Consider the following 57,671-nt stretch of genomic DNA (forward strand, 5'->3'; position numbering starts at 1 on the left):
GCAGCCTCAACTCGTGCCGGCAAATCATTGTTGGAGACAGCATCCAGCCGCGCCTTGGCCTTGCTCGCTTTAGATTTCAGTTCGAAAAGAAAGGGGTCGGCCCCATTGTGATGGCGTCCAGCCAACATGTCCTCGTAATTCTTGTTTGTCATATAATCCATATCTCCACAGAGGATACGATGTGCGTCAGCCATTACTTTATTTGTTTTAGACTTTTCTAGCGACTGTTCAATGAAGCGCGGTTTCTAACCCTTAATCCAAGAACGGCGGGAATGGTTTGGGATGCAAAGGGCGCAAATTGATCGAAAACATGGTTATAGACTTTCAAACTCGATTCATTTCCGTATCTCGCTTTAATCCTTGTTCAGGAACATCTCCATCTTCCCAATACAGGGAGGCGAATGGAGTTGTCCCGCGGGTAACGGCATATCTTAAGGCTATTGAACCGGATCCAGCATCGAGCCGTGAGAATGGAGTCAAACAACTCGTCACTTACCCCTTAACTGCTCCGCCTGTTAGGCCTTCGACGATGTATTTTTGCGCAAAGGCGAAGAATAAAATTGCCGGTATCAGGGTAAGGGTGACGAATGCCAATATCAGGCTCCATTCTGTGTTGTATTCGCCTTGGAATTGCATAATCCCTAGGGGCCACGTGTAGAGCGCCTCATCGTTCAGGACGACAAGCGGGAGAAGGAAATTGTTCCAGCTTTGAACGAGAACAAATACCCCCACAGTTGCCATAATTGGTGTTGAAAGCGGCAACGTAATTTTCCAGAAGAATCCTGCATAGCTGCAGCCGTCTAATTGTGCAGCTTCCCATAGTTCGGGCGGAAGGTGTTTGAAAAAGCTGTGCATCAGGATGATCGAAAATCCAAGGCCAAATGCCACCTGTGGCAATATCAACCCAGTGTATGAGTTTAGAATTCCAAAGTCCCTGAGACGGACAAAAAGCGGCAAAATCGCGGTCGCGAAGGGGAACATCATCCCGAGCAGGACATAGTTCATCAGCATTTTGGAACCAAAGAACCGAATCTGAGCAAAGGCATAAGCGGCCATCGAGGCAACGATCAGCGTCAGGATAACCGTCAACCCCGCGACCAGTAACGAATTGCCAACATAGATCCAAATATCGGGCTCAGATAAAATTTTGCCAAAGTTTGAGAAATTCGGTTGGCTCGGAAGTCCCAAAGGATTGGCGCGTAGCTCACCTTGATCTTTGAAGCCGCCGAGGAATGTTACAAGAAGTGGCGTGGCCACAAAAACGCCAACCGCGATCAAGACAATGTCGTGATAAAACTTATGGGGTCGTTCTTTGCGCATGTTTGATCACGCCTCCTTCATGAAAATTCGTCGATAGCTGAAGGCAAAGCCAACACAGGCGACAAAGATAACTACGCCAACTGCGCTTCCGAACCCAATGCGCATCCGCATAATCCCAAAGTCATATAGGAACGTAACCACCGTATGCGACGCATTCACCGGACCCCCACGCGTTAGCGACCAAACCAGATCGAAAACCTGCAAGCCACCTAGAACCGAAAAGAAAATAGAGAGTTTAATGACTGGTAAAATCATCGGGATTTTGATGTGACGCGCGATCTGCCACCAACTTGCACCATCGAGTCTTGCACTTTCGACAACATCGCGAGGTATATTTTGCAGACCCGCAATATAAAGCATCATGTGAAAGCCAAAAAACTTCCAGACTAAGACGACGATTACCGCATAAATTGCAAGTTGTTGATCCGCCAGCACATAGACAGGGTCCATCCCGAGTGCTTTTGTAAACGCAGCAGCCAACCCAAATCGCCCGTCGTAAACGAACTTCCAAATCAGTCCCGTAGCGACTTCGGCAAGCACAAAGGGCATGAAGAAAAGCGAGCGCCACAGGACAACGCCACGAAATTTCTGTGAAAGGATAAGCGCGAGATAAAGCCCCAATGGGAGCTGTACCGCGAGGGAAATCAGAATGATTAGGCCTGTATTCCTAACGGCAACGTGGAAGGCGTCCATCTGCAACAGCATTTGGAAATTCTTCAATCCAACGCTATTTGTCGGGGCGCCGAAACCATTCCAACGGAAGAGGCTGTACCAAGCAGCCTCCCCGATTGGCATCATAACAAACAGCGTGAACAGTGTTATTGCGGGAACAAGAAACACGACGGCCGTCACAAACCGGTCTGACTTTCTGTTGCGTCTCGTTTCGCGCGATAATCGCTTGCTTGAATGCTCCGTCGAAGTCACGTCAGCATTATACATCCGATAGTCTCCTGCTTGCCCGCTTGTCGCCTGCTTTGGTCAAGACTATGCCCCACCGGCGACGTTCACACCATCACGCAAGAATGGGATAGACTGCCCCCACAATTCATCACTGTTTACCTTTTTGATGGGCTCGGCGGAGTATTGCGCCAAATACACGCGGCGCATGTTGTTGGTTAGGTTCGGACCGCTGCGATGAAAGGTCATGGAACTAAACAAGGCAATTGATCCAGCGGGGGCAATCACCATCGTACCTGGCTCATCGCCATGATATCCAACCCAATCGTTCATTTCTGGGTCTTTCTGATGCTCGACGAGGTCACGCGTACCGGCCTTGTCATATGGCAACATATAGACAGTCCCGTTTTCTTCGGTGACATCATCAAGGGTACACCAGCAGGTCAGGTAAGGCTTGTGTTTTGGGTCTCCGCCATTTGCGGCCACGTAGCCGGAGTCCTGATGCCACGCAAATCGGCTGTTGGGGTCGGCCCCTTTGACCACATACTGGTCGTAAAACAACCATGCATCTGGCCCCAAGATATCGCGACAAATTCCGGCCATTAGTGGGCTAAAAAGGAACTCAGCCATTTTGGTGCTTTGCTGGAGCGTTCTTTCAACGAAATAACGACGGCCTCGGTGACTAATGCCCACAGAGTCAGTTCCTGCCGCGTCCATTTCAGCGTGTTTGCGATCGATGAAACCTTGGCATTCATCGCGCAGAAGGCTTAGCAAATCATCGGGAATAATGTTGGGTAGAACACAAAACCCTGTTTCTTCGTATTCGGCTCTGGCGCTCTCGATAATAGAGCCCGTCGGAACTTTTGTTGCAGGCATCTCTTTTGCGGCAGCTGCACGGCCGAGTGCTTGATCACTACTCATAGTATTTTTCCTAGATAGAATGGTGGCGGGCCATCAACGCCCGCCAATGAAAATCACATGTTTTCGAAGGACCACGCTTCCTGAATCTGCTGCGCGGCTTGTTCTGGAGTGATTGCACCCGCCGCAAGTTGAGCAGACACATCATTCACAACACGCCCAACAGAGGGGCCGAGATCCTGATCCCAGAAAATCTGGTGATAGGTGGACGCCGCTAGGTTTCTAGCAAAGACCTTCGAATACGGGTCTTCGATTGCATCCGACACACCTTTCGTCGGCGGCACATGTAGACCAAGAGCTGCGGCCTCGCGTTGGTTTTCGGTTGAAGTGATATAGCGCAGGAAATCTACTGCTTCCTGTGGCGCTCCCGCCCCAACAAGCCAGCCGTTAATCCCACCAAGCGTATCGGTCGCTTTGCCTTCACCACCTTCAACCATCGGGAATGGCATCCATGCCAGATTTTCTTCCGTTACTCCTTCGCCGTTTGCGCTATTGCTGACTTGCGAGAAACGGTTCCAGCTTCCCTGAAGCTGCATCGCGGCTTGCTCGTCGCCAAAAATACCGGCTGCATCGCTGTAACCTGCGGCGAGGAAACCTTCTTGGAATGGCTCCATGTTGACCAACTCAACAAAACGTTCGCCCGCTTGAACGAATGGTTGCGCAGCAAATCCGTCACCCTCACCCGCGAGTGCTGCATCAAAAGCAGCCTTACCGCCGATCCGACCCGCAAGATGTGTCCAGTAGAAATGCAACGGCCATTTGTCTGCACCGCCCACAGCCATGGGAGTGATGCCAGCATCTTTAAAGGCCTGAACAGCCGTCAAAAGATCATCCCAAGTTTTAATATCTTCCGCATTTACATTCGCCTGTTCAAACAGACGTTTATTATACCAGAACCCAACCTGATTGATTTCCTGTGGCGCACCGTAAAATTTGCCATCGTAGTTATAGGCGCTCAGCGCTCCGTCGCTAAAAGTACTTCCCCATTCGCCCTCAAGATCTGCAGTAATGTCTTTGAGGAAGCCAGCATCAGCTTGCGCCCGCATAACGCCACCCGCCCAAGTATAGAACAGATGCGGCCGATCATCCGATTGAAGCATTGTTGTCAGTCGCGCTTTAAAGGCTTCCGGCCCTAAAAACTGCATTTTCACATCGACACCGGGGTTTTCCGCTTCGAAACCGGCTTCAAGCCCTTCCATGAACTCAACCACAGGCCCGTCAGCCTCAAGATGCAACCACCTCACTTCAGTGTCAGCGAAACTCGCTCCCGCCGACAAAGCACCTACGGCCGAAATAATAGCCACCGTTTTGCTCATAGTATCCTCCCAGATTACAAAGCATTTTCTCCCAGCGTCATTCGATCCCTCAAATAACATCATAATGCTACGATTCGTCGCATTGTGATGTCAATAATTACTTATTTTATCTTTTAAAAATATCATTTTTAAGGGATTTTTACCCTACCTATAGAATATAACCCTCAAAATGATGCCTAAATCGGGAGGTTTTCTCGGCAATAGAATCGAGTCTCGATTAGCTTATCAGTCCACCCAATACCGGAATGATCAGCAATTACACCGGACAAAAGACACTCAACCTGAAGCGCGATGTTTTGATCCAGAACAACGGCCATCTTCCCTTCAAGCAGCATCTGCTTTGTTACTTCGGTCAGGTCGTGTCCAATCAAGATAACAGGCCGTCCCGACCGCTCTATTGCTTCGGCAACTTCGCGATTTCTGATCGACATGTTGTAAAGAATTGAAAGCTCTGGATTGGTCGCCAAAAGGTTCTCAACTGAAGCGGCGACACCCACAGAGCCCGTCTTATCCGCATCAAAGGCCGCTGTTATCCAAAGACTACCGGAATCCTGAATTGCTGAGCGAAACCCCAGCTCGCGTTGCTCTTGGCTTTGGAATGCACTTTGGCCGTGGAGAAAGGCTATTTCCCCCGACTCGCGCCCGAGAAGCAACTGAGCAAACCAAGCGGCAAGCCGCCCTTCTGCACGATTATCAACGCCAACATGACCCAAACAAGGGATGTCGGACACTCTCGATAAGAAGGTAATTAGTTTCCCGCCATTTTTTACAAAACGAGAACAAGCGCGGCGGACCAGCGGGTGATCAATAGCGACGATTGCTAAGTAAGAAGAGTCCACTTTGTCGATCGCATTGGCGAAATCTTCGGCTGAAACGCCGGGAACCTTCGCGATCATTAAATCAATTTTAGAAAGATGAGGGCTAGCGTTCAATTCGTCTGTGATCGAGTTGAAAAATCCCGACTCGATCCCTGGCACCAAGACTGTGAAAGAGATCTTGCTTTGGTCAATACAGATAGAAGTGGGTTTATCAACTGAAACCAAAGAAGGGCTCTCGATCCGCCGCACCGCCTCCATGACAATCGCGCGCGTTTGAGGCTGCACTGCCCCTCTATCATTCAACACGCGATCAACCGTCGCCTTCGAAACTCCGGCCTCCTTCGCAATTTCTGCAATTGTCGACTTACGTTTGCGTATCATTAGCACCCACTCAAATGGTTTTTTGATGCCGCACATCATTTTGACATCAAAATGATGTCATTTGCTTAAAAAAGCAAGCCCTGACCTCATACGTCTTGAGGTAATACTCTATGTCTGATCACAAATTTCATTACGAAACGTGGAAGATCTTCTGCACGAACGCGGCATCGACGTACGCACTGAACCCGCACCAATTTAGTGAAACCAATTTAGTCCATTGTTTACAACCTAAAACCGGAGCAAAGGGCCAATTGAGTGCAGCATTACGCGAACTGGCAATGCGACCTCGACGCAGTTTTCGTTAAAATTAACGGTGGACCGCATTTCCTATGGCGAGCCTTTGATCACAAAAGTGAAGTGCTATAAAGCCACTCTTTAAAACGCCGCAACCGTGCTAAAGCTCTTAAATTTATGAGAAACGCTATGAAACACTAAACGTCGCCTGAGGCTGAAGTAACCGATAAATTGCGCTCATTGGGTTCTACGACGGCAGTTATCGGCGATGCGAGAAAGTAGGAAATGGGTCACTGAGAAAACAATTGCGCTGAGAATTTTCATCTCCTATTTCGACGACGTGAACGAACGACGCATCGCTTCCGCAGGTTGCGAATCTTGTATCCGTTCACGCATCCGTTTCCAACCACTTCAACTAGGATCACAGTCTTTCGAAACGAGACCATTTCAAGCAGAATTGCACTGTCGCTCTGGCAGAGTGGCTCGATTTCAATCCAGCAAAAGGCTCGGTTTCACTCGACTAGTTGAGACGAGTTCGAATTCTTCTGACAACAACCTCCAGACTGTTCGCCAGAAAATTTGCATTCATTCTTGCCTTCAAATTTACCCATAGCCTATTTAAGCTCAGGGCTTGATCCGCTTGAAGGTCAAACTATTAGTTGCCACTTATCTTAACCGGAAAAGCTCCACAAGATTGCTACACATTTTGCTGCACATTTTGCACCACACCCGGCTCACATCTAAAGTTTTATTTTTTAAAAACAGTCCATTAACTAAATTATCAAATCAGAGTGAATGACTGTCTCTCCGCCATAATTCTGATAAGATAGTGTATTCAAACTTAAATGCACCTTCACCATCAATCGCCCCCCCAAGTTTACACCTCTTTCAATATTTTCAATATTGCCTTTCGATTGATTAAGCGGAAACGATGCTTGAATCACAAACGGCACCAACTTGTCAGTTGCGAGTTAGTTTTCTGATTGTACATAAATCATCGCTTTCGACCTATTTCTGTCTTTTATCCAGCATTGGAATACAGCGGCACCTCTCTCAAATCGGATATTCGCCGCGTCTGTAAAAGCAGCCGGTTTTGAGAAACATTTAACAACCGTCATTTTGCACGGAAGTTAATGGCGGGTACGAAGAAAGAAGCATTAATCGCGTGAACTACCTCTCAGGGAGACGCTGACGCAGGAGGGAAAGCAGGCGATCAGAATCGCAGCCGTAAGTGTATATTTGGCATCCGTTTTTCCATTGCACTATGGCGCCAGGAACAAGGCGCGCCGTGTTGGTTCTTGTGACCATTACAATGCTGCCGATGCTACCAGGCGGGTTATCGTGTCGATCAGCCCATCCCGGAACCTCGATCTGCTTGATCTCTGAGAATAACAATTCGGTGCCGACAGGAAGAAAACGAACTCTCTGGTCATCAACTCTGATCTCGCTAACGTTCCAGACCGTGCGTATTAAATACACGCCAATCATAACGGCAATCAGCGACTTCAAGACCTCCCAATGCGGCAAGTTCTGAAACCATAAACCAAAGACAAGCAGGCTGATCGCGCCTGAACATGCCATGAACCAACCCAAGGCTGACACCAGCCGTCTCCGAACCGGAAATATGTGTTCCGTCTCGTCTGCCACTGCTCTATTTCCCTCATTTCTTCTGTAAGAGGAAAACCGCCCCACGGGTCTGTTCCAAAACCTCTCGTGTATGGCGCCCACTCATACCGTATAGTTAAATGCTGCCACAAGTGCGGCTATGAATTCGCACAACTGTTGCAGGTTATTGGCTATTTGATGATGAAAGAAATACGTCCGTGATTCAGCGTTTGTCTGTGAGATCAAGTTGATACCCGAGCTGGCCGAGAAGCATCGTTCCTTAGTGCTCTTCAATTTCTCAATCGAAATATAAATGATTGGGCCTATTTCCCAGACGGCCCTTAGCGAACATTGACCTAAGATCCAAACGCGGCATTGCAGCCCGTCAGACCTCTCAGTGCTTAGTGCTATTGTCCTTCCTCACCTGTAAGTATCATCCAGATGGACCAGAGGTCCACGATGCACTAACAATCAAGCAGACCAATCAATCGGGGCACGCCACTTAAACTGTCCCAACTAGGCGGAAAGAAATGAGACCAAGAAATTTCCTCTTTTGTATGCTTTCCTTAGGCCTGCTTGCTGCGCCAGCCCTTAGTTCTGATGCCATAGAGTGGCCGCGCTCTGATGCTATTGTTTGGCCACTTTCAATGATTTCTGGATCAGAAAAGCTAGCATTCTATTCGCTCGTTAAAGAGCGCCCCAAGGGCTCTGAGCAATACCTTGCAAATTTCATGAAACTTGACGGGTTAGCACACCGAAAGGGAGAACCGCCAAAAAAGTTAATGACGGAATACACAATCGGTCCTCTTGTTGGTTATGATAACAATCTGAACAACGGAATACCCAAATCTAAGTTCTCTGTTGGTGACCTACTCTTCGTGGTTGATCAAGATAGCGTTGCCAAGAAGGGAATAACTTTGGGAATGGCTGCGTCTGCTTACAGTAGATTTAGTATCGCACCCAAGCAGATTGCTACATTTAAAGTCGCTGCGAGTTATGAATATGCACCGGAGCACAATCTGGATAAAATCACCATCAACGCCAACACTTGTTGGCAGGCTCATGTCGCGAGATGGACTTGGATTAATAGTTGCGGTGGTTATCGCCACCTAAGGAAAAAATATGAAACCGGAGAAAAATTCCTTTCAACCCGTGGAAGCCAGATGTTTTCATCTGCCATAGGGCATCACGAAGCAAGTATCGCTATCGAGAGAGGTTTTCGTGAAGATTATTCCAAGTCGAAAGTCGCTTTCAGCCTGTTGAGCGCCGTTCGCGGAGTTGGCATTATTCGAACCGGTATTCGCTGGGGGGAACACATACAGCAGCGTCACACAACTCTAAACGCAGCTACCTTCGCTTTTACGCGGCCAATATATGGCAAGACGACTTCAGTTTTACTGAACTACAGCCGAGCAGGCGGTAGTTCGCATTTCGGGCAACCTAGGACAGATGATACATATACGATAATGTTAAGACGACCAGTAAATGAACGCATTATTGCAAGTTTTGGCTACCAAGTTACCAACTCAAACATCGATCTCTACCAAGACAACCAAATCTTGTTTGCGATTAATCTAAAATCTTGGCGCTTTTGAAGCGAGCCAACTGATGTGTGAGGCTGGCCTTCTCGTCAGCTGCCGGACTTTATTTATTGCGGTGTCGGAACTACTAACAATATGAAAGGCCAACTTTCTGTTTCGCCTCAATAGCAGGGTTCACACCCTGCTATTTTTATACTTATTGGCGAGCCACAAATTCTCCATCAACACCAAAATTTCCGTTAACACCAACGCCTTCAAATGAACCATTCAAATGGCTGGCAGTCGCTCCATTGACTGAATCGTAAATCTGACCAGATGCACTACCATGAAAGGCTCTCAGATCAGGTGTGTCGGTAGAACCAGCAGCATTGCGTTCAATATTGCCCGCCATCTGTGATGTGAAACTACCGTCGTCGGCGATTTGACCATTTGACAAATCAATCTGACCGCGAAGAGTGTGGTTGATCGGGTCGAGATCCTTCCATGAAGTCAGACTGCCCTCAATTTCTTGAGTATCAAAGTCAGCAACGAGCTTTGCATCAGCAGTTCCACTAAACCCCCCGAAATCAGCCACGGCAACGCCAGTATATGTTGCTTTTCCCTGAAGGTTGCTGATGTCGCTTGGCGCCGTCAGGTCAGTTTCCGCTGCAATATCTCTGAATTCCGAGGACCGGTCGAAGCTTTCTTCACCAGGCGAACTGCAACCCGATATAAAAGCAACGGCCCCGAACGCCGCAATCACCGTGTAACGACGGCCCTTAGTGTGTATCCGAGACATTGCTAAGTGCATATCCAACCCTGCCTATTTCCCAATTAATATCTTCGCAGAGAATGAACTTATCTTTACTCATATGCTAGGACGGTTGGTGGGAATTCATTAGGTACTGTTGCATAATAGTCAAATTGATAAACTCGAGGTCAACTTGTGCAACTTGCTAGGAGAGTGTTTTTCTCATCCCAGCCACCAACGGTTAGGCTATGTGAAAGACGATAAAAAGCCCACGTGAGACTGGAGCAACCACTGAAAGAGATCCACCAATTGGGGGTGTGTTGTCCTGCAATTTTGAGGATCCAGCAATGGCTGGGAGACGAGAAAAGCCCGATGAGATCGTATAGAAGGTGAAACCGTTCCTCTTCTTGGCTTACATGCGCTGGGCAACCCCGCTGTTTTCCCACAGTTTAGCCTAGCGGGCCAAAACCGATTGGGCGGATATGTGGGCAGGGCAAGATTTGCGGATAACGGAACTTCGGTTGTCATCACCGCGTCGCGCGATGGTGTCTTACAGACTCACGACCTGACGCAAGGCACAAAAATTTGACACCGCAGCGAAATCTGCGGCTTCGCACCAAGTGGCGAAGGCTTTGTTACCACAGACGGGCTTGGCGGTATTTTTTCGGTGGTTGATGGCAAGCCCCGAAAACTTGCCTTGGCCGATCGCGCATTGGACAATCATCTGGTTGCAATCTAGATCTCGCAGAAGCATGGCCGCAAAAACGAAAACCTCACCGCACAAGTGGTCTAACAATGCGCCGTAGGGTTTGAGAAAGACTGGGCATGTCGGTTCAGACCTGCAAAAGTGGCTCGGCATACGGATCGAGCGCGCGTTGCGCCAAAATCCGAAGACTCGGGAGAGTGCGTAAAAATGACCAACAGTTTGCAGAGGCTGGTTTCGCATTGGGAGCTAAGCGAGGTTCTTGCGTTTGCAGATACCCATTCCAGCCAAGTGTTTACCGCAGAGTATCAGGGCATTCCCGTGGTTCTGAAAATCATGAAACCTGCGAGCGATGAACAGCAATCCGCAAGTATCTTGCACTACTTTGACGGTCTCGGCGCAGTGCGCGTAATCCGAGACTTACCAGAGGCGATGTTGCTCGAAAAGCTTGACCCCGAACCGCATCTGAAAGCAATGGTACAGCAGGAGCAAGATTTCAAAGCCGCCGCTATTATTTCAAACACAATCAGCGCACTACATACCAAACGGGAAACGAAAAGACCCGACGGTATAAGAACGCTGGAAGTTCAATTTACGGAGTTATTTGACAAGGCCAGAACACCATGCGCCCCTTCTTTTCACAAAGCTGCGGGGATTGCGCGGCGTCTCTTGTCGGGCGAACAAGAACTTTGCGTGCTGCACGGTGATATTCACCACGAGAACATTTTGCACTCCAAGCGCGGCTGGCTTGCAATTGACCCCAAGGGTATATTCGGTGAACGCACTTACGAAGTTGCCAACACGCTCTGTAACCCTGTTGATACTCCAACAATCGTCCACTCTTCCGAACGCGCAACACAGCTCGCAAAGCACTTCGCAGAAACGCTCAACCTTGATGCCAATCGCATACTCGAGTTCGCTTTTGTCCATGCCTGTTGCTCGGTGTGTTGGGCCGAGGAAAACAAGCAAGACACCAGCTATGCCGAAGAAACCATCAGGACACTTGAACAACTCGTTTCTTTGTAAACAAGCCTTAGCTTACCGGTCTATTCAGACGGCTTATCCTTTTTGGAAGCGCTTTTCGCGGCGATACGTTTCCCTTCGCGGGAGGGTTTCTGAATAATAAGCGCCTTTGCGAACTGTGAAAACAAGGCCACAAAGACCCCGACCCCTACGAAAATATAGAAGACCGTGAACATTTTCCCATATGTCGTCGACGGAGCAAGATCGCCAAACCCGACCGTAGACATAGTCGTTACCGAGAAATAGAGGCTATCCGTCCAAGACCACCCCTCAACCATCCGGTAAAACGTTGTGCCGGAGATCAAGATCAAGATCGCGACGACGAGGCCGGCTCTGAAATTTTCACTCTCCCAAGACCGATAGATTGCCTTTAGAAAACGCCAGACAGTCAGAGCAAATGGCAACATGAAATACGCTCGCTTTATGTAGACGGCCAATCATATCGTTTTGCCGCCCAGGATGTGTTGGAAAAATAGTATAGAACGCCAATACATTGCCGACAACAGAAGCCGCAAGAGGACAGGTTTTTCATACCATCCAAAAGCGGCACTCAGCTTGGTGCAGCTTCGGTTTGCTCAGATTTGGTATCACTCAAAGAACTGTTCCGCTCTATCGGCCATCTACTGATAAGCGACCTATTGAAGTCTTACCAAGCCTCAACCCGTTTTTCGGGCGCAAGCCACATTGGGTCACCCTCTTGAATATCAAACGCTTCATAAAAGGCCTCCATATGCTGCAGCGGTGCATAGGCGCGGTATTCACCTGGCGGGTGACCGTCGGAGGCAACAAGGCTACGGATGAATTGGTCGGTCGCTTTCCAAGTCCACATCTGGCCCCACGAAATGAAACACCGTTGCGATGGCGTTAACCCATCAATCTCGACGTTCTCCTCCGGATGCTCTTCGAGATAGTGCATCAAGGCCTCGTGGGCGAAAGCGATACCGCCCGTATCCGCCATGTTTTCTTTCACATTGAGCTCACCATTCACATATAGGCCTGGCAGAATTTCAACGGCGTTGGCCTGATCAATCAGCTTTTGCGCTTCTTTTTCGAATGCTTCGGCATCTTCTGCTGTCCACCAATCGCGCAGGTTCCCCTCGGCATCAAACTGGCGGCCGCCCGTGTCAAACCCGTGTGTCATCTCATGTCCGATAATTCCGCCCAAGCGACAGAAATAGACCGGCGCGTCCATATCGGCTTGGAAAATCGGGGGTTGTTGAATTGCCGCAGGCACCTGAAATCCATTTTCAAGCGGGCTATAGGCAGCGTTGATCACGATTGGTAAGGTCGACTCCTCGTTGAATTGATCAGAAACCACCGGCCCTTTTGACCGTTCAATCAGACGCGTGTTCTCGAAATCTGAAAGGTTTCTGTAATTGGCCACCATATCTGATCCGATATCAACGCCGGTGTAATCGATCCATTCGTCGGGGTAGCCGATTTTGTAGTCAAAACTGTCAAGCTTAAGGAGCGCGGCCTTTTTTGTTTCTTCTGACAACCAATCTCGGCTTGGTATACGCGAGCGGAACACGTCCTGAATGCGCTCGACCATATCGAGGGCCTTTTGGCGCGTCTCTTCGGGGTAGTATTTCTCGACGTAGATTTGACTCAACGGATGACCAAGCGCTTCCTTTAGTAACGAAAGTGCACGCTCTTCACGAGGAAGAAGAACGCCAACACCGGTAAGAACCTCTGTGAACTTCCGCGTCGGCTCATCGAACTCCGTTGTCATCAAATCGGAATAATTGTGAATGACACGGAAGGTGACATAATCCCGAATATCTTCAATCGTGCGCTCCTGAAGAACCTTCGAGAGGACCGGCAAATAGCGCGGTGCTGACAGGATAACACGCTCCGGAAGCTCCATTCCGACATTTGTGGTAAGTTGCACCAAGTCGATTTCTGGAATCGCTGCCTGTAACTCATCACGGGTGACCGGATTATAGAAATTGCGCGGGTCGACCATTTCTTCTGGTGTCAGTTTCCCTTCCAGAAGCGCGGCCTCTATCTCAAGTGACGTTTTGGCAATGCGCTCGGCATCTGCGGCGTCAAAACCGGAAATCTCTAGAATCTCCATGATATAGGTTTTGTAGCCCTCATAGCGCTCACCACCCGGCCCTTCACGAAGCAAGTCTTCGTTATGGGAGTCGATGCCGAAAAGCCCCGCGGCGGCGTAGTAAGCATAGGTTTTGCTGTCGGCCAAATCAGCCATAGGTGCGAGCACCAAAAACAGACTCGGCCCACCCTCGCGCATCATCTTGGACATGAATTCTGTTAGGCCGGCCAAGTCGGTGATCGCCGACACCTCTTCAAGCAACCCCCTGATCGGCTCAATGCCAGCAGCATCGAGCGCCTCTGTATCCATATATGCGTTATAGAAGTCGCCAACCTGCTGCGTTGGGCTGCCCTTTTCGGCTGTTGCAGCGGCTTCTCCGGCCTCTTTAAGCGCAATCTTCATCTGCGCCTTCACGCGTTCACCCGCGATGGTCAACGAACCATAGGAGCTTAACTGTTCGGGTCGCTCAACACGATCCTGCCATTTGCCGGATACATAGCGATAGAAGTTTTCGCCCGGATCAACGCTGAGGTCCATATTCTCGATGGAGAAGGCAAGATCGTCCGGCCCCACGGGTGGCAATTCCTCTGCGAGCGCCACGCCTGACAATGCCACGCTACAGCCGAGAGCCGCCAAAACACCCTTGGGCTTTAACGACGTGGTTTGGACCGAATGGGAGAAACGCAACATATTGACCTCCGATAAATATATGCTCAGAGCTCAGCAATTCCGCGTAACCCATTGCAAAATATTAAAAATATGGCCGCCGCAAATTCATCTAAATGCGGGATATCATAACAATACAGTTAAACAGAACGCTGAACGCGCTCTGTTCGCAAGTTAATTGTAATCAATTCATCGCGACGAAGGCCGAAAATTGCCAACGGTTTCGATGTTTTTTGCGCAATCTGGACAGGAGACGCGCCCGACGCGCTATTCGTCTAAAAGCGGCCCTTTGTAACCGGTCGCAACAACGAATTTTTCCGAACTGTCCGCGCGGCTTGCCGGAGGTTTGACGTTAACAACCTTGGTAAATCGACGTTTCAGCAGTTTTTGCAGATCGCCTTCGGCACCCCCTGCGAGCACCTTCGCTACAAATGTGCCGCCCTCTTCGAGAACGTCGAAAGCAAAATATGCAGCCGCCTCACAAAGCGCGATAATTCGGTTGTGATCAGTCTGTTTGTGGCCAGAGGACGCAGCCGCCATATCGCTCATCACGACATCGGCCGAGCCATTGAGCCATTCTTTAACTTTCTCGTCGGCGTCATTCTCAAGAAAATCTAACACATGAATTTCCGCGCCCGCCACGGGATCGACCTCTTGCAAGTCCACGCCCAAAACCGTGCCGATCGCCTTGCCGCTCCGCTCCCCAAGCGCATTCACACGCCGCACCGCAACCTGACACCAGCCACCTGGCGCACAGCCAAGATCGACAACGCGCGCACCCGGCACGAGGAAACGATATTTATCGTCCAACTCAAGTATCTTATAGGCCGCGCGGCCCCGATAACCATCGACTTGCGCGCGCTTCACATAGGGGTCATTCAATTGCCGCTCAAGCCAGCGTGTGGACGAGAGTTTTCGCCCGCGTGCGGATTTCACTTTGGTCCGCAGATCGCGTAGACCACGGCCTGATTTCGCACGCGATGCCGGCCCTTCGGCTCCTTTGCCGCCGCGCCGCCCTTTACCCGATTTTCCTGAACCTTGCGCCATTATCCGGCCTCTTCTGTTAATACCCCATCCGCACTCATAAGCGCGTATAGCAAACCTTCGCGTAAACCGCGATCCGCTACTGAAAGTTTATCTGTTGGCCAAACGCGCAACAATGCTTGAAGGATTGCTGCGCCCGACATGATAAGCGCCTGACGATCCCGCCCAATCCGCGGATCAACCCGTCGCCCCTCTGGACCAAGGTGCAGATAATCCTGAATGACGGCGTCTATTTCGTCGCTGCTCATCCGCAAACCATCGACCTTGTTTCGGTCATAGCGGCGCAACCCAAGATGGCTTGCAGCGACGGTTGTGACCGTTCCCGAGGTTCCGATGATCTGGAATCCGTCTCGGACGTGATCACCATCATAAGGCGAGAAATTCGCAAGTTTCTCTTCGAAAAACCAACTCATCAAGGCAAAGCGTGCGCCATCGTCGGTGACGTCCATGAACTGGTCACGAAGGGTCGCCACGCCGAGCGGCACAGAGATCCAATCCACAATCCGCGCTTGCGTTTCCGGCGCTTCACCAAGCCGAAACCCCTGTTTAACCTGCATAATCGCTGCCATGCGCTCATGCTTATCAAGGTGTGATACATCAAGCCAAACAAGCTCTGTGCTGCCGCCGCCGATATCAACGATCAAGAGTTGCTCGGTCTGTTTGCTGACCAAAGGTGCGCAGGAAATGACCGCAAGGCGGGCTTCTTCCTGTGCGGGTATAATCTCGAGCTTGAGGCCAGTTTCGCGCTTCACTCGCGCAATAAGATCGCGGCCGTTGGTCGCTCGGCGGCAAGCTTCTGTCGCCACGAGGCGCATGTTCTTTACCTTGTGGCGGCGCAGTTTCTTTTGGCAAATCCGCATAGCCTGAACGGTGCGCGTGATTGAGCTGCGCGAGAGCCGCCCAGAGGCTTCAAGCCCTGCGCCGAGCTGAACAGGTTTGGAAAAGCTGTCTACGACTTCGAATTGCGCGCCTTTGGGGCGGGCAATCAACATCCGACAACTGTTTGTTCCCAGATCCAGAGCCGCATAGAGGCCACCGGAAGGGGGAGTCGGCGCGGGGCTTTCAACCACGTTTTCGGGGACCGCGCCCGCACCATAGGGACGCTTGGGCGTCATCTTTACGCCCTCCATTTCGAGTTAACTCCAAGCTATGCCCTTCCGACAGGAGGCGCAAGATGCGTCCGCGAAAAACCCTGTCGGCTTGTGCCGCACATGGGATTTACCGCGCGTCACGACGGGCGCAAACACTATCACCTCATAATGAACATGAAGATTTTTCCAATTGCGCCCCATGTTCACCCGCGCCCCACTGGAGTAAGACTTGGCCCGCAGGATGGCGTCGCATGTGTTCTGTTCTTGGTCGAAAATCGACCTCGGAACACAGAGACGCGGCCCTACAACAAAGTGAGAAGGGAATCAGCAATGGCAAAAGTGACCATCGTGTACTGGCGGGACATTCCGGCTCAGGTGATCGCAGGTAAAGGGCGGCGGGGCGTTAAAATCCAGCTTTCCGAGCGGTTTGAGCAGGCAATAGACCGTGCGGCGATGGCCTCTGGCGCGGCGGAAACCGATGCCTATCTTGCGGAATGGCGCAAGGCGGATCCGGTGGAGGTTGAAGGTTCGGATCAAGAGGCAGCGACCGCGACGGCCGAACGCCTTGAGACAGAGTTCGACAAAACACGCCTGATAGAGCTGATTTCAAACAACGGATGGGCCTGACCCTGAAATCACTTTGGAGGAAATGCATGTCGCTATTGAAATTCCAGCGCAGGAGCGATGCGCAAAACGCAGCACGATTTGCACCGCAGGTTCCCGCCTCGGTCAAGGCGTTGATGGAGGGGTATTCGATCGAGGTGATGCCCCGCACCGCAGCGAAGATCGAGAGCTTTGCGGATATCCTTCCCCAAGGGACGCGCACCTATATTGCGCATATAGAGGGCACAGAAGTTGACGATATGGTTGCAACCGCTGCGCGTCTGCGCCGCGAAGGTTTTGAACCTGTCCCGCACTTCCCTGCCCGCCTGTTCAAAAGCCATGACGAGCTTTCGGAAACTCTCCGTCGTTACAAGGGCGAAGCGGATGTATCACAGGCTCTCGTGCTTGCTGGCGGACCGTCCACACCTGCGGGTGACTTCGACAGTTCGATCCAATTGCTTGAAACCGGCCTTTTTGGTGACTTCCGCCAGTTGTTCGTCGCCGGTCACCCAGAGGGCAACCGCGATATTGACCCAGACGGCGGCACCCGCAACGTGAAGGACGCGCTCCACTGGAAACAAGGATTTTCAGAGACAACCGACGCCGAAGTCGCGATCACAACACAATTCGCTTTTGAAACAGCACCAGTCATCGCATGGGCGGAGCGTCTTGCTGATGAAGGCATCACCCTACCCGTTCACCTCGGCATCGCCGGCCCCGCCAAGCTGCAAACGCTGATCCGCTTTGCCATTGCCTGCGGTGTTGGCCCAAGTCTTGACGTATTACAAAAACGCGCGCGCGACGTGACAAAACTTGTCCGCCCCTATGAGCCGACAGAGCTTGTTACGGAAATTGCTGATTATTGCGTCGCTAACCCAGACAGCCTGCTCAAGTCGCTGCATATTTTCCCGCTTGGCGGTATCAAAACCTCGGCGGACTGGGCTATAAGCCACTCCGACGCAACACCGAAAACACCTTCCCTCGCGACTGTATCCGCTGAGGGCCAAACAACACAAACGCCTCCCTCCAACAAGGACACCACATGACCCGCACCGTTATCGAGAGCAAAAGCAAAACAGCCATCATCGGGTTTGACGAACCCTTCTGTGTGATTGGCGAGCGTATCAACCCGACTGGCCGCAAGAAGCTTGCCGCTGAACTTGAGGCTGGAGACTTCTCCACTGTCGAGAAAGACGCACTTGAGCAAGTCGCTTGCGGTGCGAATATCCTCGACATCAACTCGGGTGCTGTGTTCTCGAACAAAATGGCCGAAGACCCACGCTATGCCGACAACAACTTCGTCGAGCCGCCTTTGATGAGCGAGCTGATCGCGCGCGTGCAGGCTGTCACTGACATTCCGCTCTGCATCGACAGTTCGGTTCCCGCCGCACTTGAAGCGGGCCTTGAAGCCGCCGCGGGCCGCCCGCTCCTCAACTCTGTGACGGGTGAAGAGGAGCGCCTTGAGTTGGTGCTGCCGCTGGTCAAGAAATACAATGTGCCGGTTGTGGCAATCTCCAACGATGACACAGGTATTTCCGAAGACCCGGAAGTGCGTTTCGCCGTTGCCAAAAAGATCGTCGAGCGCGCCGCCGATTTCGGCATTCCGGCGCATGATATCGTGGTTGATCCGCTCGTGATGCCAATCGGCGCCATGGCGAGCGCTGGGCAGCAGGTATTTACTCTGGTGCGTCGTCTACGCGAAGAACTGGGCGTAAACACAACTTGCGGCGCATCGAACGTTTCCTTCGGCTTGCCCCATCGTCACGGCGTAAACGCGGCGTTCCTGCCAATGGCGATTGGTGCGGGTATGACGAGCGCGATCATGAACCCAGTACGTCCCGTTGAAATGGAAGCCATCCGCGCAGCGAACTTCCTCAACAACAAAGATCCGAATGGCGGTGAATGGATCAAGTTCAGTCGCGTACTCGATGCAGTCGAGGCAGGCACACCCTTCGCCGAGGCATCGGCTGCCTCTGCTGTGCCAACTGGCCGTGGTGGTCGTCGTGGCGGAAGCCGTCGCCGCGCATCCTGATCACTCATAAAGATAAGGCCGTAAGTGCATTTGCTTGCGGCCTTTTTCTGTTTAAATACGTCGCATAACTCCGAAACCTATCGCAACCAAAGGCATCAATCCCGTGAGTGACCCTCTGCACGATCCGATCCTTCCCAATGACGCGCTTGTTGTGTTCACGCCTTCGGGCAAACGCGGCCGCTTTGCGCTGGGCACGCCGATCTTGACTGCCGCGCGGCAATTGGGCGTTGATCTGGACTCGGTTTGTGGTGGGCGTGGGATCTGTAGCAAGTGTCAGATCACACCGGGCCAAGGCGAATTCCCGAAACACGGCGTTACAGTCTCGCCTGATGCGCTATCGCCATTCAACAAGGTCGAAGAACGTTATGACAGTATCCGCGGCCTGAAAGCCGGACGGCGGTTGGGCTGTCAGGCGACGGTTCAGGGCGATGTGGTTGTCGATGTGCCGCCCGAAAGCCAAGTCCACAAACAGGTGGTGCGCAAACGCGCCGAAGCGCGCGACATCATCCTCGCCCCATCGATCAAGCGCGTTCTGGTTCAGGTCGAGCAACCCGACATGCACGACCCAACCGGCGATTTCGAGCGCCTAAGTGCGGCGTTGGCAACGCAGTGGAACATCGAGGGCATCACTGCCCCGCTTCCTGTACTCGCTCGGCTTCAATCAGTTCTCCGCAAGGGCGACTGGACCGTAACTTGTATCATCCACGACCCCGCCACAGGCAGCGGCCCGCGCCTTGCTGAAATCTATCCTGCCTTTGACGAGCGCCCGCTCTACGGCCTCGCGATTGACCTCGGCTCAACCACCATTGCGGGCCATCTCTGTAATCTCGAAACAGGCGAGGTTGTGGCTTCTGCAGGACTTATGAACCCGCAAATCAGGTTTGGCGAAGACCTGATGAGCCGTGTTAGCTACTCCATGATGAATGAAGGTGGCGCGGGCGAGATGACCAAAGCCGTGCGCGAAGGAATGGCGCAGCTTTGCAACGATATTGCTGAAGAAGCCGAAGTTGACCTTACCCAAATCATGGATGCGGTCGTTGTGTGCAACCCTGTGATGCACCACCTGTTCCTTGGAATTGATCCATACGAACTTGGCCAAGCGCCCTTTGCGCTGACAACATCCGATGCGCTCAACCTGCGCGCCACAGACCTTGATCTGCCGCTGCACCCGAATGCCGCGCTCTATATGCTCCCTTGTATCGCGGGACATGTGGGTGCCGATGCTGCGGCTGTGGCCCTATCCGAAGCACCGGAGAAATCCGAGGAGTTGGTGCTTGTTGTCGACGTGGGAACAAATGCCGAAATCCTATTGGGCAATACACAACGGGTACTTGCCTGTTCCTCCCCCACCGGCCCTGCATTTGAAGGCGCACAGATCAGCGCAGGCCAGCGCGCGGCACCCGGCGCCATTGAGCGGGTCGAGATTGATCCCGACACCAAGGAGCCGCGTTTTAAAATCATCGGATGCGATCTCTGGTCCACCGACGACGGCTTCGAAGAGGCCGCGCTTGCCACCGGTGTAACTGGAATCTGCGGCTCCGGTATCATCGAAATTGTCGCAGAAATGCGCATGGCGGGCATCGTTGACGCGCCCGGCCTTATCGGCGCACCGGAGCAAACCGGCACCGAGCGTTGCTTCCTTGACGGGCGGACCTATTCCTATTTGCTCTATGATGCGACCCCATTAGGCGGGCAGAAAATCACTGTCACCAACCGCGATATCCGCGAAATCCAGATGGCCAAGGCCGCGCTCTATTCGGGCGCGAGGCTGCTGATGGATAAATTCGAGGTGGATAGCGTTGACCGCATTGTGCTTGCTGGCGCTTTTGGCGCGCATATTAGCCCGAAACACGCGATGGTTCTGGGCATGATCCCTGATTGTCCGCTTGATCGGGTTACCTCCGCCGGAAACGCCGCCGGAACAGGCGCGCGGATTGCACTCCTTAACACAGAAGCGCGCCGCGAGATCGAAGCAACGGTGAAAGCAATCCACAAGGTTGAAACTGCCATCGAGCCGCGGTTTCAAGAACACTTCGTTAACGCCAGCAATATCCCCAACGCCGTTGAAGCCTTCCCACATCTGAACGAGGTGCTGACGCTGCCGAATGTGACCTTCAACACAGGTGGCGACGACACACGCGGTGGCGGACGGCGTAGAAGACGGCGCGGGTAAACGCTTGCCGACGAATAGCTTGCGGCCAATACGTCCAATCGCTAATCAGAGATCAACGCGGGTGTAGCTCAATGGTAGAGCAGCAGCTTCCCAAGCTGACGACGAGGGTTCGATTCCCTTCACCCGCTCCAAGACATTGCTCGCTTCATTCTAATAAAAGTCAGTTCGGATAGCTTTAGCTGTGTCAATCATGGCGGAGATCAAAGCAGACCTCCGCCAAGACTAATCTAGGCTATGTTCCTCAGCCGCCAAGCAGGCCGCCGACAGTTCCGCCGACTTTGTTGACGGTTTTGTTCACTGTTTTCTCAACTGTGCCGCCAACTTTACTGACGCTCCCGCCGACCTTTTCAACAGTTCCGCCGACAGCACCGCCAACACTGGCGACTGCATCTGCTGAGGCATTCACTGTTTTGCCCACGTTCCCTGTTGCCGTGCTGGAAACAGAGCCGCTTGGGGAACTTGTATCAACACTCCCCGCAATATTTACGTTGGTCTTCAGTGATTTGCTGACGCCGACTTGAGCATCCAGACCCATCACCGACAACAATTGCGCGCTGGTACAAAGGCTCACAAAGGATCCTCCGCACACGTTTTCCGGTGTATTGATCGCAGAAGTCGGCGCAACAGGAACGGCTGAGCCTTTAAAGCCCGAGTTTCTTTGCAACCCGCCAAAACTGCTACTGCTGCTTGCATCCGCATAAACAATGGGTGTCGGCAATCGTTCCATAACTTCAATGATCACGCGACGGTTCAGCGGTTCGGCGGCGGCAGTTGAGACCTTCAAGCTTTCTTCACCGAGCGACACCATTGCATGAAGCTGCTTAAAGCTCACGCCGCGGCTAATGAGATAAGCAACAGAGACCTGCGCACGCTGCATGCCGAGCCTTTTGTTGTAATCATTGCTCCCGATTGCATCTGCATGTCCCGTCACACTGAATTTCGTGTCGGGATGGTCAATCATCCAAGCAGCATATTTATCGAGCGTTTTTTGAGCTGCGCCTGTTAGCGCGACTTTGTTGAAATCAAAATAGATTTCGTCACGTATCGCAGTGTGCATTCTCATTGTCGAGGCGTCGTATTTACCCGCTGGAGCGAGCAAAGACATGCCATCCGAACTGTAATTAGTCGATGGCGTCGTACAACCAGTGACTGCAAGCACAGATGTCGCGAGTGCGGCACTCAGAATGCGTTTCTGGAATATAGTCAACATTTTAGAACCCTTTAATTGAGTTCAGTCGGGTCAATCCTCCTTTTCTTACTGAACGTCTTATCGAACGATCCGACTAAACAGTTTTCACATTAGCAAGACAACTATTTAGGCAAAAATTGCCGAAAATAAGACGCTAACGAACTATTGTTGCGTGCGAGGTGTTGGGATACCATTACTTGACGCTGTTTCAATACGTTAGCGGCACTGAGCACTTCCGAAAAAAATTACTGACGACAGCCAAAATTCGGGAGGTTTGGGGTAAAAACAGCGCATCCCAAACAACTCAAGCGCCGTGCAATACGCACGACGCTTAAGGTTACAAACACAACCCTAAGGGAAACGCCGATTAGATTATCAGCTGCCCGTTTGTAGGAAACGCACCAGTGCCCGTGTTGAGCCGTCTTTGCCGTCTGCTGGCTCCTCGCCTGCTACGATCGGCTCCAAGGCGACAGCAAGCTCTTTGCCGAGCTCAACACCCCATTGATCAAATGAGTTCAAGCCGAGCAACACCCCTTCGACAAACACGCGGTGCTCATACAGCGCAATAATCTGGCCGAGCACGAACGGTGTGAGCTTCGGATAGACCAGTGTCGTTGACGGGCGGTTGCCAGAGAACACACGGTGGTTGGCTTGGCGAATTTGCTCATCGCCGCTTAGGCCTTTCGCTGCCATCAACTCCATCGCTGTCTCAAAGCTTCGGCCGAGCATGAGTGCTTCGGATTGTGCGAGGCAGTTGGAAACCAGAAGGCGATGGTGGTGCGCCAAATGTGCTTCCTGCCCTTCGACGCCAACCATGAATTCGCAAGGGATCACTCGCGTTCCTTGGTGGATTAGCTGATAAAATGCGTGCTGGCCGTTGGTGCCAGGCTCCCCCCAAACAACGGGGCCGGAATTGACTTCAAGCGCTGTGCCATCCATGGCGACAGACTTGCCGTTGCTTTCCATTTCAAGCTGCTGAAGATATGCCGGAAGCCGCAAGAGGCGTTGTTCATAAGGCAAAACTGCACGAGTGGCATAGCCGCACCCCTGATTGTGCCAAATCCCGACAAGCGCAAGCAACACAGGAAGGTTCGCGCCAAAATCGGCTGTGCGGAAATGTTGGTCCATCGCTTGGCCACCCGCAAGAAAGGCGCGGAAATTCTCCGGCCCAATCGCCAGCATTACCGGAAGGCCAATCGGCCCCCACATGGAATAGCGTCCACCGACCCAATCTTCAAAACCAAACACCCGAGAGGCATCAATGCCAAAGGCGGCGGTCTTGTCCTCGGCCGAACTCAGCGCGGCAAATTGAGCGCCGGGGTCTGTTACCACCGCCCCCATCCACTCACGGGCGGTTTCGGCGTTGGTCATAGTTTCGATGGTGGTGAAGGTTTTGGAGGCCACGATCACAAGCGTTGTTGTTGGATCAAGCAACGCAAGCGTGTCGGCGATATGTGCGCCATCAACGTTGGAGACGTAATGAACGCGCGGCCCGTCGTGATACGGCGAAAGCGCAATCGTTCCCATGACGGGGCCAAGATCGCTGCCACCGATACCGATATTAACAACGTCTGTAATCTTGCCGCCCTGCCCCTGATACGCACCGCTGCGCACGTCATTGGCGAAGGCTTCCATGCGGGCAAGCGTATCCAACACATCCGGCATCACATCCGCGCCATCGACCATCACCGGCGAGGCATCAAGGTTGCGCAATGCCGTATGAAGTACAGCGCGCCCTTCTGTTTCGTTGATCTTTTCGCCGGTAAACATGGCGTTGATCCGGCCCTTGAGGTTTGCGTCCTCGGCCATAGAGAGCAACAGTTCAAAGGTTTCGGTGTCGATATTGGTCTTGGAGTAGTCAAACAGCAGGTCACCGCCATCAGACTCAAGCTTCTGCGAGAAATCAGTTGCACGCGCGTCATCAAACAAGCTTTTGATATCGCGAGATTTTACAGCTTCGGCTTTGGCTTGCAGGGAGGAAAAATCAACAGTCATGTTAAGGAGCCCAATGTACGGTTGCGCCCGGCAGCACCGCACTTACGGGGGCTTGCATCGGGTCATCTAGAGTTTGCGCACGCTCAAGCGCAGCACGTTTTTCATCGCCGGCAATCACGATATGGCGGTTCGCAGCGCCCTTAAGAACGCGGGCCGAAAGCGTAATGCGCGGTTCCGGCGCACCTGGTGCACGCATCGGAAGCAATACTGGCGCGTCTGGTGCGAAAGCCTCGGCCAAAAGGTCTGCTTCGGGAAAAATACTCGCAGTGTGCATGTCCGCGCCCATACCCATGAGGCAAACTGTCAGCGGAAGATGCTTTTCGATCCCCGCAGAGAGTTCATCCAGCTTATCCTCTGGCGTTGGGGCCTCTGCATAGAGCGGCAAAAGCGTCGCGGCGGCAGCTTTGTTTTGTAACAAACGCGCCTTAAGCAATGCTGTATTCGAGCGCTCCGAGCTTTCTGGAACCCAGCGTTCATCGCCCAACATAACAGCCACATTGGCCCATTCGATATCCGCCACGCTCAGCGCATCGAAAATCGGGCCCGGCGTTGTACCTCCGGGAACAGCGAGCGTCGCTGAACCAGTTTTGCTCAATGCCTCCGCAAGCTCGGCTTGGATCCGGCTTGCAATCGCCTGCATCATCTCATCTTTGTTTTGGTACTCAATGAGGGTCATACTTTGATCTCCCGCCAGCGACGTCCATCTTTGTGAAGGAGCATGAGCGCATCTTCCGGCCCTGAACTGCCGGGATCATAAAGCTTGGGCTTATCGCCGCGCTCGGTCCAACCCTTGATGATCGGATCGGTCCAAGCCCATGCGGCCTCAACCTCGTCACCGCGCATAAAGAGCGTTTGGTTGCCGCGGATCACATCCATAATCAGGCGCTCATAAGCGTCTGGAACATCTTCCGCATCTGGCCCCAATGCCTCGGCGAAACTCATATCAAGCGGAACCTCCATGAGGCGCATACCGCCCGGCCCCGGCTCCTTGATTGTCACGCGCAGGTTCATACCTTCATTCGGCTGCAAACGAATGACCAACACGTTGCCGCGCCGTCCGTCCTGTTCGCCAAAGATCGAATGGGGCGGGTCTTTGAACACCACCGCAATCTCACTCTCGCGCGCACGAAGGCGTTTCCCCGTCCGCAAATAAATCGGAGTACCTTTCCAGCGCCAGTTGGAGATATTCACCTTCATCGCCACAAAACACTCGGTCTTGCTGTCAGGATTTTCGGCTTCTTCAACATAGCTTGGGCCATCGGCGTTGCCCGAATACTGACCACGCACGATGTCGCTTTGAGCCACAGGATCAAGCGCGCGGATCACCTTTAGCTTTTCGTCGCGCACCGCATCGGGCTCAAACTCGTTCGGCGGCTCCATTGCGATCAGACAGAGAAGCTGCATCAGGTGGTTTTGCACCATATCGCGCATGGCGCCGGATTTGTCGTAATAAGCGCCTCGGCTTCCAACAGCGACGGTTTCGGCGGCTGTAATCTGGATATGATCGACATATTGGCTGTTCCAGAGAGGCTCAAAGAGGATGTTGCCAAAACGCACAGCCATCAGGTTCTGTACGGTTTCTTTACCAAGGTAATGATCGATCCGGTAAATCTGGCTTTCGTCGAAGTGCTGTGCCAGCACCGCGTTAAGCGCCTTTGCGGAGTCGAGATCACGGCCAAATGGCTTTTCTACAACGAGGCGACTCTGGTCATCGGCAATGCCGTATTTATGAAGCCGCTCGGCCAGATCACCAAACAGGCTCGGCCCAACAGAGAAGTAAAAGGCTTTAACCACCTCTTTACGCACCATCGCCGCCAGCTCTTTCCAGCCGCCCTCGCCTGTCGCGTCAATCGGGATATACTCGAGTAGCTTGATAAACTCGGCAATGCTCTCGCTGTCGCGAGATTTCTCAGGAACAAACTCCTCAATCGCGTCTTGGATCATCTTCCGATAAGCCGCGCTGTCCTGATCGGCCCGAGCCGCACCAATGATGCGCGCACCCTCTGGCATCTGTCCTGAACGGAACCGCCGATACAACCCCGGCAAAATCTTGCGCCGTGCGAGATCGCCCGTGCCACCGAAAATCACCAAGTCAAATTCATCTACCGGAATAACACGCGAAACCATATGGACCCCGTAACTGTTTGTATTTTTTCAGATAATTTCCATCTTCAGAAATATCTGTTAGCGCTAACGAACCAATTCACGGAACTCATAACGTCAGACGCTCAATAAGTCTAGCACGCATGAAGCCTTTCACAACTGCGTTAGGCATTTTCTTTCGGCTTTAACATGAACGAGCGGCAAGATACCGTTGAAAAAACAACAGGACTCCTATGAAAGACCACACAGGCGCAAACGCCGGAAAATTTATTGACCCCATGCGCACCGCCAAGGGCGAAGAGCGCGCACGCGTTGCCCTGAGCAATCCGCAAACCCTTTGGTTCAATACAGGTACGCTCTGCAACATCGAGTGCATCAACTGCTATATTGAAAGCTCGCCCAAGAATGATGCGCTGGTCTATATGACTGCCGATGAGGTCAGTTCATACCTCGAACAACTCCAAGAGCGTAAATGGGGCGTAACCGAAATCGGCTTCACCGGCGGAGAGCCGTTTATGAACCCCGAGTTTTGCGAAATGCTGCGGCGGAGTCTGGCACGAGGGTATGAAGTTTTGGTTCTGACCAACGCCATGCAGCCGATGCAGCGCAAATCTGTGCGCAATGACCTTGCAAAGATTATCAAAGACTACCCCGACACACTCACCTTCAGGGTGTCTCTCGATCATTATTCTACTGAACAACATGATGCGATCCGCGGGAAAAACGCTTTTGCCCGCAGCCTTGACGGAATGATCTGGCTTCGCGATCAAGGCGCTAAACTTGCGACTGCAGGACGGATGCTCTGGGATGAAAGCGAAGAGGATTGCCGCGCGGGCTATGCTGCCTTTTTCGCCGAGCACGGATTTAACATTGACGCGCAAAACCCAGCCCAGACTGTTTTGTTTCCAGAGATGGACGAAACAGTCGAAGTCCCTGAAATCACAACGGAATGCTGGTCGATCCTTGATGTAAGCCCGAGCTCAGTGATGTGCGCAAGTTCGCGCATGGTGGTGAAACGCAAGGGCGCTGAAACACCCGCTGTTCTTGCCTGTACACTCCTGCCATATGATGCCGAGTTCGAGCTTGGCTCGACGCTGGCCGAAGCAGAGGGCGACGTGGCCTTGAACCACCCCCATTGCGCAAAATTCTGCGTGCTGGGTGGCGCAAGCTGCTCGGGCTAATCGCCATCCAAAATAATTTGGGCCCGGGGCAACAAGTCTACTCCTCGTTAACCTGTCGCCGCGCCGGACCCTTTACACAAGCGCGACTTATCTGCCCGTGCGCGGTTATCCCGCGCTTTTCGGCACTTGTGTAAGCTGGTTCATGATCACCCGTTTCACCGGAGGCAGCCGCTCTCCAAGGCGCAACACGGCACCGCGAAGCACTTTGGCTGGCAAGCGCGTATCGGTAAAGAGTTTCACGATCGCGTTGGTCCCATAGTAAAGCGGAGCGGTTGCACGTCGATGGGTCCGCTCATAGGCGGACAAAACTGTCATATCCGCCCAATCACGCCCCTGCTCAAGCGCTTTGCGGATCTCAACGGCCAGCGTATTTGCCCCCACAAGACCAAGATTATAACCATGCGCAGTAACGGGATGCATCCCGACAGCCGCATCACCCACAAGGGCGAATCCGGGCTTAACGAAGTTCTTGGCGTAAACGCCCATCAACGGGTACGCGTGGCGCGGCGAATGTAGCGTCATCGCGCCAAGCTTATTGTCAAACCGCGCGGCAATATCCCGACAGAACGCCTCTTCGCTTTGCTGCATCACGGCGTCAGTTTCATGCGACGGCAGTGTCACAACAACCGAACTTCGGTTTTCTGGCATCGGCAATATTGCAAGTGTGCGATCATAGTGAAAACACTCATAGGCAACATCTTGATGCGGCCCCTCATGTGTAACCTCGCACACGATTACAGTTCGGCCAAAGTCGTTCATCTCGGCTCCGATCCCCATCTTTCGGCGGGTTTCAGAGAAACGACTATCGGCCGCAACAACAAGCTTGGCGTGGAACACACGACCGTCGGTGAGTTCGACTTTGCCCCCTGTGTTGCTCGCCGAAACTTTGGCAACATCGGCCTCGGTGATGAGGTTAAACCCCGCCTGCCCCACAGTCGCCTCGTAGCTTGCCTTGCGGATAAGGTGGTTGGGCAGAATGCGCCCAAGGTAATCCGCACCGTTTTCAAGGGAATCAAAGTGTAGCGCAAATGAAGATTTACCGTTCAGGACCTTCGCGTCGCGGATATAGCCAATCTCGGCCTCATCCAGCCTGTCCCAAATGCCGTATTCCCACATCAGCTTTTCGCTGGTTTGTGTAAGCGCAATATCACGCCCGTCTTCCGGCGGGTTGGCCAAGACGGCCTCTGGGTGCCGCTCCAAAATCGTGACAGTCAGCCCCGTTCCACAAAGTGCGCGCGCAAACCCAAGCCCCGCCGGCCCTGCGCCAATCACGACTATATCGCTGAACACAGGCAGTGGGTCTGTGGCGGATTGTGGTGTTTCGGGGGAATCTTGCATCTGGGCCTCCTGTTAAACTGCAACAGAAGTACCTCGGATTCGCGATGCGCTACCTGATCTAAGTCAAGCCCTAGGCGTCAAGTTCGGTATCCCAATAGAGAAAATCCATCCAGCTTTCATGCAGGAAGTTTGGTGGGAACTTGCGCCCTGTATTGCGCAATTGCTCGACCTCGGGCTGACGCGCGGGCTTTTGCAACGCCATATTTGCTTGCCGCAGCGATTTACTGCCCTTCTTGAGGTTACACGGCGAACAGGCCGCCACAACGTTTTCCCAACTGGTGATACCGCCCGCCGCTCGGGGAATCACATGATCAAACGTCAAGTCTCCCCGCGCACCGCAGTATTGGCACTTAAACTCATCTCGCAAAAACAGATTGAACCGCGTGAAGGCGACTTTGTTCTGCGGCCTCACGTATTCTTTGAGTACAACAACTGACGGAATGCGAATTTTGGTGGATGGGCTATGAACGAAATCGTCATATTCCGCTACAATATCAACACGTTCCAGATAAGCCGCTTTAACGGCCTCCTGCCAGGGCCATAGCGATAGCGGATAATAGGAAAGCGGCCTGTAATCCGCATTCAAGACCAACGCCGGATGCTGTTTGAGCCGTCGCGGTTCACGGGTGAATTCTGTCCTAAAATCGCCGTCCATGGGTCAATTTTCCTTACCCTGCCATCTGTCTCCAGTGCCAGAGCGGGGAAACCGCCCCAGCCTGTGGATAACTATATATGGCGTTTCGCATCTGACAAGCCCCATGATTTTGGGGCCGCTCGACGCAAAGGCTAGGAAAGAACTGTAACGCCCATGTGACGCACGCCAAGCGGAGACGCTTGGGTTAAGTATACCCTAATTTCTGGCGCATGAAATGATTTGCGGCGGTTAACCCGTCTGGCGCAATTCCGTGGCCTGTCCCTTCCATGACATGGGCATAAACTTCGAACCCAGCGACGGACAACGCATCACCCGCTTCCGGCAAGGATTGCGGTGGCACAACATCGTCCTGATCGCCATGAATCAAGATCACTGGCGGTTTGGAAACAACTTCTTCCTCAAGCCGTTCGGGTGCCAGCAAACGGCCAGAAAATGCAACAACACCCGCCACGGCCTCATCACGGCGCACCGCAACATGAAGCGCCAGCATCGTGCCTTGGGAAAACCCTAAAATTATGCAATTTTCGGGCTTTACGCTATGTTCTTTAAGTTGCTCATCAAGGAAAGCATTCAAATCGGCGCTTGCCTTCAACAGCCCTTCGCCAGCGGCTTCCTCGGTGCTTCCATCAATCCATGGGATGGGAAACCACTGGAACCCAAATGGTGCGCCCGGGATCTTGTCCGGCGCATCCGGAGCGACGAACACGGTATCGGGAAGCTGTGGCCCAAGCGGATCAGCAAGCCCCATGAGATCGGCGCCATTCGCGCCATATCCATGCAGGAATACAACCATGGATTTCGTTGTGCCGGATTGGGGAGCGCGGGTGGTAAACTCGAGTTTACGGGTCATTTGATGCCTTCTCTCTGTTTTGCAACGCGGTAATAGTCCCAAAGCAGCCGCGCAGCAACGGCTCTATGCGGTGCCCATTCTTGCGCCATTTCGCGAAACGCGCGCTCTTTAGGCCGCTCTGGTAGGTCAAACAGCATGCGAGCGCTCTCCTGTAATGCCAAATCACCAGGGGCAAAAACATCCGCGTGACCCAATGAAAACATTGCATAAATCTCGGCTGTCCATGCGCCAATACCCGGTACTTCGGTCAGCGTTTTCACGACCTCATCACTTGATGCGTTACGAAGCGCTTTAAAATCAATTCCGGCCTCTGCAAGTGCTCGTGCATAACGAATTTTCTGACGGGACAGACCGCAAGCGCGTAAATTTTCATCACTTGCCCACCGCACCTTTCTAGGCCCAGTAAGTTTTGCCGTCTTAAGCCGCCCCCAAATCGCATTTGCCGACGCCACGCTAACTTGCTGACTGACAATCGCATCGAACAACGCTTCAAATCCATCTCGACGGCGCCGCAGTGGCGGCACGCCAGTCACGCGAAAAGCGGGCGCAAACCGTGGTTCAATCGCAATCAATCTCTCGGTGTGGTACGCAACATCGTCCTTTGAATTTATATACATAGCCACCGATCCTATAGCTCATTCAACCAGCTCAGCGCCGCATCCACATCCTCAAGTACAAGCCCACCGGCTGGCGCTGGCCGCTCGATCATCAAGACCTTGATCCCGAGCGAACGAGCCGCATCCAACTTGGTTCGGCTCGGGGCTCCACCTGCATTCTTTACCACCAGAACATCAATCCGAAACTTGCGGAATATGGCGATCTCGTCCTCAACAGAAAACGGCGGTCGCCCCACAAGGTACTCCCCATTCGGGAACGGAAACGGCCCCTCTGGCGGGTCAATTTGTCGGCAAATCAATCGACAATCCGCAAGGTTCGCAAACCCAGAAAGCGTACTGCGCCCTGTTGCCAGAAATACATTTGCACCAGCGGGAATATGTTCACGCGCATCTTGGGGAGCGGCGATCATCGTCCAGTCATCACCTTCAGCAGGCGTCCACTCCGGCCTTAATATCTGCGCATAGGGAATTGATAATTCATCACAAAGCTGAAAAGTTCGTTTGGAAATTCGGGCCGCAAAAGGATGCGTACCATCGATCACCGCATCGAATTCCCCCTCAACAAGAAATTCCTTCTCGCCTTCGTAGCCCCCGAAACCGCCGATCCGTGTGTCGACAGGTAGCGGTTTGGGAAAACGCGTTGCCCCTGCAAGACTGGCCAGCACCTCGAAACGGGGACGATCGGCCAATTTATGCGCCAACCTGCGGCTTTCGCCTGATCCTGCAAGCAAAAGAACCTTCATTCCGCTGCCCGCCCAATGATATTCCCCGCGCGATCTATCAAGATAAGGTCGAGCGCAACCGGACTATCGCGCAGCACCTCACGCGCAGTTTTCAAGGCACCATTCGCGACAAAAGCGGAAAACTTTTCTCCATATCTTTCATAGACTTCAAGCGCACTGTTGCAATCAGTAATGTGTGGTTCGCCAAGCGCCTTCGCCAACGCATCAAAATCAATCTGGCTCCGTCCCGAGTGCAAATCCATCGCGCCTTGGGCAAGTTTGGTCATCTTGCCGATACCGCCGCCAATCGTAAGCCGCTCAACCGGATGCTTACGGAGGTACTTCAGCAAGCCGCCCGCAAAATCGCCCATGTCGAGCATTGCTTGCTCGAATAAATCATATTCGGCCTGCACCACCTTTTCGCTCGTAGCGCCCGTACATCCGGCCACATGCGTTAACCCAGTTGCGCGCGCCACATCAACACCACGATGAATGGACGCGATCCACGCTGCGCAGCTAAATGGCCGGACAACGCCCGTTGTCCCCAATACAGAAAGCCCTCCGACAATACCGAGGCGCGGGTTCCATGTTTTCTTTGCCAGATCTTCTCCATCTCGAATTGAGATTTCGATTACAACACAAGGCGTTGCGCCGTATTCCTGGGCCAATTCCTCAACCACACCACGCATCATTTCCCGTGGAACTGGGTTGATCGCAGGTTCGCCAACAGCAAGCGGCAGACCGGGTTTTGTGACCGTTCCAACCCCCTTGCCCGCGCGAAATTCGATGCCATCCCCGCCCAATGTCACCTTTGCAGTGATAAGCGCGCCATGGGTCACATCAGGGTCATCTCCTGCGTCCTTGATAATCCCCGCCGCGGCCCAGCCATCTCCCGCTGCTGTTTCCTCAAGTGCAAAATCCGGCGTTTCGCCACGTGGCAGCGTAATCGACACCTCATCCGGAAAATGTCCTGCCCACAACTTCAGCAACGCCGCCTTTACAGCAGCCGTCGCACAGGCGCCCGTGGTCCAGCCACGGCGCAACGGAGGGGATTGGGCATCCATGTGGCGACTATAGGCCGCGGAATTCCTGCCGCCAATGTGGGAAATGACGGTATTTCAACACTTTTCGAGCCGCGCTCAAAGGGGCATAACAGGCCCATGACCGACTCACACACATCATCGCTGGCCCTTCCTGATGGCCAATGGCCCACCTTAGAACCCGGATGGGTATGGCTTTGCGGCGCGGGACCAGGCGATCCGGGCCTGCTTACGCTGCATGGATTGAATGCAATTCGTCAGGCTGACGTCATTGTCTATGACGCACTCGTGCAAAGCGCGATTCTGGATTGGGCGCGCGATGATGCGGAACTGATCTATGCGGGCAAACGCGGCGGGAAGCCCTCTGCCAAACAGAAGGACATTTCCTTACGCCTTGTTGATCTTGCCGAAGCTGGCAAACGCGTATTGCGGCTGAAGGGCGGCGATCCATTTGTGTTTGGTCGCGGCGGCGAAGAGGCGCAGACCTTGGTACAGCATGGCATTCCCATCCGCATCATCCCTGGCATTTCGGCAGGGATCGGCGGATTGGCCTATGCTGGCGTTCCTGTAACGCACCGTGATGTGAACCAATCCGTGACTTTCGTGACGGGCCACGATCAATCCGGTAATACGCCCAACACCCTTGATTGGGACGCAATTTCGCGCGGCTCACAGGTTTTGGTGATCTATATGGGCATGAAACATATTGGCCGCATTACCCAAGCCCTGCTTGATGCGGGCCGTCCGCCTGAAGAACCTGTTGCCGTCGTCGCAGAGGCCACAACGCCCGCGCAGGCTGTTTTGGAAACCACGTTGGCAAATGTCGAGGCCGATATCGCGGCAAGTTCACTTGAGCCCCCTGCAATCATCTGCGTTGGGCGTTCGGTTCTGATGCGTCAGGTGCTGGATTGGCAAGGCATGGCCAAGGGCGAAGCGCCGCGCAATCTTGACCCCCTCGGGCGTGGTCGCCCCGCAGAACAGAGATGACAGCGCGCGGGCTTCTGCTTGCGGCGCCAACCTCTGGCGCGGGGAAAACCACGCTGACATTGGGTATTTTGCGCGCGCTCGCTGACGCGGGAGTTTCTATTCGTGCGGCCAAGTCCGGACCGGATTACATCGACCCCGCCTTTCACGCCGCTGCAAGCCGCGCCCCATGTGGGAATCTTGATGCTTGGGCCATGTCGCCCGAGATGCTCAAGGCGCAAGCCACCCAGCACGACAACGAGCTGCTCGTCGTTGAAGGCGCTATGGGGCTTTTTGACGGAGCGCCGCCCGCAGGGAAAGGCGCATCCGCCGATCTCGCGCGGGTTCTGGGGCTGCCTGTTATCCTGATTGTGGACGCTTCGAAAATGGCACAATCCGTCGCGCCGCTTGTGGCCGGCTTTGCCTCATATGACGCAGAGGTAAAGATCAAAGGCATCCTGCTCAACAAGGTGGGAAGCCCCCGCCACGAAAACATGCTTCGGAATGCCCTATCTCCGCTTAACATTCCGGTTCTAGGCGCTCTACCCAGACACACAGACCTTGCGCGCCCTTCCCGCCACCTTGGATTGGTTCAGGCAGGCGAACATATCGACCTTGAAGAGTTCCTTTCGACCGCCGCCCAGCATATCCGCAGCCACGTTGACCTTGTCGCTCTAACAGGTCTCGCTGCTCCGCTGCCTGCCTCTGGTCCATTGCAACAAAGCCGCCTGACGCCAGATGTTCAATCCATCGCCGTTGCGCAGGACGCAGCATTCGCATTCTGCTATCCGCACCTCCTGTCAGAATGGCGCGCCGCTGGAAAAGACATCCGCTTCTTTTCGCCGCTTGCCGATGATCCAGTCCCAGAGTCCGATTTAATCTACCTGCCGGGCGGTTATCCCGAACTCCATGCCGCAACACTCTCCAATGCCACCCGCTTCAAACTATCCATGCAAGCCGCTGCACAGCGGGGAACGCTGATCTATGGCGAATGCGGGGGGTATATGACCCTAGGCGAAACACTGATTGATGCCGAAGGTGTGGCCCATGAAATGCTCGGCTTGCTGCCGCTCGTCACCAGCTTCGAAACACGCAAATTGCATCTTGGCTATCGCGACGTTGAGGCGAGTTCCGGGCCCTTCACAGGCGCATTCAAAGCACATGAATTTCATTACGCCACCACGCTCAAGGCCGAAGGCACCCCGCTGTTCACTGCGAAAGACGCCGCTGGCAATGCGTTACCAGCAATGGGGCTTATCAATGGTAATGTCTCCGGCTCCTTTGCGCATCTTATTGCCGCACCGTAAGCATACAATTTAACACTTCCCGTTTTACCCGTTCCCCGATACCAAGACTGGATGACAGAGACGCACCTATACGCTCGCGCGCGCCGCAATGTAGCCGTTTTGGTCGCTGCGCAAGCGGTTCTTGGCGCACAATTGCCGATGATCTTCACCTATGCCGGACTGGCAGGGCAGAACATGGCAACAAACGTCTGTTTCGCCACAATGCCTGTCACGATGATCGTGCTCGGCTCGATGCTCGCAGCCTCGCCAATCTCCTCGATTATGCAAAAATATGGCCGCAAGACCGGCTTTTTCATCGGTGCATTAGGCGGGTTTTTAGGAGCCGCAATCAGCGCTTACGGGCTGTTTGTCGACAGTTTCGCGTTGCTTCTTCTGGGCAGCCTCGTGACCGGCATCTACATGTCATCACAGGGTTTTTTCCGCTTTGCTGCCGTTGATACCGCTCCTGATGGTTTCCGCGCAAAAGCCATTAGCTGGGTGATGGCGGGCGGCCTTGCCTCTGCGGTGATCGGTCCGCAATTGGGCAAAGGGTTCGTCGATAGCTTTGTTGTGCCATTCATGGGCATGTATTTTGCCGTTATGGCGCTGAACCTCATCGGCTCGCTGCTGTTCTTCTTCCTCGACATTCCAACGCCTGAAGCGCCCAAAGATTCGAAATCGGCTGGTCGGACTCGCTGGGAAATGCTCAAAACGCCCGAGATCGCCGTCGCTATCATCTGTTCGATGGTGTCCTATTCGTTGATGAATCTCGTCATGACCTCAACACCGCTTGCGGTTGTCGGTTGCGGCTTTGGAAATGACGATGCCGCCGACGTGGTGTCCGGCCATGTCTTTGCGATGTTTGCGCCCAGCTTCTTTACGGGTCATTTGATCGCGCGGTTTGGTGTTGAAAAGATTGTGGCCCTCGGGCTGGCAACCCTTGCGGCGGCGGGCGTGGTGGCACTCTCTGGTGTGGAACTCAGCAACTTCTTCATTGCGCTGATCCTGCTCGGCGTGGGGTGGAACTTCGGCTTTATCGGCGCGACCACCATGCTGGCACGCGCCCATACCGAAGAAGAACGCGGGCGTGTTCAAGGGCTAAACGACATGCTGGTATTCGGCTGTGTGACACTGGCCAGCCTATCCTCGGGCGGGCTGATGAACTGCTCTGGCGGCGACCCTGTGCAAGGGTGGACCGCTGTTAACATCGCAATGATCCCATTGCTGACGTTGGCAGGTGGTGCCTTGATTTGGTTGGTGATGCGCCCTGCAGCGCGCGAACGTGTCTAGCGCCCAAATAGAGCCACCCGAAGCAGCCCGAAACGGCGGCTGAATTCCGACAAAACAAGCGTTCCATCCGCCACGCGTTGCGGTTCTTTTTCAGCAAGCGCCAATACCTTGTCCGCCGCCCACGCATCCCGCGTCGCGGGCTCAATCTTTCTGGAAACCTTCGCAGCACGCAGCTTGGCTCGTGCATCACTTGCCAAGGCGCGAATTCCCTCTGCGCGTCCGTCCAATAACGGAATGCGCCCCCGCGCCTGAAGCTCGGACACCGCGGCCAGAAACCGAGCCACACCCGCGCCATATGCCCGCGCACGCACGGCCGCTTCGTCTGTGGCAGTCGCCCCGAACGTCAGCGCCCCAAGCCACATCAGGTTGCCCGCGGTCTGGTCAATATAGCTGTCAAAATCAGCGCGATCTTCGAAAGCATCTTTGTTCACATCCCACCGCCGCGCGTCGGCCATCTGATCAAGCAGATCGAGAGGTAGGTCATATTGCGTCACCACCGCATGAAGCGGACCGGCGACCTCATGCGCGCGCGCGCCCTCGCCTTTGCCGATCCCCTCGATCAGGTCGCGCCACCATTGAAGACGCATTTCAGCGATCATCGGCTCTTGGCTTACCCAAGGGATCTTTGCCAACTCGAGATTATAGGCCGCCAGTACAAAAAGTGCGGCGCGCTCTGGCATAGGTACCGTCATCAAAGCGGCGAACCTGTCGGGATCGCCCTTCTCAACAAGCGCGGCACAGGCGGCAAAGTCGAGCTCCATCTTCTAGGCTCCGCTGAGATCAGCAGCACCCGCAGGGCGCACATCGTCGCGCACGAGTTTCCAGTTTATCGCATCCAGCAGCGCCTCGAAACTCGCGTCGATTATGTTGGAACTCACGCCCACGGTGGACCAACGCCGCCCCTTGCCGTCTTCGCTGTCAATTACAACGCGGGTCACAGCCTCTGTGCCTCCGTTGGTTATACGCACCCGAAAATCCACAAGACGCATATCGTCAATCACCGCCTGATAGGGGCCAAGGTCTTTGGCAAGCGCGGTCGACAGCGCGTTTACCGGACCACGATCAACGCCATACTCATCCATGGAGTCGCTCACCGACATCCGCTTTTGGCCGTTTATTTTGATAACGACGATCGCTTCAGACAGGCTCACCATCTCGTTGCGCTTGTTCTTGCGGCGCTCGACCGTGACCTTATAGCGTTTCACTTCAAAGAAATTGGGTAAAAGGCCAAGCTCCCGTCGCGCCAATAGCTCGAAACTCGCCTGCGCCGTGTCAAAAGAATAGCCATCCGCCTCGCGCGCCTTGATGACTTCAAGAATGCGCGACAGGGCCGGATTGCCCTTCTCGACCTTGATCCCGGCCTCGTCAAGACGCCGCCGCAGATTGCTTTGCCCCGCTTGGTTGGACATCGGAATAATCCGGTTGTTGCCCACGGTTGAAGGCTCGATGTGCTCATACGTGCTCGGGTCTTTGAGGATCGCGCTGGCATGCAATCCGGCCTTATGCGCGAATGCACTTGCCCCAACATATGCGGCCTGTTTCGCGGGAACGCGGTTGAGAATATCGTCAAGCATCCGGCTGAGGCGTGTCAGCCCCTCGAGCGATTTTACGTCGATACCGACCTCAAACCGATCCGCATATTCAGGCTTGAGAAGCAACGTCGGAATGAGCGTTGTCAGGTTTGCATTCCCGCACCGCTCACCAAGGCCGTTCAATGTCCCCTGAATCTGGCACACACCAGCATCAATCGCAGCAAGGCTTCCCGCAACGGCGCTTTCGGTGTCATTGTGAGTATGAATACCGAGCCGCGACCCTTCAATCCCGCTTGCGATAACCTCGCGCACGATCCGGTAAATTTCGGCGGGGAGCGTGCCACCGTTTGTGTCACATAGAACAATCCAACGCGCTCCCGCGTCATAAGCCGCGCGGATCGCGGCAAGGGCATAATCCGGATTGTCTTTATAGCCGTCAAAGAAATGCTCCGCGTCAAACAGCGCCTCGCGGCCAAGCGCGATGATGTGTTTGATGCTTTCGGAGATATTTTCGAGGTTTTCGTCCAGCGTAATGCCAAGTGCGCGCGTGACGTGGAAATCATGGGTTTTCCCAACAAGGCACACCGCAGGGGTGTTGGCGTTCATCACAGCCGCCAAAACGTCATCATTCGCCGCAGAGCGCCCCGCCCGCTTGGTCATGCCAAAGGCGGCAAGAGTTGCGTTGAATTTCGGAGCGGTCTCGAAAAACTCGCTATCGGTCGGGTTCGCACCGGGCCAACCACCCTCAAGGTAGTCGATCCCTAGATCATCAAGCGCTTCTGCGATGCGGTGTTTCTCTTGGGTCGAAAACTGTACGCCTTGGGTCTGCTGCCCGTCACGCAGAGTTGTGTCATAGAGGTAGAGGCGGGTTTTGGTCATTGGCTCACCTCAAATGCTGAGGGCGGCACCTGACCGCGGGTGGGGGTAAAGCCCCCGCCCTCGAGCGAGGGCAAAGCGATTGTGAGGTCACGCGTCATGAGAAAACTCTGGTTATCGGCCCTAAAACGAAATCGGACGGGCTGAAAGCCCGGCCGGCGCCCGACCCTCCCCACGGGAGGGCGCTTCGCACCCACCCAGGGTCGCGTGCTGACCTCTGTTGTGTGTACCGACATTACAACCCCTCCAACTTGCTAGCGTCGAATTCGGGTAGGAAATCAAAATCTGCGCCCTCTTTCGAAATCCGAACTTCTACACCAGCACGCTTCAAGCCATTTCTAAGCGCATCTGCTCGATTAAAATCCTTGTTGCTACGCGCCTCTTGAAGCTCGTCGACGAGTTGCTGCACGATTTCGGGTGTCTCAAGAATTCGATCTAAAGAAGTACCAAAGGAGATTTCCCAACTGCGGTCGTAGTCAAATTCGATGAATTGCATGCCCTTTGCAAGTGAAACAGCATCTGACTTGTTCCCTTTTGCAGCAGATTTTGCGAGTTGTCCGAGTCTAGTCAAATACAAAGACGTGTTTAGGTCATCCGCAAGAGAATGAACAAGCTCAGCATGCAAATCCGCCCCGTTAACTTCTTCTGCAAACTCCGCAGAAGCGTTAAATTCGTATAGTATCTTCTTCCATTTTAGAAGCGTTGCCTCCGCCTCTTTGCGCTTCTTCTCTGTCCAGTCCATCGGTTTGCGATAATGGGTCGAGAGCATCACAAAGCGGATGACCTCGCCGGGAACGCCTTGGTCCAGCAGATCCCGCACGGTGAAGAAGTTGCCGAGAGATTTCGACATTTTCTTGCCTTCGACCTGTAGCATCTCGTTGTGCAACCAGACCTTGGCGAAATCGCCTTCGGGATGCGCACAGCAGCTTTGTGCGACCTCGTTTTCGTGGTGCGGGAACATCAGGTCATTGCCACCGCCGTGGATGTCAAAACTTTCACCCAAAAGCTCATAGGCCATCGCTGAACACTCGATGTGCCACCCCGGACGCCCGTAGCCCCATGGCGACTCCCAGCCCGGCGTTTCGGCATCCGACGGTTTCCAAAGCACGAAATCCATGGGGTTCCGCTTATAAGGCGCAACCTCGACCCGCGCTCCGGCGATCATATCGTCAACTGAGCGGCCCGAAAGCGCGCCATAGTTCTTGTAGCTTTCGACCGAAAACAACACATGCCCTTCGGCGGCATAGGCATGGCCACTTTCGATCAACCCTTCGATCATCGCGATCATTTGTGCGATATACGCCGTGGCGCGCGGCATCTCGTCCGGCTCTTCTGCGCCAACGGCCCCCATATCCTCAAGGAACCAGCCGATTGTTTCGTCGCAAATCTCGGCAATCGAGCGTCCTGTTTCGCGGGCTCGGGCGTTGATCTTGTCGTCAACATCCGTGAAGTTGCGCACATATTTCACATGCTCCGCACCATACCGATGCCGCAGCAGCCGTTGCAGTACATCAAACACAATCACAGGGCGTGCATTGCCAAGATGGGCGCGGTCATAAACCGTCGGCCCGCACACATACATCCGCACATTCTTGTCATCGAGCGGCGCAAACAGCTCTTTCTTGCGGGTTTTCGTGTTGTGCAGATGTATGTCGTACATTTGGTCCTCGTAGCGGCGCGGCATGCGCATAAATCCAGCGTGCTGCGGACATAACAACTTTGATTTCAAATGAAAATGAGAAGTGCGCCCGCAAATGATGTTAGCAGGGAATACAAATACAGATTGTAATGTTTTGTTTTCTCATGAACGCTGTCTATCAACGAAAGCCTGCCCTGCCAAGCGCCTTGACGGGTCAGGAGTGCTGACATTACGGTCGCGCAGATACAGGAGGAGCCGCCATGCCACAGGATCAGGGAGCCGTGTTTCGCGCGTTGCACCGTAAAGGTGCGCCCTTTGTGCTGGCCAATGCGTGGGACATTGGCAGCGCGAAGGTTTTGGCCAACCTTGGCGCACGGGCGATCGCAACATCTTCTGCCGCGCACGCCTTTACGCTCGGTTTGCCCGATGGCACTGTCACACGCGATCAGGCCTTGGCCCATGCGCAGGATCTGGTGGCCGCGGTTGACGTACCTGTTTCCGGCGATTTTGAGAACGGATTTGGCGATGATCCCGAGACGGTTGCCGAAACCGTTCGCCTTGCCGCCGAAGTCGGGCTTGCGGGCATTTGCATCGAAGACACACGCCTTGCCGAAAACACCACATATGATCGCGACATCGCGGTTGAACGCATTCGTGCAGCAGCAGCGGCGGCGCGCGCCCTACCCCAAGATTTCTTTCTCGTGGCGCGGGCAGATGGCGTGATGCTCGACCTCTACGACCACGCAGAGTCGCTAGCCCGTATTCAGGCCTTCGAGGCGGCAGGCGCGGATGGCCTCTATGTACCGATGCCCAAAAGCTGGGACGATCTAAAGGCCCTCGCCGCCCAAACCACAGCACCGCTCAACGCGCTCTGTGCTGGCCCTTATGCACAACACGGGCTGGCCGAATATGCCGAAATCGGCGTGGCCCGCATTTCGCTTGGCTCCGCCCTCGCCCGCGCCACGCACCGTACGCTTTTTGACGCAGCAACCGCTATGCTGACCGAAGGGGATTTCACCCCGCTCGCCAATGGCATATCAGGAGCAAAAATCTACGCGCTGCTTAAACCATAAGCCCCAAACCATAGGCCATATATGAACCACGACGACCTCGCCCATTGGTCCAAAATCGCCGCCGATTGGGCGCGCGACTATCACAACTCTTTGCGCGACCGTCCCGTGCGCCCTGATGTGGCCCCCGGTGATGTTTCGGCGCAACTCCTGGACACGCCACCGGAAGCGGCTGATCCGCTCACCGAAATTTTCGCCGACTTCGAGCGCCTTGTTCCCGGCGCAACAACCCATTGGCAACATCCGCGTTTCTTCGCCTATTTCCCTGCCAATGCCTCGCCTGCATCGATGCTCGCGGAACAGTTGGCCAACGCGATCGCGGGGCAAGCGATGCTTTGGCAGACGGCCCCAGCAGCAAACGAGATCGAAGCCGTGATGATCCACTGGCTGACCAAAGCGCTTGGTTTGCCAGAGACGTTCACCGGCACCATCCACGACAGCGCCACAACCGCCACGCTTTCCGCAATCCTGACTATGCGCGAGCGGGCGCTTGAATTTAACGGCAACACAGAGGGCCTCTCTGCCTCTCCGCGCCTGCGCATCTATGCTTCCGCGCAAACTCATAGCTCGGTTGATAAGGCCGTCCGCATTGCGGGCATCGGACAAGAAAACCTCGTCAAAGTGCCGACACGCGATGATTACGGCATGGACCCAGAGGCGCTCAGCGCCGCTATTCTCGCAGATATTGCCGCCGGATATACACCCGCTGGCGTGGTGCTTTGCACGGGTGGCACCTCGATTGGCGCATGCGATCCATTGGCCGCCTGCATCAAGATTGCAAAAGCACACAACCTCATGACCCACGTGGACGCCGCATGGGCCGGTAGCGCGATGATTTGCGAAGAGTTTCGCCCACTTTGGGAAGGTGTTGAAGCCGCGGATTCCGTTGTGTTTAACCCGCACAAATGGCTTGGTGTGCAATTTGATTGTGCTGTGCAATTCATGCCAGACCCAACCAATCAAATCCGCACACTTGGCCTACGCCCTGAATACCTGAAAACCCAAGGCCAGGATGAAATCGTAAACTACAACGAATGGACCGTGCCGCTTGGCCGTCGATTCCGCGCGCTCAAAATCTGGTTCACCCTACGGGCCTATGGGCTCGACGGGCTACGCACACGCATTCGAAATCACGTGGCATGGGCACAAGAGGCACGCGAAGAAATTGGTTCGCTTGAGGGGTTCACACTGCCCACCGAGCAGCGCCTTTCGCTCTTTACCTTCGCCTATAAATCCGATGCCGAGACCGCCGAACTGCTCGACAAAATCAACCGCGACGGGCGAATCTACCTGACCCAAACAACCCATGAAGACCGCTTCGTCATTCGTGTTCAGGTTGGTCAGTTTGATTGCACCCGCGACGATGTGATGATGATACCCAAGGTTCTCAAGGAGTTGACGGAGGGCGCAGCCACCTAGCCCATCATAGTTGATTTGAAGATGTCAACGGAGCTAAACTCACGCATTCATTTTTGATATTCTAGAGGCCGAAATCGCGGCCCCGTCATTAGCAGGAGGGTTTACGTGCTGTCTCTCCCCATCTTTGGTTTCTCCGCGTCAAAGTCATGGATCAAACATGCTGTGCTTACTCTTGCCGGTATCGCAATCCTGATCTCAATTGCGGTTCCTGCTGCTGCTCAGCAATTTCCGGATTGGCAAAGCCCCTATGTGAATGACTACGCCGATCTACTCCCGCCAGAGGAAGAAGCGGAAGTTGAAAAACTGCTCAAGGACTACCGCGAGGAAAGCGGCGTCGAGATTGCGGTGCTGACACTCACCACGATGATGGATTATGGAAACTGGCCTGAAATAGAACCTTTCGCGACGGGGCTGCTCAATCAGTGGGGCATTGGTGATCCAGAGCGCAACGATGGCATCCTGATCCTTGTCGCGAAAGACGACAGACAGATGCGGATTGAGTTGGGCGCAGGTTATCCCGAAAGCTATGACTATCTCGCCAGCGACGTGATCCACTATTATATGACGCCCGATTTCAAAGAGGGCAATTTTTCCAAAGGCATTCTCGACGGGACCCAAGCCACAATCGATCAGATTGCATATCCATTCAACCGAGGCCAGGAACCGCCCGAGCGGCAAGCGCCTTCAGGTGAAAGCAATTGGCCGCTAATTCTTTTCTTCGGCATCTTTGCAGCCTTCATGGGCGGCGGGCTGCTCGCCCCCAAAATCTCCGCCATGCGCTTTGCACGCAAACCCTGCCCGCAATGTGGCGTTGCAGGCATGAAGCGACAACGCAAAACAGTGCAAGCCGCAACCCGAAGCACCACAGGGCGCGGCGAAACATTGGTTGATTGCCCGCACTGCGGCTATCACACCTCAACCCCCTATGTCATTTCGACCAAGTCCAGCAGTTCAAGCTCAAGTTCCGGCGGATTTAGCGGTGGCAGCAGTTCGGGCGGTGGCGCGTCGGGGCGCTGGTAAGCTCGTAACGCTTGATTGGACTGCATATCCACGTTATTGAACAGTTGTTCAATTCATGGGTGGAGACAACAAATGGACATTACTTCGGCAAAGGCAATCGTGACTGGCGGCGCTTCTGGGCTTGGCGGAGCAACCGCACGCTACCTTTTGTCAAAAGGCGCGCAGGTTACGATCTTTGACCGCGATGCCGACAAAGGCGAAGCAATAGCCAAAGAAACAGGCGCGCATTTCGCCGAGGTTGATGTGTCTGGCGAAGCTTCCACCGCAAAGGCCATCGTAGCGGCCAAATCCGCCATGGGCGGCATCACGGCGGTGGTTAACTGCGCGGGCATTGTTACCGGAGCTTCGACATTGGGCAAAAAAGGCCCCTTCCCGCTTGCCGATTTCCAGCGCACCATCGACATCAACCTTGTCGGCAGCTTCAACGTTGCCCGCCTCGCCGCAGAAGTGATGGCAGAGAACGAGCCGAACGCAGATGGCGAGCGCGGCGTGATTGTGAACACAGCGTCTGTCGCTGCCTTCGACGGGCAACGTGGGCAAGCGGCCTATGCGGCGTCCAAAGCAGGGATTGCGGGCATGTCCCTCCCGATGGCGCGGGATTTGGCGCGGACCGGTATTCGCGTGATGGCCATTGCTCCGGGAATTTTCCTGACACCGATGCTCGAAAGCCTCGGCGAAGACATGATCGCAGAGCTGTCAAAAGACGTGCTGCACCCCAAGCGCCTTGGCTCTGGCGAAGAATACGCACGGCTGGCGGAGTTCATCATCTCGCATCCCTACCTCAATGCCGAAGTGATCCGGCTTGATGGTGGCCTACGGATGCAATAACGGCTGCGCGCGCTTAGGATTCAGCCTTTTCCTCAAGCATCAACCATTCTTCCTCGGCCTTGGCGAGCGCCTCTTGGCGTTCGACGAGTGCATCGGTTCCTTTTTGGAACTTCACCGGTTCTTTGGTAAACATTTCAGGGTCCGACAGGAATGCTTCAAGCTTGGCTATTTCGGCCTCTAGCCGCGCCATTTCATCGGGCAACGCCTCAAGACGGTGCTGCTCTGTAAAGGAAAGACCAGTTTGCTTGGGCGTTTCGGTTTTCTCAGACTCTGTATCCGCCTTCATGGATTTTGCTTTGGGCTTTGCACCGTTCGGCTTCGCCGCATCCACAGCTTCGGCCCGTTGCGCGCGGTAATCACTCCAGCCGCCTGCGTAAGCGGTGGCGTTTCCGTCGCCTTCCATCGCAATCGTCGTTTGCGCCACACGGTCAAGGAAATCGCGGTCGTGACTTACCAGAAGCACGGTGCCGTCGTATTCGCCCAGCAAGTCTTGGAGCAGGTCGAGCGTTTCCACATCAAGGTCGTTGGTCGGTTCGTCGAGCACCAGAAGATTGCTTTCCCGCGCCATTATCTTGGCCAGCAAGAGCCGCGCCTTTTCGCCACCAGACAGAGACGACACCGCCGCCCGCGCACGGCTTTCGTCAAATAGGAAATCCTTGAGATACCCAACCACATGGCGCGGATTACCGCGCACCATGACCTGATCGGCCTTACCGGACACCCGCATATCAGGATCCCCGGTGAGGCTTTCCCAAAGGCTCATCTCCGGATCAAGCTGCGCGCGGTTCTGATCAAAGACGACCATTTCGATTTTGGTGCCGAGTTTTACTTCGCCGCTATCTGGTGGTTCCTGCCCCGTAAGGATTTTGAGCAACGTGGTTTTACCTACGCCATTCGGCCCTACAAAAGCCACGCGATCTCCGCGCGCGATCTTGATCGAGAAGTCGCGCAGGATGACTTTCCCGTCAAAGGCTTTGCTGATGTGCTCAGCTTCAATCACCTTTTTACCGGATTTAGGGCTGGCATCGAACGCCATTGCGGCCGCGCCTTGGCGTTTGATCTGGCTGGCACGTTCGGCCCTTAAGTCCTGAAGCGCGCGAACGCGGCCCTGATTACGTTTGCGCCGTGCAGAAATGCCTTCAACGGCCCATCGCGCCTCGCTCTTGATCTTGCGGTCAAGCTTGTGGCGCTGCATGTCCTCGTCTTCCCAGATTTTGTCACGCCAGGCCTCAAAATGGGCGAACCCCTTCTCAAGGCGACGTACCTGCCCGCGATCAACCCAGAGGGTCGCGCGGGTGAGTGCGTTCAAGAAGGCGCGGTCGTGCGAGATCAGGACAAAACCCGCACGTGTTGTTTTGAGTTGTTCCTCAAGCCATCCGATGGCTTCGATATCAAGGTGGTTGGTCGGCTCGTCCAGCAGCATCAAATCCGGCGCTTCAGCCAGCAATTTGGCCAAGGCCGCTCGCCGCCGTTCCCCGCCCGAAGCAACAGCAACTTCTGTTTCGGGTTTGAATTTCAGCCCTTCGGCAACCATTTCAACGCGGTAGGCATCGGCCGGATCAAGCTCGCTCGCGGCGAAATCGCCAAGCGTGGCAAAACCGCTAAGGTCTGGGTCCTGCTCCATATAGCCAACCGAAGTGCCCTGCGGGACGACGCGACTGCCGTCATCAGGCTCCACCAACCCTGCCATGACCTTCATCAAAGTGGATTTACCAGAGCCGTTGCGCCCGACAAGCGCCACGCGGTCGCCTGGTTGCACAACAAGATCAAGCGAAGAGAAAAGCGGATCGCCGCCAAAACCGAGCGCGATATCGGAAAGCTGTAAAAGAGGTACACGTGCCATGGGCATCGGCTAGTGGGCTGCGCGGCGAAGGTCAAGCGCGGGAATGCGCGAATAGCGAAATTCTAACGTGTGGCCGCCTGAAGGAAACGTCGTCGCGCCGGAGGAATTGCACCGATCTCAAGCCCTGTAAACACATGCAGCGTGTTCATCACCGGATCAATCACCGCATGATCACTCACCCATCCCCCCATAGCGAGATAAGTTTTGAGCAATGGCGGCATGGAACGCATCGCTCGCTTCGGATCAGGCTTGCGGCGCAGGCGTTGGGCAAAACGAAACACATCGGGCGCCTTCACTTTGGGAAGCCATCGTTTCGGCGCCAGATGGCGATCCTTGAGCATAGCAAAGGCGTCATAATAAGCCTCTGCCTCTGTGCCTTTGAACGAGGAACAGCCGAACAAAAGCTGCACGCCACGGCTATCGACAAACTCGGTCATCGCGCCCCAAGCAACGCGCAGGATGTCGGGCGAAGTTTCCGAAGGATCAACGCAAAAGCGCCCCATCTCGACGATCGGGCCATCAAAATCGGCAAGCGCAGATAGCTCGTAATATTGTGCCGCATAGCTGTTGGTGATGCCACGCCCGTCGGCCAGTTCCATCATGCGAAAACAGCAGACAAGGCGGCCTGTCTTTAAATCCGAGACGAGCACATGACTACATTTCTCGTCGAATTCATCCTGATCCAAGCCACGCTGCGCCTCGTCCTGAAAGAACGCGCGGTGACGCAGCTCTTGCGCGGCAGCAATGTCATGCGATGTCTTGGCCAAACGCGCTTGATAGCGGCCCTGTTTTAGCATGGTCATTTGACGCTCTCCTCAACCTCACCCGTTTGATATCACAATTGCGTAAACCGCACCTGCGCCCGCTTTTTTAACGGGGTCAGCTTCTCATATGATATGTGTGAAGCCTACTCTCAAGACGTGACAGGAATTTGACATATGGCCAAAGCGCCCGACTCCCGCCCACAGGAAATCATCAAAAGCGACGCCGATTGGCGCGCGCAGCTGTCACCGGAGGCGTATAAAGTCACGCGAAAACACGGCACAGAGCGCGCGCATAGTTGTGACAATTTCCCTAAGGTTGACGGGGTTTTCCGCTGCATTTGCTGTGATACACCGCTTTTTGATCAGGCACAGAAATACGAATCCGGTACGGGCTGGCCAAGTTTCTATGCCCCTATGCCAGATGCGCCGATTGGCACCCAAGAGGATCGCAAGTTCTTTATGCGCCGCACCGAAGTGCATTGCGATGTATGCAAGGCGCACCTCGGGCATGTATTTCCGGACGGACCAGAACCCACGGGCCTGCGGTATTGCTTAAACGGAGTCGCCCTGCGATTTGACCCAAAAGATTAGTGCCTGCCGCGGCAGCTATGCCAACTAAGCAATTGAAATTGCTCTATTGTGGGGATGGGGAACCGGTAAGTGCTTGACCAGCATCAAAGTTGCCGAACGCTCCGAGGAGCTGCCCGAAGAAGGTCACATCAGCAATGTTGGAATCGGTCACACGACGGTTAAACGAGATAACCTGCCCCTGTTCCAAGCCGAACTGCACGACGTTGGAAACTGTACCGCGGCTATCGAAGCGAACAACAACCACATCGCGATGGATTTCTTTTGGAGGCCGCATTCCGAAGGTCTTCCAACGGGATTCGGTATAGAAAATATCGCTATCCTGTAGAACGCCTCGTCCTGAGGGGGAGCCGAGTGTTTCTTCAACGGAATCAATCGTATCAACGCCGACAACAACGTTCTGGAGGTCTTCGGCAGGTGGCACATAGCCGTGGTTTCGATAGATCGGCGAGCACGCGGATACAGCCACCGCGAGGCACACGACGCCAGCGAAACCGAAGCTTTTGCGCCGGATACCCTCGGATACACGCGGAAGGATTTGCATTCGTGACCTCTTGCTTAACCTGTCTCAGGCTTTTATCCGACTTATAGAAGGATTGAAGTGTATTCAAGAATGGAAGCGCGAAAGATGGCTCAAACACCCAAGTCACCTACCGGAAGCAGCGGCACCGGCAAAAAGGCGACCACTGCCCATAGCGGGAATGTGCTGCGCGTTGCCGACCTCGCGCAGCGCAAGGCAACCCCATTCGAAATCATACCGCCAAGCGATGTTCTGGCGGCGATCGCTGCGGAACTGGAGCTGTTAGGGCTTAAGAAACTACGCTTTGAAGGAAAGATCGAAGCGCAGGGCCGCGACGATTGGCAACTTACAGGCCACCTCGGCGCGACCGTGACCCAGCCCTGTGTGATCAGCCTTGCGCCGGTGACGACACGTGTCGAGGAATCCGTTGAGCGGGTTTTCGTCAAAGATACCTCTGAATTCGAGTTTGAAACCGACGGTGAAGAGGAAATCGAAGTCGAGCTTGATGGCGATGACTCTCGCGAGCCTTTGGGCAAGACAATCGACCTTGATGCGATCCTGATCGAGTCACTTGCACTGGCGCTTCCGCCCTATCCGCGCGCAGAGGGTGCGGCACTCGAAGAATCACAGTTTACAGAGCCCGGTGAAGCTGCAATGACAGACGAAGAAGCAAAACCGTTTGCGGGGCTTGCAAATCTTTTGAAAAACAAGGAAAACACCCCCAAGAGCTAGCGCAATCCGGCGCTATTCCGCCCTGTTCGTGTGGCGGGCGAAAATTGAGTAAAGAAAACACTTGCACATAGGCAAAATCGCAGTATGTTCCCGGCCTCGTTTGCTAGATGGTTGGACATGGGCTTATTGCTCGCGTATGTAGCTAGTGAACCCAAGATACACTGGGGTGCGGTCACGCTGGCTTAACCCCCCGAAATAACCAAGGTTTGAGACATGGCTGTCCCTAAGAGTAAGATTACAAAATCCCGCCGCGGCATGCGTCAATCACATGATTCCCTGACTGCAGAGAATCCGAACGAATGCAGCAACTGCGGTGAGCTAAAGCGCCCACACCACGTTTGTGGTGCATGTGGCCACTATGACGACCGCGAGATTGTTGCGGTTGCTGGTGAAGTCGACTTCGACGAAGACGCAGCTTAAGCCTTTCGTTTAGTCGGCGCCCTTGAGCATGACGATCACCTCATCAGATCAGCAGACCTCGGGGGCCGCGCGCACCATCATTTCGATTGACGCCATGGGTGGCGATCAGGGACCGGCGGCCGTTGTCGCCGGTATTGCGCGTTCTGCGGCCAAAAACTCCGAAATCGGCTTTATCGTCCATGGCGACAAACCGGTGCTGGAGAAGCTTATCCGAAAGCGGAAGCTTCAGGATGTCTGCGAGATTCGCCATTGTGACGACGTTGTCACTATGGACGACAAGCCCAGCAACGTGCTGCGCAACGGCAAAAACACATCTATGTGGTCCACGATCGAGGCCGTCCGCAATGGCGAAGCCTCTGTTGCTGTGTCCTGTGGGAACACCGGCGCGCTCATGGCTGTATCGATGATCCGCCTGCGCAAACTGCCCGGCGTTAACCGCCCTGCAATCGCGTGCCTTTGGCCCAGCCGGAACAAGGGTGGCTTTAACGTCATGCTTGATGTTGGCGCCGATATCCGCGCCGATGAAACCGATCTATTGCAATACGCGATGATGGGCGCCTCCTATGCGCGCAACGGACTTGCTATTAAGCGCCCGCGTATTGGTCTGCTGAACGTAGGCACCGAAGAGCACAAAGGCCGCGCCGAGCTTAAGGCCGCCAACGAGCTAATCGCCAACAACGCCGAAGCCGCCGATATCGAGTATGTCGGATTTGTTGAAGGGGGCGATATCCCCTCCTCCCGCGTTGATGTGATTGTTACTGACGGCTTTACCGGCAATATCGCGCTCAAAACGGGCGAAGGCACCGCGCGCCTCATCAGTGAGCTTTTGCGCGCCGCGTTCAAATATTCGCCGCTCTCGCGCCTTGCTGCTTTGCTGTCGCTCTCGTCTATGCGTCGCCTAAGCAAACGGATTGACCCGCGCCGCGTCAACGGCGGTGTTTTTCTTGGCTTAAATGGCACCGTGATCAAGTCACATGGCGCCGCTGACGCAACAGGCGTTTCTGCTGCGATCAAACTTGCCTTTACGCTTGGTCAATCAGGTTTTTCCGAGAAACTCGCGGCACGGGTTGCATCCGCCGCAACTGCGCCGCAAGATGCCCCTGAACTGGGTCTATTAGCGAGTGGGAACGAAGAATGACAATACGCGCCGTCGTTAAGGGCGTTGGGCACTATTTGCCCGAACGAGTCGTCCCCAACAGCGAACTCGAAACCATGGTCGATACAACAGACGAATGGATTCGTACGCGCTCCGGCATTGAACGCCGCCACTTCGCCGCCGATGGTGAAAACACCTCTGACCTCGCGATCAAAGCCGCGAACGCCGCACTCAAAGACGCTGGCCTTGAAGCCGATGATATTGACGCGATTGTACTCGCGACATCCACCGCTGACTTCACCTTCCCGTCCGCGGCCACAATGGTGCAAGCCGGGCTTGGCATGACGCAAGGGTTTGCCTTTGACGTTCAGGCTGTATGCGCGGGCTTTGTCTATGCCCTGGCCAACGCCAATGCGCTCGTTCTGTCTGGACAGGCCAAGCGGGTCTTGGTGATCGGGGCCGAAACATTCAGCCGCATTCTTGATTTCAATGACCGCGCAACCTGCGTCCTGTTTGGCGATGGTGCTGGCGCGCTTATTCTAGAAGCCGAGGAAGGCGCCGGGGACAACACAGATCGCGGCATTCTGGCCTGTGATCTCAACTCCGATGGCCGCTTCAAAGACCTTCTTCACGTCGATGGCGGCGTATCGACGGGCGATTCCGGTTATCTTCGAATGCAAGGCAAAGAAGTTTTCCGCCATGCCATCGAAAAGCTCGCGAAGACCGCTCATACCTCGCTCGACAAAGTCGGCCTCTCTGGCGACGATGTCGACTGGATTGTCCCGCATCAGGCCAATATCCGCATCATTTCCGGCACCGCCAAGAAAATGGGCGTGTCGATGGACCGCGTTGTCGTGACCGTTCAGGACCATGGCAACACCTCTGCGGCCTCGATCCCACTGGCGCTTTCTGTCGGAAAATCGCGCGGCCAGATCAAAGAAGGCGACGTTGTCGTGACCGAAGCAATCGGCGGCGGTTTGGCTTGGGGATCGGTTCTGCTGCGCTGGTAATCGGGCAAGGTTTTTGTCCGCCAAAGTGATTTCTGGCCATTTCTCGCCGATTTCCCTGCTATTTCGTACATTTACGATGCTTTCCAAGCCATTGATATTGACTCGGAATTTCCGCACCCCCTATGCTACCCTTCAACCGAATTCAGGAAGAATCCGCGCGCCTGAGCGCAAAATTTTCTCGCCGGCTAACGGTATTATTTCATCAAGGGGGTCATTATGAGCGAAAAGACTTTAACACGCATGGATCTGAGCGAAGCAGTGTTTCGGGAAGTTGGCCTCAGCCGAAACGAAAGCGCGCAACTTGTTGAAAGCGTTCTGGATCACATCTCTGATTCCCTTGCTGGCGGTGAATCCGTCAAGATTTCGTCTTTCGGCACATTCGGTATCCGCGACAAAGCGGCCCGCATCGGCCGCAACCCCAAAACAGGCGAAGAGGTTCCAATCCAACCCCGCCGTGTTCTGACATTCCGCCCCTCGCACCTCATGAAAGACCGCGTTGCCAACGGCAACAAACAAAAATAGGCGCATCTAAGGCATGGCCAAATCCCGCGACGCATTTCGCACCATCTCTGAAGTCGCAGACTGGCTCGATACGCCTGCGCATGTCCTTCGGTTTTGGGAAAGTCGGTTTACCCAAGTCAAACCGGTCAAGCGCGCTGGCGGACGGCGCTATTATCGCCCCGCCGATATGGAATTGCTTGGCGGGATCAAGCGGTTGCTCCATGACGACGGAATGACCATCAAAGGCGTGCAGAAGCTTCTCCGAGAGGAAGGCATCAAACACGTCGCGGGCTTGTCACAACCGATTGATGACGACGGCGATGCAGATAATCCCACTGAGAAGCATGAAGTCTCTTCTCAAGAAGATGCGCAACCCGTTGAAAAACGTGAAGAAACCGCCCTTGAAGCACCGGATGACACCTCTGAGGCGCTAGACTCAACCGAAGCCCAGCAAGAGGCTGCACGGGCGAGCGAACCAGAAGAAGAAGAGGCCGAAGTCGACGCTGGCGAAGTCGTTTCATTCCCTCCGCCTTCCGATTTGTCGCCGCATCACCCCGCGCCATCGGCCAATACTGATCAGGCCGACGAACCAACGATAGAACCAGACGCTTTGCCCTTCCTGAAAGACACGGCGCAATCGCAGGAAGAACCGGAGATTGCCGACACCGCGCCAAGTGTTCAGGACACGATCCAATCCATCGTTGACGACACGCTCGAAGATATTGTTGCCGAGGAAATCTCTGCCTTTGCCGAAAGCGACACAGCAGAAGAAGCTTCCGATGCACCCATTGAAGAGCCCGCGCCGACGGACCCACACCAAGGCTTCTCGATGTCCGATCTCGATCTACCTGCGCCCGAGGATGTACCTGAAGAGCCCGCATTCTTTACACGCGCCGAGGTGAATGAACCGTCAGAGAATGTAGTGGAGCCAACCGAAGAAGCGCCAGAAACAGCCGAAGATGAGCCACTAACGCTTGAAGAGAAAATCAAGAGCGCCGTTGATCGCGTGAGTGGTGACGCAACTCCGCAAGCTGCTGATTCAGAAGAAACAGTTCAAGCATCGCTCGATTTCTCTGCAATGTCCGTACGCAGCGACGAGGAAACTGTCGCAGAGGATTCAGAGACGGAACAAGAGCACGCCGCTTCCTTCCCGTCCTTCAGCCATGCCACGCCGCAAGGTGAGAGCGCAACTGAGGAAACTCCGGAGGAACCAGCCGCAACCTTCGTCATGCCAGAGATCGCTGACGACCCAGAGGACGACGCCAGCGGCTTTGACCGGATCGGTATTCGCGCCGCGCTTGCGGCAAACAAGGCAGAGCGTTCGCCAGAAGAAACTGCCCAGATTCAGGAAATCCTGACACGTCTGCGAGCGCTTCAAAATGCAAGCGGCGGCGTAGCAAACCCTTCGGCGGGTAATTGACACCGAGATGCGTTTTCTTGCTTGCTCCTGCCACGAAAAGCAGTATGAAGACACAGAAGTCGGGCTATGGCGCAGCCTGGTAGCGCGTCCGTCTGGGGGACGGAAGGTCGCAGGTTCAAGTCCTGCTAGCCCGACCAAAATGAAAAACGTCCGTAGCTTTCGGGGCTGCGGACGTTTTCGTATCAAGACCGCGCGTTTCACACAGAAATCGCGCCGCCAACGGCCAGAGGAAAGACCATGACTGCAACCGGCGTATTACCAAGCCAAGCCCTCGCAACCATGATCGAACGCGGTGAAATAACCGCCGAGCCCGCCGTTATTCCAGAACAGATTCAGCCTGCTTCGCTTGACCTACGCCTTGGCACGGTAGCCTATCGTGTGCGCGCATCTTTCCTCGCGGGTCACGGCGCGAACGTCACTGACCGCCTCAAAGAATTCGAGATGCATAGCGTTGACCTCACAGAGGGCGCAGTTTTGGAAAAAGGCTGCGTTTACGTGGTTCCACTAATGGAATCCCTCGCCCTGCCCGAAGGCATTCAGGCCGTGGCCAACGCCAAATCCTCAACCGGACGGCTTGATCTGCTTACCCGCACCATAACCGATGGCGGCACCGAATTTGACCGCATCCCCGCTGGATACAATGGGCCGCTGTTTGCCGAGATTTGCCCACGTAGTTTTTCGGTCCTTGTACGCCCCGGAATGCGACTGAACCAAATTCGGTTTCGTGCAGGACAGGCCGTTATCGAAGATGACGCCCTCGCCGCTCTTCATGCCAAAACACCGCTCGTTTCTGGAAAGGCCGTAATCTCTGATGGTCTTGGCTTTTCCGTAGATCTTTCTGCCGGTGAAAATGGTCTCGTCGGCTACCGCGCCAAACCGCACACCGGCGTGATCGACCTTGATCTCATCGGTCATTACGATCCGGCTGAATATTGGGAACCGATCTATACCACAGAACAGCGCATCATCCTTGATCCGGGCGCGTTCTATATTCTGGTGAGCCGCGAAGCCGTTCATATCCCGCCAGATTGCGCCGCTGAAATGGCCCCCTATCTTGCGATGGTTGGCGAATTCCGCGTGCACTACGCGGGTTTCTTTGACCCTGGCTTTGGCCATGATCCGGCTGGCGGCGCTGGAAGCCGTGGTGTGCTTGAAGTGCGGTGTCACGAGGCTCCATTTGTGCTGGAGCACGGACAAGTTGTTGGCCGCCTCGTCTATGAAAAGATGTCAGAAGTTCCAGACCAACTTTATGGACTCGGCATTGCGTCGAACTATCAAGGCCAAGGCCTTAAACTGTCGAAACATTTCAAATAGATACGCTTCACTCCGTGGGCCAGTCCTCGTCCTCAAGCCAAGATGTGATTTCAGGCCGCACGCCCTTTTCCGTATGGGTCGAGAGCGCCACAAACGTACGCGTCGCCCGAACACCTTGTGTTTCATAGAGCCGCTTAAGCAACCCCTCTAGAGCCTCGGAGCTCGCAACGCGCACCTTCATGATGATGCAGGTATCGCCGGTTGAGGAATGGACCTCCTCGACTTCGGGCAATTCCGCAAACTCCATCATTGCAGGCGTCTTGCCCCAACCGATTGTATCCACATGAACAAAGGCCAAAAGCGGTTTTCCCAGAGCCTTACCATCAACAACCGCCATGGTCCGTTTGATGATGCCGGCTGCGCGCAACCGCTTAACCCGCTCATGCACAGCGGGCGCCGACAACCCGACCAACGCGCCAAGCGAAGCAAAGCTTTGGGATGCATCACGCGCCAATGCGCCTAATATTTTTCTGTCCATCGCATCAACCTGCGCCCCAGTCTTGGCATTCTTCCGAATACCATCTGTATTTTCAGCAGCCATTACGAATCCCCATAGATTTATTTCATTCGATCAATGTAAGGTTTTACTGAATATTTTTCAAAGGCTAATCCGATGCAGAAACCGGTTCTATTGTTGACCGCAACAGTTGGTGTTGTTGGGTCAAATTCTCTGGTGCTTTCGCCGATTGCGGCACGTGTGGCGCAAGACCTCGGCGGCGTGACCCCGTCAGAGGTTATGTCATGCGCGGCGTTTTACGGGCTTGGCGTGGCACTTTCTGCGCTGTTCCTCGCGCCGTTGGCGGATCGCTTTGGCGCAGATCGGGCGCTGAAGCTCGCCTTGGCACTGCTTGCAGTTGCCTTTCTTGGTTCCGCAATGGCCAAGGATGTGATGCTACTCTCCGTCGCCCAAAGCATCGCCGGACTTGGCGCAGGTGTGGCCATTCCCGCGCTCTATATTCTCGCCGCACAGATCGCGCCTGTCGGGCAAGAAGCGCGCGTGATCGGCAAGGTTCTCACGGGCTGGACGTTATCTATGGTCGGTGGCGTCACGCTCTCAGCTTATGTCGCAGATCTTGCGGGGTGGCGTTTTGTCTATGGCGGGTTGAGCTTTGGAGTTTTCACCATGCTGGCGTTTATCCTCCGCACCGAATGGCCCCAAGTTCCGCGCGCTACCCAAGTCACCTCGCCACTTACGGCTCTGCGCGTCGAGGGGATCGGCGCTGCGCTTCTGTCTGTAGGCGCTTTGGGCATGGGCTTTTATGGTGTCTACAACTTCGTCGGCAGCCATGTTGTTGAAAATATTGGTCTAAACGTGCGTGACGTTGGTATCCTTACGCTGCTCTATGGCGCAGGTTTCGCTGGCGCGATGATGTTTGACGGTATGCTTGACCGCCTACCTGTTTTGCGCAGCTTGGCTGTTTTGTTCGGCGTTCTGGCCGGTGTTTACGTGCTGTTTTACGAGTTCGCCCATAGTTACACCTTCCTTCTGGCGATCATGCCGATTTGGGGCGCATTGCAACATCTTTGCCTAAACCTCACCATCGGATGGCTTACGCGACTTGATCCGAACCAACGGGGCGCAATCATGGGGCTGAACTCTGCGACGATGTACTTGAGCGTGTTTCTCGGCACCCTACTCTATCGCCCGTTTTTCGAAAGCTACGGGTTGTCTGCTGGCGGTGCGATTTCGCTTTTGGCAACTCTGGTGGGGATCGCGGTTGTACTTAACGCGCGTTGGCAACAGGTTCGCATTCTACGGAGCGGCGACCCCGCAGCCTAAAACCGACCCATACGCCGGAACAGGCGCGACTTCTGGCGCATATCCTTGGCGCTCGCATTTTGCTTGGCCTTTTCCTCTGGCGTCAGCGGCTGGTCAGGATTTTGCCGTCCACGCGCAGCAAGATCGATACCCTTGTTAATCCCGCCATTGATCATGCGGCGCACAATGATGCGGATAATCATATTCAGCAATTGACTGGCGTTCATGGCTTCTCCTAACGGTGAACCAGAGTAACAACCCGAGGGTTAATCTTCAAACATTTCGCTTTGGTTGACGGAGTCATCCTCTTCCTCGTCATTCTCGGGAAGTCCGGGGATGGTTCCGGGTGGCGGACGGTTTTCAAGCAATCCGGCGGCACGCAGCTCTTTGAGACCCGGCAGATCGCGCGCGTTTTCTAGACCGAAATGATCAAGGAACTGCTGCGTCACAACGAATGTCACGGGCCGGCCGGGTGACATCCGCCGCCGACCAAAGCGTATCCACTCCATCTCAAGCAGTTGATCAACTGTACCGCGCGACACTGAAACGCCACGAATTTCTTCGATTTCTGCGCGGGTCGCAGGCTGATGATAGGCAATGATAGCCAAAGTTTCGATCGCAGCACGCGAGAGTTTACGCGTTTCAACCGTCTCTTTCTGCATCAAATAGCCAAGGTCTGGCGCGGTGCGCATCGCATAACAATCGCCAACGCGCACGACCCGAACGCCGCGCCCCTCATAGCGCTTGCGCAAATAGGTCAGGGCTTCGGAGGCATCGCATCCGTGCGGCATCCGGTCTTCAAGCTCTTTGATTGAAACGGGCTCTGTCGAGGCAAACAGGATGGCTTCCACCATACGTTCCTGCTCCCCCATGGGTGGCGCTTCGAAAAGACTTTGGTTTTCATCCGGCGCGGACGTTTCTGCAGCAACGCTCTCTGCTG

53 protein-coding genes, 2 tRNA genes and 1 pseudogene are annotated in these 57,671 nt (G+C 54.4%); 26 read left to right on the plus strand and 30 right to left on the minus strand.

Going from position 1 to position 57,671, the window contains the following annotated elements:
- Positions 1-492 precede the first annotated feature (492 nt).
- The 5 genes from OU789_RS07125 to OU789_RS07145 all read right to left on the minus strand — a co-directional run bounded on the left by OU789_RS07125 (position 493) and on the right by OU789_RS07145 (position 5,689).
- Positions 493-1,320 (minus strand): carbohydrate ABC transporter permease, encoded by an 828-nt coding sequence (locus OU789_RS07125; protein WP_274654562.1) that lies wholly within the window; start codon positions 1,318-1,320, stop codon positions 493-495.
- Between the two features lie 6 nt (positions 1,321-1,326).
- The gene (locus OU789_RS07130) at positions 1,327-2,259 is read right to left on the minus strand and encodes a carbohydrate ABC transporter permease (RefSeq protein ID WP_274654564.1); all 933 of its coding nucleotides are present in this window, start codon (positions 2,257-2,259) and stop codon (positions 1,327-1,329) included.
- A 45-nt stretch (positions 2,260-2,304) separates the two neighbouring features.
- A complete protein-coding gene (locus OU789_RS07135) occupies positions 2,305-3,138 on the minus strand; it encodes a phytanoyl-CoA dioxygenase family protein (RefSeq protein WP_274654566.1) in 834 nt (277 codons plus the stop codon).
- Between the two features lie 53 nt (positions 3,139-3,191).
- Positions 3,192-4,451 (minus strand): ABC transporter substrate-binding protein, encoded by a 1,260-nt coding sequence (locus tag OU789_RS07140; RefSeq protein ID WP_274654568.1) that lies wholly within the window; start codon positions 4,449-4,451, stop codon positions 3,192-3,194.
- A gap of 176 nt (positions 4,452-4,627) precedes the next feature.
- Positions 4,628-5,689 (minus strand): LacI family DNA-binding transcriptional regulator, encoded by a 1,062-nt coding sequence (locus OU789_RS07145; protein ID WP_274654570.1) that lies wholly within the window; start codon positions 5,687-5,689, stop codon positions 4,628-4,630.
- Positions 5,690-5,711: 22 nt separating this feature from the next.
- Between OU789_RS07145 and OU789_RS16975 the strand changes: the two are divergent.
- Positions 5,712-6,408, plus strand: a pseudogene (locus tag OU789_RS16975) (DDE-type integrase/transposase/recombinase).
- Between the two features lie 646 nt (positions 6,409-7,054).
- Here the strand turns inward: OU789_RS16975 and OU789_RS07155 are convergent.
- A complete protein-coding gene (locus tag OU789_RS07155) occupies positions 7,055-7,531 on the minus strand; it encodes a hypothetical protein (protein WP_274654572.1) in 477 nt (158 codons plus the stop codon).
- Between the two features lie 488 nt (positions 7,532-8,019).
- Here OU789_RS07155 and OU789_RS07160 point away from each other — a divergent pair, with 488 nt between their 5' ends.
- A complete protein-coding gene (locus OU789_RS07160; RefSeq protein WP_274654574.1) occupies positions 8,020-9,084 on the plus strand; it encodes a hypothetical protein in 1,065 nt (354 codons plus the stop codon).
- Positions 9,085-9,226: 142 nt separating this feature from the next.
- Here OU789_RS07160 and OU789_RS07165 read toward each other — a convergent pair whose 3' ends face one another.
- Entirely contained in the window at positions 9,227-9,820 is a 594-nt protein-coding gene (locus OU789_RS07165; protein ID WP_274654576.1) for a hypothetical protein, read from the minus strand.
- Positions 9,821-10,673: 853 nt separating this feature from the next.
- On the opposite strand from OU789_RS07165, the gene OU789_RS07170 reads away from it, so the two are divergent.
- Entirely contained in the window at positions 10,674-11,489 is an 816-nt protein-coding gene (locus OU789_RS07170; protein WP_274654578.1) for an aminoglycoside phosphotransferase family protein, read from the plus strand.
- Positions 11,490-11,509: 20 nt separating this feature from the next.
- On the opposite strand, the gene OU789_RS07175 is transcribed toward OU789_RS07170, so the two are convergent.
- The 4 genes from OU789_RS07175 to OU789_RS07190 form a co-directional block, all read right to left on the minus strand.
- Positions 11,510-11,893, minus strand: coding sequence for a potassium channel family protein (locus OU789_RS07175; RefSeq protein ID WP_274654580.1), 384 nt, complete (start codon positions 11,891-11,893; stop codon positions 11,510-11,512).
- 239 nt (positions 11,894-12,132) lie between these two features.
- Complete coding sequence (locus tag OU789_RS07180; protein ID WP_274654582.1) at positions 12,133-14,232, minus strand: M13 family metallopeptidase; 2,100 nt, start codon at positions 14,230-14,232, stop codon at positions 12,133-12,135.
- Positions 14,233-14,475: 243 nt separating this feature from the next.
- Entirely contained in the window at positions 14,476-15,255 is a 780-nt protein-coding gene (locus tag OU789_RS07185; protein ID WP_263953083.1) for an RlmE family RNA methyltransferase, read from the minus strand.
- Positions 15,255-16,367, minus strand: coding sequence for a Ppx/GppA phosphatase family protein (locus tag OU789_RS07190; protein WP_263953082.1), 1,113 nt, complete (start codon positions 16,365-16,367; stop codon positions 15,255-15,257). The genes OU789_RS07185 and OU789_RS07190 overlap by 1 nt, the downstream gene beginning before the upstream one ends.
- 306 nt (positions 16,368-16,673) lie before the next feature.
- Between OU789_RS07190 and OU789_RS07195 the strand changes: the two genes are divergently transcribed.
- The 5 genes from OU789_RS07195 (at position 16,674) to OU789_RS07215 (ending at position 21,282) form a co-directional block, all read left to right on the plus strand.
- Positions 16,674-16,970, plus strand: coding sequence for a virulence factor (locus OU789_RS07195; protein ID WP_263953081.1), 297 nt, complete (start codon positions 16,674-16,676; stop codon positions 16,968-16,970).
- Positions 16,971-16,996: 26 nt separating this feature from the next.
- Positions 16,997-17,992, plus strand: coding sequence for a methylenetetrahydrofolate reductase (locus OU789_RS07200; RefSeq protein ID WP_274654586.1), 996 nt, complete (start codon positions 16,997-16,999; stop codon positions 17,990-17,992).
- Positions 17,989-18,978, plus strand: a complete 990-nt coding sequence (locus OU789_RS07205) for a methyltetrahydrofolate cobalamin methyltransferase (RefSeq protein WP_263953079.1) — start codon at positions 17,989-17,991, stop codon at positions 18,976-18,978. Before OU789_RS07200 ends, OU789_RS07205 begins: the two co-directional genes overlap by 4 nt.
- 103 nt (positions 18,979-19,081) lie before the next feature.
- Positions 19,082-21,151, plus strand: a complete 2,070-nt coding sequence (locus tag OU789_RS07210; protein ID WP_274654589.1) for an ASKHA domain-containing protein — start codon at positions 19,082-19,084, stop codon at positions 21,149-21,151.
- Positions 21,152-21,208: 57 nt separating this feature from the next.
- A tRNA-Gly gene (locus OU789_RS07215) sits at positions 21,209-21,282 on the plus strand.
- Between the two features lie 110 nt (positions 21,283-21,392).
- Here the strand turns inward: OU789_RS07215 and OU789_RS07220 are convergent.
- From OU789_RS07220 to zwf, 4 genes are all read right to left on the minus strand, one after another.
- Positions 21,393-22,361, minus strand: coding sequence for an OmpA family protein (locus OU789_RS07220; RefSeq protein ID WP_274654591.1), 969 nt, complete (start codon positions 22,359-22,361; stop codon positions 21,393-21,395).
- Positions 22,362-22,715: 354 nt separating this feature from the next.
- Complete coding sequence (gene pgi / locus OU789_RS07225) at positions 22,716-24,335, minus strand: glucose-6-phosphate isomerase (RefSeq protein WP_274654593.1); 1,620 nt, start codon at positions 24,333-24,335, stop codon at positions 22,716-22,718.
- 1 nt (position 24,336) lies between these two features.
- The gene (pgl, locus tag OU789_RS07230; RefSeq protein WP_274654595.1) at positions 24,337-25,011 is read right to left on the minus strand and encodes a 6-phosphogluconolactonase; all 675 of its coding nucleotides are present in this window, start codon (positions 25,009-25,011) and stop codon (positions 24,337-24,339) included.
- Positions 25,008-26,462, minus strand: a complete 1,455-nt coding sequence (zwf, locus tag OU789_RS07235; protein WP_263953074.1) for a glucose-6-phosphate dehydrogenase — start codon at positions 26,460-26,462, stop codon at positions 25,008-25,010. The genes pgl and zwf overlap by 4 nt, the downstream gene beginning before the upstream one ends.
- A 209-nt stretch (positions 26,463-26,671) precedes the next feature.
- Here zwf and OU789_RS07240 point away from each other — a divergent pair, with 209 nt between their 5' ends.
- Entirely contained in the window at positions 26,672-27,619 is a 948-nt protein-coding gene (locus tag OU789_RS07240) for a radical SAM protein (RefSeq protein WP_274654597.1), read from the plus strand.
- A gap of 105 nt (positions 27,620-27,724) precedes the next feature.
- Here OU789_RS07240 and ubiM read toward each other — a convergent pair whose 3' ends face one another.
- From ubiM to OU789_RS07270, 6 genes are all read right to left on the minus strand, one after another.
- On the minus strand, positions 27,725-28,957 hold the full coding sequence (ubiM, locus tag OU789_RS07245; RefSeq protein WP_274654599.1) for a 5-demethoxyubiquinol-8 5-hydroxylase UbiM: 1,233 nt from the start codon (positions 28,955-28,957) through the stop codon (positions 27,725-27,727).
- Positions 28,958-29,027: 70 nt separating this feature from the next.
- Positions 29,028-29,612 carry an HNH endonuclease gene (locus OU789_RS07250; RefSeq protein ID WP_263953071.1) on the minus strand — a complete coding sequence of 195 codons (585 nt, stop codon included), beginning with the start codon at positions 29,610-29,612 and terminating at the stop codon, positions 29,028-29,030.
- A gap of 184 nt (positions 29,613-29,796) precedes the next feature.
- The gene (locus OU789_RS07255; RefSeq protein WP_274654601.1) at positions 29,797-30,462 is read right to left on the minus strand and encodes an alpha/beta hydrolase; all 666 of its coding nucleotides are present in this window, start codon (positions 30,460-30,462) and stop codon (positions 29,797-29,799) included.
- Complete coding sequence (locus OU789_RS07260) at positions 30,459-31,079, minus strand: DNA-3-methyladenine glycosylase family protein (RefSeq protein ID WP_274654603.1); 621 nt, start codon at positions 31,077-31,079, stop codon at positions 30,459-30,461. The genes OU789_RS07255 and OU789_RS07260 overlap by 4 nt, the downstream gene beginning before the upstream one ends.
- An 11-nt stretch (positions 31,080-31,090) precedes the next feature.
- Positions 31,091-31,822 (minus strand): cobalt-precorrin-6A reductase, encoded by a 732-nt coding sequence (locus OU789_RS07265; protein ID WP_274654605.1) that lies wholly within the window; start codon positions 31,820-31,822, stop codon positions 31,091-31,093.
- Entirely contained in the window at positions 31,819-32,865 is a 1,047-nt protein-coding gene (locus OU789_RS07270; protein WP_274654607.1) for a cobalt-precorrin-5B (C(1))-methyltransferase, read from the minus strand. The genes OU789_RS07265 and OU789_RS07270 overlap by 4 nt, the downstream gene beginning before the upstream one ends.
- A gap of 96 nt (positions 32,866-32,961) precedes the next feature.
- Here OU789_RS07270 and cobA point away from each other — a divergent pair, with 96 nt between their 5' ends.
- Genes cobA through OU789_RS07285 form a run of 3 tightly spaced genes read left to right on the plus strand, consistent with a single transcriptional unit; the run spans position 32,962 to position 36,380 of the window.
- Positions 32,962-33,828, plus strand: coding sequence for a uroporphyrinogen-III C-methyltransferase (gene cobA, locus OU789_RS07275; RefSeq protein ID WP_274654609.1), 867 nt, complete (start codon positions 32,962-32,964; stop codon positions 33,826-33,828).
- Entirely contained in the window at positions 33,825-35,111 is a 1,287-nt protein-coding gene (locus tag OU789_RS07280) for a cobyrinate a,c-diamide synthase (RefSeq protein WP_274654611.1), read from the plus strand. Before cobA ends, OU789_RS07280 begins: the two co-directional genes overlap by 4 nt.
- A 51-nt stretch (positions 35,112-35,162) precedes the next feature.
- Positions 35,163-36,380 carry an MFS transporter gene (locus OU789_RS07285; RefSeq protein WP_274654613.1) on the plus strand — a complete coding sequence of 406 codons (1,218 nt, stop codon included), beginning with the start codon at positions 35,163-35,165 and terminating at the stop codon, positions 36,378-36,380.
- On the opposite strand, the gene OU789_RS07290 is transcribed toward OU789_RS07285, so the two are convergent.
- The 3 genes from OU789_RS07290 to cysS form a co-directional block, all read right to left on the minus strand.
- Complete coding sequence (locus OU789_RS07290; RefSeq protein ID WP_274654615.1) at positions 36,377-37,141, minus strand: phytoene/squalene synthase family protein; 765 nt, start codon at positions 37,139-37,141, stop codon at positions 36,377-36,379. The genes OU789_RS07285 and OU789_RS07290 overlap by 4 nt on opposite strands.
- A 3-nt stretch (positions 37,142-37,144) precedes the next feature.
- On the minus strand, positions 37,145-38,791 hold the full coding sequence (gene cimA, locus OU789_RS07295) for a citramalate synthase (protein WP_274654617.1): 1,647 nt from the start codon (positions 38,789-38,791) through the stop codon (positions 37,145-37,147).
- 232 nt (positions 38,792-39,023) lie between these two features.
- A complete protein-coding gene (gene cysS, locus OU789_RS07300) occupies positions 39,024-40,448 on the minus strand; it encodes a cysteine--tRNA ligase (RefSeq protein ID WP_274654619.1) in 1,425 nt (474 codons plus the stop codon).
- 239 nt (positions 40,449-40,687) lie between these two features.
- On the opposite strand from cysS, the gene OU789_RS07305 reads away from it, so the two are divergent.
- The 4 genes from OU789_RS07305 to OU789_RS07320 all read left to right on the plus strand — a co-directional run bounded on the left by OU789_RS07305 (position 40,688) and on the right by OU789_RS07320 (position 44,764).
- Positions 40,688-41,500, plus strand: a complete 813-nt coding sequence (locus OU789_RS07305; protein ID WP_274654620.1) for an isocitrate lyase/PEP mutase family protein — start codon at positions 40,688-40,690, stop codon at positions 41,498-41,500.
- Between the two features lie 21 nt (positions 41,501-41,521).
- On the plus strand, positions 41,522-42,916 hold the full coding sequence (locus OU789_RS07310) for a pyridoxal phosphate-dependent decarboxylase family protein (protein WP_274654622.1): 1,395 nt from the start codon (positions 41,522-41,524) through the stop codon (positions 42,914-42,916).
- 105 nt (positions 42,917-43,021) lie between these two features.
- On the plus strand, positions 43,022-43,936 hold the full coding sequence (locus OU789_RS07315) for a TPM domain-containing protein (RefSeq protein ID WP_274654624.1): 915 nt from the start codon (positions 43,022-43,024) through the stop codon (positions 43,934-43,936).
- 72 nt (positions 43,937-44,008) lie between these two features.
- Positions 44,009-44,764 carry an SDR family NAD(P)-dependent oxidoreductase gene (locus OU789_RS07320; RefSeq protein ID WP_274654626.1) on the plus strand — a complete coding sequence of 252 codons (756 nt, stop codon included), beginning with the start codon at positions 44,009-44,011 and terminating at the stop codon, positions 44,762-44,764.
- A gap of 13 nt (positions 44,765-44,777) precedes the next feature.
- Here OU789_RS07320 and OU789_RS07325 read toward each other — a convergent pair whose 3' ends face one another.
- Entirely contained in the window at positions 44,778-46,607 is a 1,830-nt protein-coding gene (locus OU789_RS07325) for an ABC-F family ATP-binding cassette domain-containing protein (protein WP_274654628.1), read from the minus strand.
- 62 nt (positions 46,608-46,669) lie between these two features.
- A complete protein-coding gene (locus OU789_RS07330; protein WP_274654630.1) occupies positions 46,670-47,410 on the minus strand; it encodes a GNAT family N-acetyltransferase in 741 nt (246 codons plus the stop codon).
- A 135-nt stretch (positions 47,411-47,545) separates the two neighbouring features.
- Here OU789_RS07330 and msrB point away from each other — a divergent pair, with 135 nt between their 5' ends.
- Positions 47,546-47,962: a peptide-methionine (R)-S-oxide reductase MsrB gene (gene msrB / locus OU789_RS07335; protein ID WP_263953054.1), complete on the plus strand. Its 417-nt coding sequence runs from the start codon at positions 47,546-47,548 to the stop codon at positions 47,960-47,962.
- A gap of 43 nt (positions 47,963-48,005) precedes the next feature.
- Here msrB and OU789_RS07340 read toward each other — a convergent pair whose 3' ends face one another.
- Entirely contained in the window at positions 48,006-48,503 is a 498-nt protein-coding gene (locus OU789_RS07340; protein WP_274654633.1) for an outer membrane protein assembly factor BamE, read from the minus strand.
- Positions 48,504-48,587: 84 nt separating this feature from the next.
- Here OU789_RS07340 and OU789_RS07345 point away from each other — a divergent pair, with 84 nt between their 5' ends.
- From OU789_RS07345 to OU789_RS07380, 8 genes are all read left to right on the plus strand, one after another.
- Entirely contained in the window at positions 48,588-49,211 is a 624-nt protein-coding gene (locus OU789_RS07345; RefSeq protein WP_274654635.1) for a YceD family protein, read from the plus strand.
- A gap of 213 nt (positions 49,212-49,424) precedes the next feature.
- Positions 49,425-49,631: a 50S ribosomal protein L32 gene (gene rpmF / locus OU789_RS07350; RefSeq protein ID WP_263953051.1), complete on the plus strand. Its 207-nt coding sequence runs from the start codon at positions 49,425-49,427 to the stop codon at positions 49,629-49,631.
- A 28-nt stretch (positions 49,632-49,659) separates the two neighbouring features.
- Positions 49,660-50,769 carry a phosphate acyltransferase PlsX gene (plsX, locus tag OU789_RS07355; RefSeq protein WP_263953050.1) on the plus strand — a complete coding sequence of 370 codons (1,110 nt, stop codon included), beginning with the start codon at positions 49,660-49,662 and terminating at the stop codon, positions 50,767-50,769.
- Positions 50,766-51,737 carry a beta-ketoacyl-ACP synthase III gene (locus tag OU789_RS07360; RefSeq protein ID WP_274654638.1) on the plus strand — a complete coding sequence of 324 codons (972 nt, stop codon included), beginning with the start codon at positions 50,766-50,768 and terminating at the stop codon, positions 51,735-51,737. The genes plsX and OU789_RS07360 overlap by 4 nt, the downstream gene beginning before the upstream one ends.
- Positions 51,738-51,953: 216 nt before the next feature.
- The gene (gene ihfA, locus OU789_RS07365) at positions 51,954-52,259 is read left to right on the plus strand and encodes an integration host factor subunit alpha (RefSeq protein ID WP_263953048.1); all 306 of its coding nucleotides are present in this window, start codon (positions 51,954-51,956) and stop codon (positions 52,257-52,259) included.
- Positions 52,260-52,272: 13 nt separating this feature from the next.
- Positions 52,273-53,658 carry a MerR family transcriptional regulator gene (locus OU789_RS07370; protein ID WP_274654641.1) on the plus strand — a complete coding sequence of 462 codons (1,386 nt, stop codon included), beginning with the start codon at positions 52,273-52,275 and terminating at the stop codon, positions 53,656-53,658.
- Positions 53,659-53,718: 60 nt separating this feature from the next.
- Positions 53,719-53,795: transfer RNA gene (locus tag OU789_RS07375), tRNA-Pro, on the plus strand.
- Between the two features lie 100 nt (positions 53,796-53,895).
- A complete protein-coding gene (locus tag OU789_RS07380; RefSeq protein WP_274654643.1) occupies positions 53,896-54,972 on the plus strand; it encodes a 2'-deoxycytidine 5'-triphosphate deaminase in 1,077 nt (358 codons plus the stop codon).
- A gap of 7 nt (positions 54,973-54,979) precedes the next feature.
- On the opposite strand, the gene OU789_RS07385 is transcribed toward OU789_RS07380, so the two are convergent.
- Entirely contained in the window at positions 54,980-55,513 is a 534-nt protein-coding gene (locus OU789_RS07385; RefSeq protein ID WP_263953045.1) for an Lrp/AsnC family transcriptional regulator, read from the minus strand.
- Between the two features lie 72 nt (positions 55,514-55,585).
- On the opposite strand from OU789_RS07385, the gene OU789_RS07390 reads away from it, so the two are divergent.
- Entirely contained in the window at positions 55,586-56,752 is a 1,167-nt protein-coding gene (locus OU789_RS07390; protein ID WP_274654645.1) for an MFS transporter, read from the plus strand.
- Here the strand turns inward: OU789_RS07390 and OU789_RS07395 are convergent.
- Together OU789_RS07395 and scpB are read right to left on the minus strand one after the other, a co-directional pair.
- Complete coding sequence (locus OU789_RS07395) at positions 56,749-56,958, minus strand: hypothetical protein (RefSeq protein ID WP_274654647.1); 210 nt, start codon at positions 56,956-56,958, stop codon at positions 56,749-56,751. The genes OU789_RS07390 and OU789_RS07395 overlap by 4 nt on opposite strands.
- Positions 56,959-56,997: 39 nt before the next feature.
- Positions 56,998-57,603, minus strand: a complete 606-nt coding sequence (gene scpB / locus OU789_RS07400) for an SMC-Scp complex subunit ScpB (protein ID WP_274656019.1) — start codon at positions 57,601-57,603, stop codon at positions 56,998-57,000.
- Positions 57,604-57,671 lie beyond the last annotated feature (68 nt).

It is taken from the genome of Halocynthiibacter sp. C4 (assembly GCF_028823805.1).
Classification (GTDB): Bacteria; Pseudomonadota; Alphaproteobacteria; order Rhodobacterales; family Rhodobacteraceae; genus Falsihalocynthiibacter; species Falsihalocynthiibacter halioticoli.

Bases quoted from the DNA above. Each gene is read 5' to 3' on its own strand.
- OU789_RS07145 (WP_274654570.1), bottom strand. From the start codon at position 5,689: ATGATGTGCGGCATCAAAAAACCATTTGAGTGGGTGCTAATGATACGC.
- OU789_RS07260 (WP_274654603.1), bottom strand. From the start codon at position 31,079: ATGTATATAAATTCAAAGGACGATGTTGCGTACCACACCGAGAGATTG.
- OU789_RS07280 (WP_274654611.1), top strand. From the start codon at position 33,825: ATGACAGCGCGCGGGCTTCTGCTTGCGGCGCCAACCTCTGGCGCGGGG.
- cobA (WP_274654609.1), top strand. From the start codon at position 32,962: ATGACCGACTCACACACATCATCGCTGGCCCTTCCTGATGGCCAATGG.
- ihfA (WP_263953048.1), top strand. From the start codon at position 51,954: ATGAGCGAAAAGACTTTAACACGCATGGATCTGAGCGAAGCAGTGTTT.
- zwf (WP_263953074.1), bottom strand. From the start codon at position 26,462: ATGGTTTCGCGTGTTATTCCGGTAGATGAATTTGACTTGGTGATTTTC.
- OU789_RS07285 (WP_274654613.1), top strand. From the start codon at position 35,163: ATGACAGAGACGCACCTATACGCTCGCGCGCGCCGCAATGTAGCCGTT.
- OU789_RS07240 (WP_274654597.1), top strand. From the start codon at position 26,672: ATGAAAGACCACACAGGCGCAAACGCCGGAAAATTTATTGACCCCATG.
- ubiM (WP_274654599.1), bottom strand. From the start codon at position 28,957: ATGCAAGATTCCCCCGAAACACCACAATCCGCCACAGACCCACTGCCT.
- OU789_RS07395 (WP_274654647.1), bottom strand. From the start codon at position 56,958: ATGAACGCCAGTCAATTGCTGAATATGATTATCCGCATCATTGTGCGC.
- OU789_RS07195 (WP_263953081.1), top strand. From the start codon at position 16,674: ATGGCAAAAGTGACCATCGTGTACTGGCGGGACATTCCGGCTCAGGTG.
- OU789_RS07185 (WP_263953083.1), bottom strand. From the start codon at position 15,255: ATGGCGCAAGGTTCAGGAAAATCGGGTAAAGGGCGGCGCGGCGGCAAA.
- OU789_RS07380 (WP_274654643.1), top strand. From the start codon at position 53,896: ATGACTGCAACCGGCGTATTACCAAGCCAAGCCCTCGCAACCATGATC.
- OU789_RS07160 (WP_274654574.1), top strand. From the start codon at position 8,020: ATGAGACCAAGAAATTTCCTCTTTTGTATGCTTTCCTTAGGCCTGCTT.
- OU789_RS07250 (WP_263953071.1), bottom strand. From the start codon at position 29,612: ATGGACGGCGATTTTAGGACAGAATTCACCCGTGAACCGCGACGGCTC.
- OU789_RS07310 (WP_274654622.1), top strand. From the start codon at position 41,522: ATGAACCACGACGACCTCGCCCATTGGTCCAAAATCGCCGCCGATTGG.
- OU789_RS07385 (WP_263953045.1), bottom strand. From the start codon at position 55,513: ATGGCTGCTGAAAATACAGATGGTATTCGGAAGAATGCCAAGACTGGG.
- OU789_RS07360 (WP_274654638.1), top strand. From the start codon at position 50,766: ATGACAATACGCGCCGTCGTTAAGGGCGTTGGGCACTATTTGCCCGAA.
- OU789_RS07370 (WP_274654641.1), top strand. From the start codon at position 52,273: ATGGCCAAATCCCGCGACGCATTTCGCACCATCTCTGAAGTCGCAGAC.
- OU789_RS07305 (WP_274654620.1), top strand. From the start codon at position 40,688: ATGCCACAGGATCAGGGAGCCGTGTTTCGCGCGTTGCACCGTAAAGGT.
- OU789_RS07135 (WP_274654566.1), bottom strand. From the start codon at position 3,138: ATGAGTAGTGATCAAGCACTCGGCCGTGCAGCTGCCGCAAAAGAGATG.
- OU789_RS07265 (WP_274654605.1), bottom strand. From the start codon at position 31,822: ATGAAGGTTCTTTTGCTTGCAGGATCAGGCGAAAGCCGCAGGTTGGCG.
- OU789_RS07180 (WP_274654582.1), bottom strand. From the start codon at position 14,232: ATGTTGCGTTTCTCCCATTCGGTCCAAACCACGTCGTTAAAGCCCAAG.
- OU789_RS07320 (WP_274654626.1), top strand. From the start codon at position 44,009: ATGGACATTACTTCGGCAAAGGCAATCGTGACTGGCGGCGCTTCTGGG.
- OU789_RS07205 (WP_263953079.1), top strand. From the start codon at position 17,989: ATGACCCGCACCGTTATCGAGAGCAAAAGCAAAACAGCCATCATCGGG.
- msrB (WP_263953054.1), top strand. From the start codon at position 47,546: ATGGCCAAAGCGCCCGACTCCCGCCCACAGGAAATCATCAAAAGCGAC.
- pgl (WP_274654595.1), bottom strand. From the start codon at position 25,011: ATGACCCTCATTGAGTACCAAAACAAAGATGAGATGATGCAGGCGATT.
- OU789_RS07190 (WP_263953082.1), bottom strand. From the start codon at position 16,367: ATGACGCCCAAGCGTCCCTATGGTGCGGGCGCGGTCCCCGAAAACGTG.
- OU789_RS07290 (WP_274654615.1), bottom strand. From the start codon at position 37,141: ATGGAGCTCGACTTTGCCGCCTGTGCCGCGCTTGTTGAGAAGGGCGAT.
- OU789_RS07175 (WP_274654580.1), bottom strand. From the start codon at position 11,893: ATGTTGCCATTTGCTCTGACTGTCTGGCGTTTTCTAAAGGCAATCTAT.
- OU789_RS07390 (WP_274654645.1), top strand. From the start codon at position 55,586: ATGCAGAAACCGGTTCTATTGTTGACCGCAACAGTTGGTGTTGTTGGG.
- OU789_RS07325 (WP_274654628.1), bottom strand. From the start codon at position 46,607: ATGGCACGTGTACCTCTTTTACAGCTTTCCGATATCGCGCTCGGTTTT.
- OU789_RS07170 (WP_274654578.1), top strand. From the start codon at position 10,674: ATGACCAACAGTTTGCAGAGGCTGGTTTCGCATTGGGAGCTAAGCGAG.
- scpB (WP_274656019.1), bottom strand. From the start codon at position 57,603: ATGGGGGAGCAGGAACGTATGGTGGAAGCCATCCTGTTTGCCTCGACA.
- OU789_RS07270 (WP_274654607.1), bottom strand. From the start codon at position 32,865: ATGGATGCCCAATCCCCTCCGTTGCGCCGTGGCTGGACCACGGGCGCC.
- OU789_RS07330 (WP_274654630.1), bottom strand. From the start codon at position 47,410: ATGACCATGCTAAAACAGGGCCGCTATCAAGCGCGTTTGGCCAAGACA.
- plsX (WP_263953050.1), top strand. From the start codon at position 49,660: ATGACGATCACCTCATCAGATCAGCAGACCTCGGGGGCCGCGCGCACC.
- OU789_RS07165 (WP_274654576.1), bottom strand. From the start codon at position 9,820: ATGCACTTAGCAATGTCTCGGATACACACTAAGGGCCGTCGTTACACG.
- OU789_RS07220 (WP_274654591.1), bottom strand. From the start codon at position 22,361: ATGTTGACTATATTCCAGAAACGCATTCTGAGTGCCGCACTCGCGACA.
- cimA (WP_274654617.1), bottom strand. From the start codon at position 38,791: ATGACCAAAACCCGCCTCTACCTCTATGACACAACTCTGCGTGACGGG.
- rpmF (WP_263953051.1), top strand. From the start codon at position 49,425: ATGGCTGTCCCTAAGAGTAAGATTACAAAATCCCGCCGCGGCATGCGT.
- OU789_RS07340 (WP_274654633.1), bottom strand. From the start codon at position 48,503: ATGCAAATCCTTCCGCGTGTATCCGAGGGTATCCGGCGCAAAAGCTTC.
- cysS (WP_274654619.1), bottom strand. From the start codon at position 40,448: ATGTACGACATACATCTGCACAACACGAAAACCCGCAAGAAAGAGCTG.
- OU789_RS07130 (WP_274654564.1), bottom strand. From the start codon at position 2,259: ATGTATAATGCTGACGTGACTTCGACGGAGCATTCAAGCAAGCGATTA.
- OU789_RS07125 (WP_274654562.1), bottom strand. From the start codon at position 1,320: ATGCGCAAAGAACGACCCCATAAGTTTTATCACGACATTGTCTTGATC.
- OU789_RS07200 (WP_274654586.1), top strand. From the start codon at position 16,997: ATGTCGCTATTGAAATTCCAGCGCAGGAGCGATGCGCAAAACGCAGCA.
- OU789_RS07345 (WP_274654635.1), top strand. From the start codon at position 48,588: ATGGCTCAAACACCCAAGTCACCTACCGGAAGCAGCGGCACCGGCAAA.
- OU789_RS07255 (WP_274654601.1), bottom strand. From the start codon at position 30,462: ATGACCCGTAAACTCGAGTTTACCACCCGCGCTCCCCAATCCGGCACA.
- pgi (WP_274654593.1), bottom strand. From the start codon at position 24,335: ATGACTGTTGATTTTTCCTCCCTGCAAGCCAAAGCCGAAGCTGTAAAA.
- OU789_RS07140 (WP_274654568.1), bottom strand. From the start codon at position 4,451: ATGAGCAAAACGGTGGCTATTATTTCGGCCGTAGGTGCTTTGTCGGCG.